This is a genomic window from Lacinutrix iliipiscaria, from assembly GCF_042686125.1.
GTDB lineage: Bacteria > Bacteroidota > Bacteroidia > Flavobacteriales > Flavobacteriaceae > Oceanihabitans > Oceanihabitans iliipiscarium.
In genome coordinates this window covers 173,015-230,685 of sequence record NZ_JBHUOV010000007.1, presented here as the reverse complement: position 1 = coordinate 230,685, position 57,671 = coordinate 173,015, and the positions used below count along the sequence as shown (strand labels likewise).

General features: G+C 32.2%; 54 protein-coding genes and 1 tRNA gene (2 of these 55 running past the window's edge). 31 read left to right on the top strand and 24 right to left on the bottom strand.

The features are described from left to right. From ACFS5M_RS11540 to ACFS5M_RS11490, 11 genes are all read right to left on the bottom strand, one after another. Positions 1–240, bottom strand: partial view of a hypothetical protein gene (locus ACFS5M_RS11540; protein ID WP_183488408.1) — the 5' portion only. It extends 162 nt beyond the left edge of the window; 240 of the gene's 402 nt are visible here — the first part of the coding sequence; it begins with the start codon at positions 238–240; its stop codon lies beyond the left edge, outside the window. A 7-nt stretch (positions 241–247) separates the two neighbouring features. Beyond that, on the bottom strand, positions 248–3,637 hold the full coding sequence (locus ACFS5M_RS11535; RefSeq protein WP_183488411.1) for a thiamine pyrophosphate-dependent enzyme: 3,390 nt from the start codon (positions 3,635–3,637) through the stop codon (positions 248–250). 82 nt (positions 3,638–3,719) lie between these two features. Further along, on the bottom strand, positions 3,720–4,274 hold the full coding sequence (locus ACFS5M_RS11530) for an OsmC family protein (RefSeq protein WP_183488413.1): 555 nt from the start codon (positions 4,272–4,274) through the stop codon (positions 3,720–3,722). A 172-nt stretch (positions 4,275–4,446) separates the two neighbouring features. Further along, on the bottom strand, positions 4,447–5,931 hold the full coding sequence (locus ACFS5M_RS11525; RefSeq protein WP_183488415.1) for a pyridoxal phosphate-dependent decarboxylase family protein: 1,485 nt from the start codon (positions 5,929–5,931) through the stop codon (positions 4,447–4,449). Between the two features lie 29 nt (positions 5,932–5,960). Next, positions 5,961–6,308: a hypothetical protein gene (locus ACFS5M_RS11520; RefSeq protein WP_183488417.1), complete on the bottom strand. Its 348-nt coding sequence runs from the start codon at positions 6,306–6,308 to the stop codon at positions 5,961–5,963. A 151-nt stretch (positions 6,309–6,459) separates the two neighbouring features. After that, on the bottom strand, positions 6,460–7,299 hold the full coding sequence (locus tag ACFS5M_RS11515) for a leucine-rich repeat domain-containing protein (protein ID WP_183488418.1): 840 nt from the start codon (positions 7,297–7,299) through the stop codon (positions 6,460–6,462). 88 nt (positions 7,300–7,387) lie between these two features. Then, positions 7,388–11,140 carry a T9SS type A sorting domain-containing protein gene (locus ACFS5M_RS11510; protein WP_183488420.1) on the bottom strand — a complete coding sequence of 1,251 codons (3,753 nt, stop codon included), beginning with the start codon at positions 11,138–11,140 and terminating at the stop codon, positions 7,388–7,390. 38 nt (positions 11,141–11,178) lie between these two features. Further along, positions 11,179–11,328, bottom strand: coding sequence for a hypothetical protein (locus ACFS5M_RS11505; protein ID WP_183488422.1), 150 nt, complete (start codon positions 11,326–11,328; stop codon positions 11,179–11,181). A 113-nt stretch (positions 11,329–11,441) separates the two neighbouring features. Next, complete coding sequence (locus tag ACFS5M_RS11500; protein ID WP_183488424.1) at positions 11,442–12,308, bottom strand: helix-turn-helix domain-containing protein; 867 nt, start codon at positions 12,306–12,308, stop codon at positions 11,442–11,444. Positions 12,309–12,336: 28 nt separating this feature from the next. Next, complete coding sequence (locus ACFS5M_RS11495; RefSeq protein WP_183488426.1) at positions 12,337–13,206, bottom strand: helix-turn-helix domain-containing protein; 870 nt, start codon at positions 13,204–13,206, stop codon at positions 12,337–12,339. Between the two features lie 215 nt (positions 13,207–13,421). Continuing rightward, positions 13,422–13,496 (bottom strand) — tRNA-Pro (locus tag ACFS5M_RS11490). 99 nt (positions 13,497–13,595) lie between these two features. Here ACFS5M_RS11490 and ACFS5M_RS11485 point away from each other — a divergent pair. The 14 genes from ACFS5M_RS11485 (at position 13,596) to ACFS5M_RS11420 (ending at position 26,183) form a co-directional block, all read left to right on the top strand. Then, positions 13,596–14,702: a PQQ-dependent sugar dehydrogenase gene (locus ACFS5M_RS11485; protein WP_183488428.1), complete on the top strand. Its 1,107-nt coding sequence runs from the start codon at positions 13,596–13,598 to the stop codon at positions 14,700–14,702. A 35-nt stretch (positions 14,703–14,737) separates the two neighbouring features. Beyond that, positions 14,738–15,346 (top strand): uridine kinase, encoded by a 609-nt coding sequence (gene udk, locus ACFS5M_RS11480; protein WP_183488430.1) that lies wholly within the window; start codon positions 14,738–14,740, stop codon positions 15,344–15,346. After that, on the top strand, positions 15,346–15,648 hold the full coding sequence (locus ACFS5M_RS11475) for an FtsB family cell division protein (protein ID WP_183488432.1): 303 nt from the start codon (positions 15,346–15,348) through the stop codon (positions 15,646–15,648). The genes udk and ACFS5M_RS11475 overlap by 1 nt, the downstream gene beginning before the upstream one ends. After that, the gene (locus ACFS5M_RS11470) at positions 15,641–17,041 is read left to right on the top strand and encodes a methylmalonyl-CoA mutase subunit beta (protein WP_183488434.1); all 1,401 of its coding nucleotides are present in this window, start codon (positions 15,641–15,643) and stop codon (positions 17,039–17,041) included. The genes ACFS5M_RS11475 and ACFS5M_RS11470 overlap by 8 nt, the downstream gene beginning before the upstream one ends. Before the next feature lie 12 nt (positions 17,042–17,053). Next, a complete protein-coding gene (locus tag ACFS5M_RS11465; protein WP_183488436.1) occupies positions 17,054–17,758 on the top strand; it encodes a hypothetical protein in 705 nt (234 codons plus the stop codon). A 9-nt stretch (positions 17,759–17,767) separates the two neighbouring features. Further along, positions 17,768–19,888: a methylmalonyl-CoA mutase gene (gene scpA / locus ACFS5M_RS11460; protein ID WP_183488438.1), complete on the top strand. Its 2,121-nt coding sequence runs from the start codon at positions 17,768–17,770 to the stop codon at positions 19,886–19,888. A gap of 9 nt (positions 19,889–19,897) precedes the next feature. Beyond that, positions 19,898–20,452 carry a hypothetical protein gene (locus ACFS5M_RS11455; protein ID WP_183488440.1) on the top strand — a complete coding sequence of 185 codons (555 nt, stop codon included), beginning with the start codon at positions 19,898–19,900 and terminating at the stop codon, positions 20,450–20,452. A 131-nt stretch (positions 20,453–20,583) separates the two neighbouring features. Further along, positions 20,584–21,348, top strand: a complete 765-nt coding sequence (locus ACFS5M_RS11450) for a ParA family protein (protein ID WP_183488442.1) — start codon at positions 20,584–20,586, stop codon at positions 21,346–21,348. 3 nt (positions 21,349–21,351) lie between these two features. Beyond that, positions 21,352–22,257 carry a ParB/RepB/Spo0J family partition protein gene (locus tag ACFS5M_RS11445; RefSeq protein ID WP_183488444.1) on the top strand — a complete coding sequence of 302 codons (906 nt, stop codon included), beginning with the start codon at positions 21,352–21,354 and terminating at the stop codon, positions 22,255–22,257. Next, positions 22,247–22,843 (top strand): DUF5683 domain-containing protein, encoded by a 597-nt coding sequence (locus ACFS5M_RS11440; protein ID WP_183488446.1) that lies wholly within the window; start codon positions 22,247–22,249, stop codon positions 22,841–22,843. Before ACFS5M_RS11445 ends, ACFS5M_RS11440 begins: the two co-directional genes overlap by 11 nt. Before the next feature lie 2 nt (positions 22,844–22,845). Continuing rightward, positions 22,846–23,547 (top strand): 4-hydroxy-tetrahydrodipicolinate reductase, encoded by a 702-nt coding sequence (gene dapB / locus ACFS5M_RS11435; protein ID WP_183488448.1) that lies wholly within the window; start codon positions 22,846–22,848, stop codon positions 23,545–23,547. An 88-nt stretch (positions 23,548–23,635) separates the two neighbouring features. Next, entirely contained in the window at positions 23,636–25,231 is a 1,596-nt protein-coding gene (gene lepB, locus ACFS5M_RS11430) for a signal peptidase I (protein WP_183488449.1), read from the top strand. 23 nt (positions 25,232–25,254) lie between these two features. Next, positions 25,255–25,875, top strand: a complete 621-nt coding sequence (locus tag ACFS5M_RS11425; protein WP_183488451.1) for a WbqC family protein — start codon at positions 25,255–25,257, stop codon at positions 25,873–25,875. Beyond that, a complete protein-coding gene (locus ACFS5M_RS11420) occupies positions 25,875–26,183 on the top strand; it encodes a DUF6122 family protein (protein WP_183488454.1) in 309 nt (102 codons plus the stop codon). The genes ACFS5M_RS11425 and ACFS5M_RS11420 overlap by 1 nt, the downstream gene beginning before the upstream one ends. Here the strand turns inward: ACFS5M_RS11420 and ACFS5M_RS11415 are convergent. From ACFS5M_RS11415 to ACFS5M_RS11385, 7 genes are all read right to left on the bottom strand, one after another. Continuing rightward, complete coding sequence (locus tag ACFS5M_RS11415; RefSeq protein WP_183488456.1) at positions 26,175–27,197, bottom strand: endonuclease/exonuclease/phosphatase family protein; 1,023 nt, start codon at positions 27,195–27,197, stop codon at positions 26,175–26,177. The genes ACFS5M_RS11420 and ACFS5M_RS11415 overlap by 9 nt on opposite strands. 15 nt (positions 27,198–27,212) lie before the next feature. Beyond that, positions 27,213–28,073 carry a rhomboid family intramembrane serine protease gene (locus ACFS5M_RS11410; protein ID WP_183488458.1) on the bottom strand — a complete coding sequence of 287 codons (861 nt, stop codon included), beginning with the start codon at positions 28,071–28,073 and terminating at the stop codon, positions 27,213–27,215. Continuing rightward, positions 28,070–28,822, bottom strand: a complete 753-nt coding sequence (locus ACFS5M_RS11405; protein WP_183488460.1) for a rhomboid family intramembrane serine protease — start codon at positions 28,820–28,822, stop codon at positions 28,070–28,072. The genes ACFS5M_RS11410 and ACFS5M_RS11405 overlap by 4 nt, the downstream gene beginning before the upstream one ends. Positions 28,823–28,835: 13 nt before the next feature. After that, complete coding sequence (gene mutL / locus ACFS5M_RS11400) at positions 28,836–30,689, bottom strand: DNA mismatch repair endonuclease MutL (protein ID WP_183488462.1); 1,854 nt, start codon at positions 30,687–30,689, stop codon at positions 28,836–28,838. A gap of 3 nt (positions 30,690–30,692) precedes the next feature. Further along, on the bottom strand, positions 30,693–30,995 hold the full coding sequence (locus ACFS5M_RS11395) for a hypothetical protein (protein ID WP_183488464.1): 303 nt from the start codon (positions 30,993–30,995) through the stop codon (positions 30,693–30,695). Positions 30,996–31,336: 341 nt separating this feature from the next. After that, positions 31,337–31,819, bottom strand: a complete 483-nt coding sequence (ribH, locus tag ACFS5M_RS11390; RefSeq protein WP_183488466.1) for a 6,7-dimethyl-8-ribityllumazine synthase — start codon at positions 31,817–31,819, stop codon at positions 31,337–31,339. A 1-nt stretch (position 31,820) separates the two neighbouring features. Next, positions 31,821–32,597, bottom strand: coding sequence for a tetratricopeptide repeat protein (locus ACFS5M_RS11385; protein ID WP_183488468.1), 777 nt, complete (start codon positions 32,595–32,597; stop codon positions 31,821–31,823). Positions 32,598–32,731: 134 nt separating this feature from the next. Between ACFS5M_RS11385 and recF the strand changes: the two genes are divergently transcribed. From recF to ACFS5M_RS11365, 4 genes are all read left to right on the top strand, one after another. Then, entirely contained in the window at positions 32,732–33,811 is a 1,080-nt protein-coding gene (gene recF, locus ACFS5M_RS11380; protein WP_183488470.1) for a DNA replication/repair protein RecF, read from the top strand. Beyond that, on the top strand, positions 33,808–34,224 hold the full coding sequence (locus ACFS5M_RS11375) for a hypothetical protein (protein ID WP_183488472.1): 417 nt from the start codon (positions 33,808–33,810) through the stop codon (positions 34,222–34,224). The genes recF and ACFS5M_RS11375 overlap by 4 nt, the downstream gene beginning before the upstream one ends. After that, complete coding sequence (locus ACFS5M_RS11370) at positions 34,224–34,520, top strand: DUF721 domain-containing protein (protein WP_183488474.1); 297 nt, start codon at positions 34,224–34,226, stop codon at positions 34,518–34,520. The genes ACFS5M_RS11375 and ACFS5M_RS11370 overlap by 1 nt, the downstream gene beginning before the upstream one ends. An 81-nt stretch (positions 34,521–34,601) precedes the next feature. Then, the gene (locus ACFS5M_RS11365; protein ID WP_183488476.1) at positions 34,602–34,793 is read left to right on the top strand and encodes a cold-shock protein; all 192 of its coding nucleotides are present in this window, start codon (positions 34,602–34,604) and stop codon (positions 34,791–34,793) included. A gap of 119 nt (positions 34,794–34,912) precedes the next feature. On the opposite strand, the gene ACFS5M_RS11360 is transcribed toward ACFS5M_RS11365, so the two are convergent. Beyond that, positions 34,913–37,468: a M4 family metallopeptidase gene (locus ACFS5M_RS11360; RefSeq protein ID WP_183488478.1), complete on the bottom strand. Its 2,556-nt coding sequence runs from the start codon at positions 37,466–37,468 to the stop codon at positions 34,913–34,915. A gap of 113 nt (positions 37,469–37,581) precedes the next feature. Further along, entirely contained in the window at positions 37,582–38,001 is a 420-nt protein-coding gene (locus ACFS5M_RS11355; protein ID WP_120201907.1) for a nucleoside-diphosphate kinase, read from the bottom strand. Between the two features lie 169 nt (positions 38,002–38,170). Here ACFS5M_RS11355 and ACFS5M_RS11350 point away from each other — a divergent pair, with 169 nt between their 5' ends. Genes ACFS5M_RS11350 through ACFS5M_RS11340 form a run of 3 tightly spaced genes read left to right on the top strand, consistent with a single transcriptional unit; the run spans position 38,171 to position 40,929 of the window. Beyond that, positions 38,171–39,190, top strand: a complete 1,020-nt coding sequence (locus ACFS5M_RS11350) for a DHH family phosphoesterase (protein ID WP_183488481.1) — start codon at positions 38,171–38,173, stop codon at positions 39,188–39,190. Next, a complete protein-coding gene (gene gldI / locus ACFS5M_RS11345) occupies positions 39,183–39,728 on the top strand; it encodes a gliding motility-associated peptidyl-prolyl isomerase GldI (protein WP_183488483.1) in 546 nt (181 codons plus the stop codon). Before ACFS5M_RS11350 ends, gldI begins: the two co-directional genes overlap by 8 nt. Position 39,729: 1 nt before the next feature. Further along, positions 39,730–40,929 carry a peptidylprolyl isomerase gene (locus ACFS5M_RS11340; protein WP_379898878.1) on the top strand — a complete coding sequence of 400 codons (1,200 nt, stop codon included), beginning with the start codon at positions 39,730–39,732 and terminating at the stop codon, positions 40,927–40,929. 54 nt (positions 40,930–40,983) lie between these two features. On the opposite strand, the gene ACFS5M_RS11335 is transcribed toward ACFS5M_RS11340, so the two are convergent. Both ACFS5M_RS11335 and ACFS5M_RS11330 read right to left on the bottom strand, forming a co-directional pair. Further along, a complete protein-coding gene (locus ACFS5M_RS11335) occupies positions 40,984–41,517 on the bottom strand; it encodes a hypothetical protein (protein ID WP_183488485.1) in 534 nt (177 codons plus the stop codon). 84 nt (positions 41,518–41,601) lie between these two features. Further along, positions 41,602–43,062, bottom strand: a complete 1,461-nt coding sequence (locus ACFS5M_RS11330) for an aminoacyl-histidine dipeptidase (RefSeq protein WP_183488487.1) — start codon at positions 43,060–43,062, stop codon at positions 41,602–41,604. A gap of 74 nt (positions 43,063–43,136) precedes the next feature. On the opposite strand from ACFS5M_RS11330, the gene ACFS5M_RS11325 reads away from it, so the two are divergent. From ACFS5M_RS11325 to ACFS5M_RS11310, 4 genes are all read left to right on the top strand, one after another. Then, positions 43,137–44,201: a DUF3810 domain-containing protein gene (locus ACFS5M_RS11325; RefSeq protein ID WP_183488489.1), complete on the top strand. Its 1,065-nt coding sequence runs from the start codon at positions 43,137–43,139 to the stop codon at positions 44,199–44,201. Positions 44,202–44,245: 44 nt separating this feature from the next. Beyond that, positions 44,246–44,587 (top strand): hypothetical protein, encoded by a 342-nt coding sequence (locus tag ACFS5M_RS11320; RefSeq protein ID WP_183488491.1) that lies wholly within the window; start codon positions 44,246–44,248, stop codon positions 44,585–44,587. 100 nt (positions 44,588–44,687) lie between these two features. Then, positions 44,688–47,663 carry an amidohydrolase family protein gene (locus tag ACFS5M_RS11315; RefSeq protein ID WP_183488493.1) on the top strand — a complete coding sequence of 992 codons (2,976 nt, stop codon included), beginning with the start codon at positions 44,688–44,690 and terminating at the stop codon, positions 47,661–47,663. Positions 47,664–47,675: 12 nt separating this feature from the next. Next, positions 47,676–48,989: an amidohydrolase family protein gene (locus ACFS5M_RS11310; protein ID WP_183488495.1), complete on the top strand. Its 1,314-nt coding sequence runs from the start codon at positions 47,676–47,678 to the stop codon at positions 48,987–48,989. Between the two features lie 44 nt (positions 48,990–49,033). Here the strand turns inward: ACFS5M_RS11310 and ACFS5M_RS11305 are convergent, their stop codons facing one another. Further along, positions 49,034–49,843, bottom strand: coding sequence for a DUF6503 family protein (locus ACFS5M_RS11305; protein ID WP_183488497.1), 810 nt, complete (start codon positions 49,841–49,843; stop codon positions 49,034–49,036). 109 nt (positions 49,844–49,952) lie between these two features. After that, positions 49,953–51,395 (bottom strand): T9SS type A sorting domain-containing protein, encoded by a 1,443-nt coding sequence (locus ACFS5M_RS11300; protein ID WP_183488499.1) that lies wholly within the window; start codon positions 51,393–51,395, stop codon positions 49,953–49,955. A gap of 38 nt (positions 51,396–51,433) precedes the next feature. Between ACFS5M_RS11300 and ACFS5M_RS11295 the strand changes: the two genes are divergently transcribed. The 6 genes from ACFS5M_RS11295 to ACFS5M_RS11270 all read left to right on the top strand — a co-directional run. After that, positions 51,434–52,234: a TrmH family RNA methyltransferase gene (locus tag ACFS5M_RS11295; RefSeq protein WP_183488501.1), complete on the top strand. Its 801-nt coding sequence runs from the start codon at positions 51,434–51,436 to the stop codon at positions 52,232–52,234. A 3-nt stretch (positions 52,235–52,237) separates the two neighbouring features. Continuing rightward, positions 52,238–53,470 carry a M48 family metallopeptidase gene (locus ACFS5M_RS11290; protein ID WP_183488503.1) on the top strand — a complete coding sequence of 411 codons (1,233 nt, stop codon included), beginning with the start codon at positions 52,238–52,240 and terminating at the stop codon, positions 53,468–53,470. Between the two features lie 79 nt (positions 53,471–53,549). Further along, positions 53,550–55,766 (top strand): RelA/SpoT family protein, encoded by a 2,217-nt coding sequence (locus ACFS5M_RS11285; RefSeq protein WP_183488505.1) that lies wholly within the window; start codon positions 53,550–53,552, stop codon positions 55,764–55,766. A gap of 24 nt (positions 55,767–55,790) precedes the next feature. Then, positions 55,791–56,243, top strand: a complete 453-nt coding sequence (locus tag ACFS5M_RS11280) for a Fur family transcriptional regulator (protein ID WP_183488507.1) — start codon at positions 55,791–55,793, stop codon at positions 56,241–56,243. A 10-nt stretch (positions 56,244–56,253) separates the two neighbouring features. Beyond that, positions 56,254–57,525, top strand: a complete 1,272-nt coding sequence (locus ACFS5M_RS11275) for an adenylosuccinate synthase (RefSeq protein ID WP_183488509.1) — start codon at positions 56,254–56,256, stop codon at positions 57,523–57,525. Between the two features lie 129 nt (positions 57,526–57,654). Further along, positions 57,655–57,671, top strand: partial view of an OstA-like protein gene (locus ACFS5M_RS11270; RefSeq protein WP_221267583.1) — the start only. It continues 1,759 nt past the right edge of the window; only the first 17 of its 1,776 coding nucleotides appear in the window; the start codon lies at positions 57,655–57,657; the stop codon falls past the right edge of the window.

Sequence of the window (57,671 nt, the reverse complement as noted above, 5' to 3'; positions counted from 1 at the left end):
TAAAACTAAAATTGTTTCACCTTTTGGAAAAATATTAACAAATTCTGTAATAAAACCTCTAATCTCTTGTAGTCCTCTATAAGTATTTTTTAATGTGATAATTATAGACTCATTCGTATAATCACTCATTACTGAATCTATATCGTGATTATAAAATGAGTCTAAATGATTTAAAACAATTTTTTTAGAAAGAAAATCAACATCATTATTCTTTTTAGATACTCTTTTTGCTTGCTCCATTCTTATTTTATGTATGCGTTAGCATTTTATGCTTTTTGAATCGCTTATCAATACTGTATTGTAATTGATTAATTATTTCCTGTTTATCTGTCTCTTGATTTTTTAAAAAATTTTCAAATCGTTTTTCTGACTTTAAATAATCTTTAATATTAATTGATGGGTTTTTAGAATCTAGTTGAAATGAGCTCGATTTTCTAGGGTCATTTCTATATAATAACCACTGACCAGAAGCAACAGCTTTTTTGTGAAACTGGCTCGGATTATTCATATCAATACCATGTGATTCACTATGACAGTATGCTATTATAATAGATGGTCCTTTAAAACTTTCTGCTTCATTAAAGGCTTTTAAAGCTTGTTCTTGATCAGCTCCAATCGCAACAGATGCCACATAAACATTGTCGTAATTCATTGCCATTAATCCTAAATCCTTCTTTTTCTTTTGTTTGCCACCAAATGAAAATTTTGCTTCGGCTCCAAATGGTGTCGATTTAGAAGTTTGTCCTCCTGTGTTATCATACACCTCATTATCTAAGACAAGAATATTTACATTCTCTCCAGAAGCTATCACGTGGTCTAATCCACCATAGCCTATATCATAAGCCCAACCATCTCCACCGACAATCCAAACACTTTTTTCAACTAAATTATCAGCAACTAGTAATAATTGTTTTGCTTCAAAAGTAGTCCTGTTTTTTAACTGTTCTTTTAATAGTTCTACTCGACCTCGCTGATCACTTATTTCAATCTCAGTTTGTTGAGACGCATTTAGAATATTAGTAACTAAATCTAAATCTAGTGTAGAACTCAGTCTTTTTAATAGATCCTTTGCTTGTTCTTCTTGTTGAGTAATTGATAAACGAAAACCTAGTCCGAACTCAGCATTATCTTCAAAAAGTGAATTTGACCATGCAGGACCTTGTCCTTTGTTGTTTTTTGACCATGGTGTTGTGGGCAATGCACCACCAAAAATAGAACTTGATCCCGTTGCATTTGCTACCAAAAGCCGATCCCCAAACAATTGCGACATCAATTTTAAATATGGCGCTTCACCACAACCCTCTACTCCATTTGAATACTTAAATAATGGTTCTTGAAGTTGTTGTTGACTTACTTTTGTGACGTCTATTTTTGTTCTATCAAACTCTGGAATCGTTTCAAAATAATTCCAGTTATCAATATCATGTGCTTGTTTTTCTTTAAAATCAAGAGCATTAACAAAACAAGCATCTATACAATTATTACAGCTATTACATTGTTCTGAATTGATCTGAATGGTGTAGTTTAATAAATCAAATTCATTAGAACTAGTGCACTTGAAATTACGAGGAACAGTTTCTAAAAAACCATCATCAAACACTTTAATTCGCAATGCTGCTTGCGGACAAGCCATACTGCATGCTCCACATTGCGTACATGCTTCAGCATCCCAAATTGGCATATGTTCTGATAATTGTATGGAATTAAATTTAGAGGTATCACTAGCAAAAGTACCATCACTAGGTAAACCACTTACAGGTATATCATTGCCTTTGTTCTCTAATAACTTTCCTAACATTGTGCTAGAAAAGCTATCATGTTTTTTAATAGCAATAGTACTAAAATTGGTTTGGTTTTCAGTATCAACTTTTATGATATTTTGAATAATTTCTTCTGGTAATTCTTCAGAAATAAATTCATTATTTAATGCCAAAAACGCGGCTTGTAATATAGAAATCGAGTACTCTTTAACGACATAACTAGACTTTAAATTACTTGAGTTAACAATATATAAAGAGATGTTTTTATCAATTATCCTTTCTTGTATTTCTGAGGTAAGGGCTTGCCAAAAGGCGTTAGACGCTAATGACGAATTAACCAAAAGTGTGCCATTTGACTGTATGTTATTTAGGATTGTGTCACTATTAATGAAATTGACATGTTGTAACGCTATAAAATTGGCATTATTAATTAAATATGGTGCTTTTATTGGTGATGAAGCGATTCGTAAATATGAACTGTGTATAGAATTTGATTTTTTATAATCGCATTCTGAATACGATTGTACAAAGTTATCATCTTGGCTACCTATAAGTTTAGCTAATTCTGAAATGTCTTGAGTAGATTCTTGTTGATGAAAAATGGCTTGATACATTGCTGTATCTAATTGAATATTACTCGAATAATCAAGACTTGTGTTTTTCACATCGTCATTTATACCAATGGTAAAATTGTTTTTTGGCTGCTCTTGTTTCAAATTATGAAAAATGGCTGCAACCATATTTGGTGTAAATTCTTTTGACGATAATCCATATCGTCCTCCAACTATTCTTGGAAAGGTTAGAATTTCTTTTGTTTGAAAAGCTTCAGACACAGACTGAAGCACATCTAAATACAAAGGCTCACCTGTTGAACCAGGTTCTTTGGTTCTATCTAGAACAGTAATTGATTGTACTGTTTTTGGTAATGCTTTGATTAAATGTTTTGTACTAAACGGTCTAAACAAGCGCACTTTTATGAGTCCGTATTTTGCTCCTTTAGAATTTAAAAAGGTGATGGTTTCTTCAATCGTTTCCGTCGAAGATGCCATAGAAATAATAATTTGTTGGGCTTCAGGATGACCAACATAATCGAAAAGTTTGTACTGTCTTCCTGTTAATTCCGCGAAAGCGTTCATTTTATCTTGTACGATATCTGGACAAACATCATAAAATGAGTTGATGGCTTCCCTAGTTTGAAAAAACACATCTGGTCCTTGTGAAGTTCCTCTAATTACAGGATTATTAGGATTAAGAGCACGTTCTCTGTGTGACATTATATCTTTATTATTCATCATAAATTGAATAATACCATCAGGAATGACTTCAATTTTAGAGATTTCATGGGACGTTCTAAAACCATCAAAAAAATGCACAAAAGGCACTTTAGATTGCAAAGTCGCTACTTGAGAAATTAAAGCAAAATCCTGAGCCTCTTGAACAGAACCACTGCCTAACATGGCATAACCAGATTGCCTAACTGCCATTATATCGCTATGGTCTCCAAATACAGAAAGTGCATGTGTAGCAATACTTCTTGTGGCTACATGGATGACATTTGGGGTTAATTCGCCTGCAATTTTATACATGTTTGGCAACATTAACAATAAGCCTTGTGATGCTGTAAACGTAGTTGATAATGAACCCGTTTGCAAAGCTCCATGCATGGTTCCTGCAACTCCTGCTTCACTTTGCATTTCGAAAGTTGTTGGTATACTACCAAAAATATTTCGTCGTTTTTCGGCACTCCATTGTTCCACCAACTCACTCATTTCAGATGCTGGCGTAATTGGATAAATAGGACAAACCTCATTGGTTTTATACGCTATTTTTGCAACCGCCTGATTTGCATTCACTATATGATAAATTGGTGTTTTCATTGTTAATTTTGACTTGTTTTTGATAGAATTAAAAAAGGCTGCTACAAAATGAGCAGCCTTTTTTAGAATAGGAATGCCTTAATTACTCTTTTACAATTTCAATAGAAACTGGTGTTGGGTTAGTAATCATATCGAATACTGGTGAGAATTTTGCTAATTGCTCTAATTGCTCTGCAGATGCATCCGATTTTACTTTTAATGTAAACTTGATACCATCAAATCCCATACGTACTTCAGGATCTAAACCTAAAAAGCCATGTAAATCTACTCCACCTTTAATGTTAGATTCAGCGCTTTCAATATCGATCCCATTAGCTGCAGCATGGTAAACCATCGCTCCAGTTAAACAAGAACTTAAAGCATGTAATACTACTTCTGGAGGTGTTGGTGCTTCATCTTGTCCTAATAATACTTGAGGATGGCTACATTCTAAAGAGAAAGTTTCTTGACGAGATTGGTCTTCGGCTCCTACGCCATAGAATCCTTTGATATTAGACACACAATGTCCACCATCTATCCAATTGTTTTTTGCTCTGAACTGGAATTTTGCCAATTCTGGATTGGTTTGTACTGCACCAATAGTTTCAACTAGTTGGTCTACGTTTACTCCGTTTTTAATGTTTGCTGTTGTAATCATTGTTTTAAAAATTAAAATTATTATTATTTGTTTGATACAAATGTATTGTGATTTCAAAGTGTAGAATTTACCCTAAAGTTCAAATTGTTTGGTAAAAAGTTCAAAGCAAAAAAAAGACCATCTTTTTTACAGATGATCTTGGATTTCAATTGGTTTAAGGTTATATAATAACTTATTTTGATAGTAATTCTTTATGTAATTTTCGTCCTTCAGCAACAACAATATCAATGATTTCCTCTATGTCTTTTTTAGAAGTTCTAAAGTTTACGATACAACTCCTTAAACAATAGGCATTACGAACAATAGCATTAGATACAAAAACTTTTCCGCCTTGTTGCAAATTATTTACTAAGGTTTCATTTAATTCGTTTAAGTATGTTTCTTTATCTATAACGTCCTTCGATAGTTCTTTAGGGATATATCTAAATGTTGTGATACTTAAATGTTGTGTTACTGCTTCTAATTCTGGATGCTTATTTGATAATTTGTATAGAAGTTTTGATAATTCAACATCTTCACTAATCATTTCTCTATAGCCTTTTCTTCCTACTTGCTGAAGCATTAACCATATTTTCAATGCTCTAAATCCACGAGAATTTTGAAGTCCGTATTCATAAAAATTCTGTTCCGCGTTTTCGGTCGCAAAATTATAATATTCAGGATGAGAACTATAGGCATCTACTAAATGTTTGGGATTTTTCACCAAGGTGCAACCTGCTTCTAACGGACTATATAACCATTTATGAGGATCGATAGCAATAGAATCTGCATCTTTAATCCCTTTAAATGTCATTTCTAATTCTGGAAGAATATTTGCTGGTGCTCCATACGCACCATCTATATGAAACCAAAGGTCATATAATTTACAAATCGATGCAATACCTTCTAAATCATCCACAGTTCCTGTACTTACATCTCCAGCTGTTCCTACTACAAAAAAGGGTTCATGACCATCTTTAATATCAGAAGTGATGGCTAATTCTAAAGCTTCCAAATTCATTTTATTGTCGGCATCTGTTTCAATCCACCTAATGGCTTTTGTTCCATGTCCGAACAGAATGGCTGCCTTATCTATCCATGTATGTGTAGATTTAGAACAATACATCATTAATTTTTTAGAATTAGAATTAATCCCATTTTCTTTAATATCAGATGGAGCTTTTGCTGCTCGTGCAGCAAGAAATGCGGTGAAATTTGCCATATTTCCACCACTGACTAACACACCTCCATAATCTGAAGAAACACCTATAAACTCAGCTAACCATTGAATGGTTTGTTTTTCAATTTCAGTAGCCATTGGACCTAAAGCAAATGCCCCAACATTTGGGTTTACGGTTGCTGCTAGCATATCACCTAAAGCACCAATTGGAGCAGCAGAACCTGTGATGTAACCCATAAATTTTGGGTGACCATTAAATAAGGAATGATTAAACAATAAATCGGTTGCTTGACCTAATAAAGTTTCATTAGACATGCCACTTTCAGGAAATGATTTATTACCTAACAGACCTTGTAATTGCTTTGGTTTTTCGCCTGTTGTTACAGGTTTATTCGCTATAGTTTCATTAAACTCAGAAATACTTTCGATTAATTTGTACCCTAAAGATTTAAAATCTTTTGATGATATTTCTAATGGTGATGTTCTATGCTTTTCCATAGTATTCGGATTATTTTTCAATGTAATAGTTATGCTGCACTATCTAAAATGCGTTCTAGGTTTGTGAAAACAGAATTAATAATCAAGTTATTCCTTTTTTTCGACAATGAGAACATTGTTTTAATTTCTAGAAATAAGGTATGTAATTCTTCTTTAGAATATGCTTTGTTTTCTAATGCGAAACGAATTTTTTGAATGCTTTGATAATCATTATCCTTATTAAACTCATTATAAATTTTATCAAATATAGGTTTCTTAATCTCAAATGTATTATAGTCTATATTTTGTATTGATTCTGTATAATCGGTATTTATAAAGAACAGTAATAAATATATTTTTATATCTGTTTTTGACCAATTTGAATTATTTTTTTCCATTGTGGATTATTTAATATTTATACTACAAAAATATTGTAGAAATGAAGGATAACGTTTTTTCTAAAGTCCAACTTATTTGGTAATTGGTTCAAAGTAAAAAGGTTACTTTTAAAAAAAGCAGTCTTTTCAGTTCCCAGAATTCTTGTTTTAATTAATTACAATCTTCACTAAAAACAGAAAATCCGTCTATACCACTTGACCAATTAGCATTACTGAAAGTAACATCATCGACTTCTATACAATAAAGACTAGTGTTTGATTTTGCATCAAAACTGAACATATTGATATTGTTTTCGTTTTTAATATTCAAGCTTGTTAATTCGTTATTTGAAACATTAAGATGCTCTAATAAACTATTTGCATTTAAATCTATACTTGTAAGTTGATTATAATCAGCATTAAGCAACCTTAATTCAGTATTATTAGAAACATTCAAATTTGTTAAAGTGTTATAAGAACATCTCAAATATTTTAAATTTTCATTGTTTTCAAGATTTATAGCAGTAAATTGATTGCCTCTTAAATCCAAAGAAACCAAGGCGATATTGCGGCTGACATCAATGTATGTTAAATTATTTTCATAAACCGACAGTGATGTTAATGCTTGGTTATAGGTTACATCTAAACTTATAAGTTGGTTCTCCTCACAATACAAGCCTATTAATTTTGTGTTTTTACTTAAATCCATATGCGTTAAGTTATTGCCATAGCATTCTAAATATTCAAGGTTTGTAAATGCTTCTATACCTTCTAAACTAGAGATGTCTTTCTCTTCAATATGTAATGTAATTATTGCTTCTGCATCTGTTTTTAGAATGTTTCCATTTAATCCATTCGTGTCTATCTCTAAATCAATTAAAGCTTGTTCAAAATTTGTGTCTGGAATAGCAACTGTGTTATTTTCTGGACTGCTGTCATCATCTTTACTACAGGATGAGAATAAAGCTAAAATTATGATTAGACTTAAAGCGATTAGGTTTGTTGTTTTCATTGTTTTTAATTTTGTTTTTATTTGATTTTTAAGTAATAGAAGCCACCAAACCTATGATGGCTTCTGTAATTTTTATATGTAATTTGAATTAGTTGACGATCAGTTTTTTCACGGTTTCGCCTGTATTATTTTTAATATTTACCAGATATAGTCCTGAAGGAATTTGGCTTACATTAACAGGTTGATTGTTATTGATATTTGTTGATAGAATGTTTCTACCATTTATATCGTAGATGGTCACTTGTGTGTCTTCTTGAAGTCCTTTTATATAAAAGGTGTCTGATGCTGGGTTTGGGTATAGATTCAAAGTATCTGTTAACGACACCTCATCAACACCTAATGTTGAACAATCTTCATTAAAGCTTGTTTGAGCATCTATATAACTACTCCAAAGTGCTGTACTGTATGGCGCATTATCTACTTGAATACAAGTTAAGTTTGGATTGCCATCTGCTTCAAAATCTGTAATAATTGTATTAATCCCATTTTTAACATTAAAACTTGTTAGTTGGTTATTGGCTGCGTAAATTTCAATTAACGCTGTATGATTACTTAAATTCATACTTGTTATTTGATTACTTGCAAAATTTAATTCCTCTAAATCAAGATTGTTACTAATATCTAATATTGTTAGTTGATTTTCATACAATTCCAGATACGTTAAATCTGGATTGTTACTTACATTTATATTTGTAAGTTGACATGTAGAACTAGTCAATGATTCTAATAACACATTGTTTGATACATCAATACTTCCTAGAGGATTACTTCCTGTATGTAATTCCTTTAAGTTTGTAAGATTACTTATATCTAAACTTGTTAAATTATTACCATTACATTTTAAAGTCTCTAGGTTTGTTAGATTTTCTAAACCTTGCAGCGAGTTAAGATCATTGTGTGCAATGTTTAAGACGATTAAATTTGAAAAACCTTCAATTCCCGAAAGGCTAGAAATATTTTTATTGCTAACATTAAGACTTGTTATTACTTCGGCATCGCTTATAAAAATATTTCCTGTAAACCCATTAGTGTCGTAACCTAAATCTATAAGGGCTTGTTCAAAATTAGCATCTGGAATAGCAATGGTTGGAAAAGCAATACTGCAATCTTCACTAAAATTGGTTTGTGCATCAACTTGGTTCCAGTTTGCATTACTATAAATTGCATCATCTACTTCAATACAATATAGATTCGGATTATCTAGTGCGCTAAAAAAAGAGAAGTTAGCATTGTTTGTGTTTTTTACATTTAGTGTTTGCAAGTTGTTTTCATTAGCTTCAAAAGACACTAAATCTGTATTTACACTTATATCTAATGCTGTTATGTGGTTTGAACTCACATTTAGGTTTTGTAATTCAAGATTTGAACTCACATCAATTTCTGCCAAATTGTTTTGGTCTGTATATAGAATCTTTAAAAGAGGTAAATTGCTTACGTCCAGAAATGTTAATACATTATTGTCACACCTTAAGTCTATTAGATTTATAAATCCAGATATACCTTCTAAACTCGAAATATTAGCATTACTCACACTTAATATTTCTATTGCTTCGGCTTCACTTTGTAGAATATTTCCGTTTAAACCATTAGAGTCGTAACCTTGATTTATGAGCACTTGCTCAAAGTTGGCATCTGGAATAGCAATGGTAGGAAATACAGCCACACTACAATCTTCACTAAAATTGGTTTGCGCATCAATATATGTCCAATTTGCTGTACTGTAGACTGCATCATCTACTTCAATACAGAATAAATCTGAATTATTTTCTGTGAAAACATCAGAAATATTTGTATTGTTCCCGTTTTTAAGATTTAGACTTGTAAGTTGATTATCGTTTATAAATAATTCAATTAATAGAGAATTATTACTAACATCAAAATCAGTAAGTAAATTATTTGAAAGGAATACTGAAGTTAGTGCACTATTATAACCTACATCTAAAGCTGTTAATTGATTATTAGTAGCAAACAATTCATAGATAACTGTATTATTTCCAAGTGTTAAAGCTGCTAATTGGTTGTATTGGCAATCTAATTGCCTTAAATTTACATTATTACTAACATCTAAAGCTGTTAAAAGATTATTACTACAAGTAAGGTCTGTTAGGTTAACAAACCCTTCAATACCTACTAGACTTGAAATATTTTTATTACTTAGGTTTAAACTTGTTAGAGCTTCAGCTTCACTTTGCCAGATATTTCCGTTTAAACCATTGGTATCATAGCCTAGATCTATTAGTGCGATTTCAAAATTTTCGTCTAAAATGGCTATAGTTGGTTCTCCAAGATGACAGTCATCGCTAAAAAAAGATTGCGAATTAATATCAGGCCAGTTTGCAGCACTATAAGCCGCATCATCTACTTCGATACAGTGTAAATTATAATTTCCTAAAGAACTAAAGAATGTGACGTTTGTGTTGTTTCCATTCTTAACACTTAATTCTGTTAAATCATTGCCATCGCAGAGTAAAGACCTTAACCGTAGGTTCGTTCTTAAATCTAAAGAAGTTATTTGATTGTTGTAACAGTTTAAAACTTCTAAAGCTACATTAGCACTAACATCTAAACTGGTTAACTGATTTGTACGACAGTTTAATTGCACTAATGCCGTATTATTACTTACATCTAAACTTGTAAGGTTATTTGTATGGCATTTTAAAACGGTTAGGTTTATAAAACCTTCAATGCCTTGTAAGCTTGCAATGTTTTTTGAATTGATATCTAAACTGGTTACCGCTTCTGCTTCGATTTGCATAATGTTTCCATTTAAACCATTGGTGTCGTAACCTAGATCTATAAGTGCTTGTTCGAAATTATTATCTGGAATTGAAATTGTTGGTGCTGATGCAATACAGTCTTCGCTAAAACTAGTTTGAGGACTAATAGTCGTCCAATTAGCCGTACTATAAGCTGCGTCATCGACATCTATACACAAAAGATTTGGATTATTTGATGTGCTAAAATATGTAATAGCCGTATTGTTTCCGTTTTTGATATTAAAACTAGATAGGTTATTATCTCCAAAAGACACAACTTCAAGTGTTGGAATATTGCTTATGTCTACACTGGTTAATTGATTTCCCCAAGCTCTAAAATCGATTAACTCCATATTATTACTTACATCAAGGCTTGTTATATTATTATCTGAAACACGAAGTTCTTCTAAATTAATGTTTGTACTAACATTTAAACTTGATAATTGATTTCCGTAGCATTGAAGTTCTTTTAAAGCCTGTGCATTTGTAAGATTAATGCTTGTTAACTCATTATTAAAACAATGCAACGTTTCCAAATTAGTAAGATTGCTTACATCTAAACTTGTTATTGCATTGCCTATGCAAAACAGTGAAACTAATGCTGAATTGTTACTAACATTTAAACTCGTTAATTGATTAAATGGTACACTTAAATAGGTTAAAGCTACATTAGCGCTAACATCTAAACTTGTAAATTGATTTGAACTAGCGGTTAATGTTGTTAAGACCGTATTATATGATAAGTCTAAATCTAAAAGATTGTTACCATGACACTGTAAAGTCAATAATGCTGTATTGTTACTAACATTTAAACTTGTTAAATTATTATTACTACAAACAAGAGATGTTACATTTATAAAGCCTTCAATACCTTGTAAAGAGTTTATACCTTTATTATTAAGGGATAAATTAATAATAGATTCGGCATCAGATTGTAAAATAAGTCCATTAATTATTCCATCTGAATCTTGACCAGCATCTATAAGTGCTTGTTCGAAGTTTGGGTCTGGAATTGCGATGGTTTGTGCGATTGTTGTTTTGATTGAAAGAATCAATACAAAACAGAAACATAATTTTGTTTTCATTGTTATTGGTTTTAAATTATTTTTTAATAATGACGTACTTAACGCATGTTTTGTAAATACTTTATTAAAGCTTTCATGAAGAAGTATTGAATAAATATATAGCCAAAAAATGCTATACAAGAAATAGCAAATACTACTTTTAGAATGCTTAAATAATGGGTTTGAATTAAAGTAAATACGCTGTCCATAACTTTAAGTTTTAATTACAGGACAAATGTATCTTGACTTTAAAGTGTTGGATTTTCTTTAAAGTTCAATTAATTTGGTAAAAAGTTCAATTGTAAAAAATCTATAGAATTTACTATTGTAGATACAATTTTCTATACTGGTTTGGTGGATAATTGTATTTTTCTTTAAAACTATTATTGAAGTGTGATGTGTTTTTAAAACCACTTTCCCAACAGATGTCATTAATGTTTAGCGCTTTATTTTGAAGAAGCATTTTAGCATACTCAAGGCGCTTATTATTTAACCATTTCCTTGGTGTTTCTTTAAAATGATTTTGAAAATCTCTTTTAAAAGTTGAGAGACTTCTTCCTGTTAAGCGTGCAAATTCTTTAAGTTGTAAATCGCAATGAAAATTTTTCTTCATAATATTTTCAAGGTTAGATTTTTCGACTTGCTTAAGTGAACAAAAATAATTAACAAGATCTTGGTTTTGTGGATTTAAAGCAATGTTATAAAAGAGTTCATGGAATTTCATTTCTACTAAACCCGTTGGGATTTTATCTCCTTGATTCATGTAATTGAATACCGAAATAAATAAAGCATTTAACGAATCACCTACCTCAATTGGGTAAATTTGATTGTTCAATACTTCCGATTTATTAGGTCTTACTACCTGTTCATTGTTCTTAACAAATCGCCGAATAAAATCTTCTGTAATAAAAAACAGCATCACACAATAGTCATTATCAAAATACTGTTTGGTATTGTAAACACCTTGTTTTATAAATACTGCTTCACCTTGGGTTATTTGATAAGTTTTTTCTAATGCTGTCCAATCTTTTTTACCTTTTATTACATAATTAAGTATAGGCACATCTGTCCACAACTTAAAGTTTTCAACATCAAGTGGACACTTATATTCAACAAACATATAGTCTTCTCCTATAAGTTTGTTGTATTTTGGATGTTTACTAAAGTATTTAAACACATCTACTGCCATCACTCTAAATTAATAAAAATTATGTGATCTATTTTTTAAAATACTGCTTTCTATACTGATTTGGTGGAAGTTGGTACTTTTCTTTAAAACTACTATTGAAGTGTGAGGTGTTTTTAAAACCACTCTCCCAGCATATATCGTTAATATTTAGCTCTTCGTTTTGAAGTAGTAATTTAGCATATTCAAGACGTTTGTTATTTAGCCATTTGCCTGGTGTTTCTTTAAAGTGATTCTGAAAATCTCTTTTAAAGGTTGAGAGGCTTCTACCTGATAATCGTGCGTAGTCTTCCAAATTTAAATCACTTTGAAAGTTTTTCATCATAACGTCGATTAGATTTGTTTTCTCAACCTGTTGAATAGAATTAAAAAGCCCTATTAACTCTTTATTTGAAGGGTTTAATGAAATATTGAAAAGAAGTTCTTTAAATTTCATTTCTACTAAACCTCTAGGTATATCCTTCCCAACTTTCAAATAATTAAAAACCGTTAAGAAAAGAGAACGTAATGGGTCGTTAACATCAATCTCATAAATTTGATTTTTAAGATAATCCACAGAGACTTTAGGAATTGATTCTTTATTTTCTTTACAAAAACGCCTAACAAAATCATCTGTTATAAAAAACAATAAACTGCAATAGTCTTCTTCAAAGTATTGTTTGGTATTATAAACACCCTTTCTAATAAAAAGAGCATCACCTTCTTTTGCATTATAGGTTTTGTCTAAAGCCTTATAATCCTTTTTACCACTTACAACATAGGTAAGGAATGGGATTTCCGTCCATAACTTAAAATTTTCCATTTCAATTGGGCAATTAAACTCCACAAACATATAGTCGTCACTAACAAGTTTATTAAAATGAGGTTTAGAAAGGAAAAATTCTTTTAAATTAAGTGCCATAATTCCAAATTTAGTGAAAAAATTAAATCATTCTTATAAACACTAATTTTTATTGTTTAGTTTCTCTTTAAGTATATTGAAATCCACACTAACTTTTCGTTCAATTACTATAGCATAAATTGGAGTTGTAGTAATTTTAGAATAACCCAAAAACCATAAAACCTTGTAAATCATACAATTTACAAGGTTTTAGTTTCTATTGGTATTCATTTTAGTCGGGGTGGCAGGATTCGAACCTGCGACCTCCGCGTCCCAAACGCGGCGCGATAACCGGGCTACGCTACACCCCGAAAAATTGGTCATCATTTAAGGTCTGCAAATATATAGCTTTTCTTTAAAAACAAACAATAAATATTAGTAAATTGTAGCTACAATTAATTTTATTTAAAATGACTTTAAAACCCTTTTTTTTAACACTACTAATTTTATTTAATTTTTGCTCTTGCGCACAAGACAAAAACCCTACAAACACGAAACATTCCTATGAAATTATTGTTTCTGAACTCAGAAATCCATGGGGTTTTACTTTCCTTCCTGATGGTTCAATATTAATAAATGAAAAATCAGGAGAGATGATTCATTATAAAAATGAAAAGAAAATAAAAATTAGTGGCCTACCAGAAATAAAAGTATTAGGACAAGGTGGTTTAATGGATATTGAATTACACCCAGATTTTAAAAATAATGGCTGGTTATACATTTCTTACGCGTCTTCAAATGATGAAAACAGCGGTGCACATACATCAATTTTAAGAGCTCAACTTGAAGACAACAAACTTATAAATCAAAAAATAATATACAAAGCTTTACCTAACACCAATGCTGGGCAACACTTTGGATCTCGTATAGAATTTGACAATGAAGGCTATTTATACTTTACCATTGGAGAACGTGGAGAACGAGATATTAATCCTCAAGACATTACTAGAGATGGTGGTAAAGTGTACAGATTACATGATGATGGCTCTATTCCTAATGACAACCCTTTCGTCAATCAAACAAATGCTAAAAAAGCAATTTACTCCTTCGGTCATCGTAATCCTCAAGGTATGGTTAAACATCCAACAACTGGAGAAATATGGACTCATGAGCACGGACCACGTGGAGGCGATGAAATAAATATTATTAAAGCTGGAAAAAACTATGGTTGGCCAAAAGTGACTTATGGTATTAACTACCATGGAACAAAAATAACAAACAACACTAGTTTACCAGGAATGGAACAACCTATACATTATTGGGATCCTTCCATTGCTCCTAGTGGCATGACTTTTATTACAAGTAATGTATATCCTAATTGGAAAAACAACCTTTTAGTAGGTTCTTTAAAATTTCAATATTTAGATAGATGTGTTATCGAAAATAATAAAGTCGTAAAAGAAGAACGGTTACTAGATGGTATTGGTCGTGTGCGTAGTGTTCGTCAAGGTCCAGATGGATATATTTATGTTGGTGTAGAAAATGTTGGCATTGTTAAAATTATTCCGAAGAAATAATCTTAAATTTGTGACTTAAATCAAAATAATTTTTCATGCTCATAATTGGAATAGCTGGTGGAACTGGTTGTGGAAAAACTACTGTAGTAGATCAGATTTTAAACGAATTACCTGAAGGTGAAGTTGGCGTAATCTCTCAAGATTCTTACTATAAAGATACCTCTCACTTGTCGTTTGACGAACGTATCAAAATTAATTTTGACCATCCAAGAAGTATCGACTTCGATCTTTTAACTAATCATTTAGAAGAATTAAAAAGAGGAAACCCTATAGATCAACCTGTATATTCTTTTGTAAAACACAATAGAACTGGCGACACAATTCATACGCAACCACGTAAAGTCATGATTGTAGAAGGCATCTTAATTCTTACTAATCCTGAATTACGCGAAAAATTTGATATTAAAATATTTGTCCACGCTGATAGTGATGAACGATTAATTAGGAGGTTAAAACGTGATATTGCTGAACGCGGTAGAGATATAGATGAAGTACTAACACGCTATCAAACCACTCTGAAACCAATGCATCAGCAATTTATCGAGCCTATGAAAGAGTATGCAGATATTATTATTCCTAACAATAAATACAATACAGTTGCTGTTGATATTGTTCGTACTATTATTAATGAAAGAATTAGCTAATGCTTAAATACTTCAAAAACATATTCATTATTATATTTACAATCTACGCTATATGGATGCTGTTTTTTGATGCAAATTCTTTAATTATTCACAATGAATTAAATAATGATATCAGCGATCTTGAAGATGAAAAAGAATTCTATATAAAAGAAATTGAGAAAGACAACAAAGAATTAGAAAAACTAAGTAATGACGAAGGCTTAGAAAAATTTGCTCGTGAAGAATATTATATGAAAAGAGATAATGAAGACATCTATATCATCGAATATGAAGATAGCTTAAAAACAAAGAAAAATGAGTAAAAAGCTGTTCACAGATTTCAATAAGGTTTCTTCTAAAGAATGGAAACAAAAAATACAGGTCGACCTAAAAGGTGCCGATTATAACGATACTCTGATTTGGAAAACCAACGAAGGTATTGATGTGAAACCATTTTATCACGCTGATGAATTTAGTCATCCTTTGAATAATATTTCAAACCCGAAAATATGGTCCATCTGCCAATCTATTTTTGTTCATGACGTAGAACTAAGCAATAAAAAAGCGGTTAATGTTATTGAGCGAGGTGCAGATAGCATCAAATTTATTTTACCTAGTAAAGACATTTCAATTGATGATTTACTTCAAAATATCAATCTTGATGTGGTCGTATTATATTTTGAATTGCACTTTTTAGATTCTGAATTTGTTAAAAAATTAAATCTTAATCTGCTAGAACGCAGTCAAAAGGACACGAACAAAAAAAGCTTTTACATTAACACAGATATTATTGGCCATCTTGCTGAAACAGGCAATTGGTATACTCATTTAAAAGCAGATCACGATCAATTCAATCTAATATTAAAAGAGACGCATTCGCTTTCTGTTAATGCTTCGTTATTTCAAAATGCTGGAGCTACAATGGTACAGCAATTGGCTTATGCCTTAGCGCAAACCAACGAATATTTAAATCATATCAATGCTGTATCTCTAATTAAAGATGAAGCCACTCCAGTCTTAAACATTAACTTTAATGTTTCTATTGGCACAAACTACTTCTTCGAGATTGCTAAACTTCGAGCCTTGCGATTGTTGTTTAACACCTTAATTTCTGAATACAGCTTTAAAGCAAACTGTCATATTTTTGCAACACCTACAAAACGAAACAAAACCATTTACGATTATAACACAAATTTGTTACGCACCACAACCGAATGCATGAGTGCAATTCTTGGAGGCGCAAATACGATTTGTAATTTAGCTTATGATGGTATTTATCATAAAGACAATGAATTTGGTGAACGCATTGCTCGAAATCAATTGTTAATATTAAAACACGAAAGTTATTTTAACCTCGTTAGCAATGCTTCAGAAGGCACTTATTATATTGAAAGTCTTACGAATCAACTTGCAGAAAAAGCACTAGATGTTTTCAAAATTATTGAAAAACAAGGCGGTTTTTTAAGTCAGTTAAAAGAGGGCACTATTCAACGTAAAATTAAAGATAGCGCACTTAAAGAACAGGCTTTATTTGATGCTGGTGAAACTGTTTTATTAGGCACAAATAAACATCCTAATAAAAACGATAAAATGAAACAGGAATTAGAATTATTCCCTTTTGTCAAAACGAATATTCGTAAAACTTTAATACGGCCTATTATTGAAAAACGTTTAGCAGAAAATATAGAACAAGAACGATTAAAAACTGAAAATTAAATTTATTAAAAAATGAAAACAATTAGTATCAAACTTTTATTAGTACTCTTAATTTTTAACTTAACAAGTTGTAAAAACGAAAACTCGTCTTCTTCTCTATCAGAGTACAAGTATTCAGACCAACCTCAAACAATTAATTGCCCAGATGCCGACAATAAATTGTTAAACGAAGCGCTTTATGCTTTTGAGGATGATATCATTAATTTTTATGATGTTCAGCAAAAAAATGCAATTCGTGCTTATAGTAGTTTTTTAAGAGATGTTGGAACAAACCGAATGTCGTACGATAAATTTGTTTCTGAGCATTCTGTAAATCTGGCAACTATTTTAAAGCAAACCAATGTGTTTAATAATGATGGATTAAACTATAATCATGACATCATAAAATGCATTGCAAAGAACATGAATGAAGATGATTTAAAAATTACTTTTAATGCTTTACTCTCCACAAATAGCATGAGTAAATCTCTTTACAAACCTGCACTAAATGGTGGTGCTTCTAAAATAGCAAAAGATAAACATTTAAGCCTTTACATTGCGCTGGAGTACTTTTATGCTGAATTGATTAAGAGTGATTTTTCTAAAATTGATTTTAAAAAGAGAGATGAAGAAAAAGCAAAACAGGCTAAAGAAATAGAAGCAAAAAAAGCAAATCAAGTAAGACCGCTTCAACCTAAGAACACTAAAGTAGATTTCAACAAAAGACCTGCTAAGTAATAAGAATTAATGCGAAAAAACCTCCAACATATAGCTATAAAATCTGAAGCTAAAACTCAAAAAGCAGAAGCTAATAAGCACTTCCAAACGGCTGAAGATATTCCTGTACAATCTATTTATACCAAAGAAGATTTACATGATGTCGAACATATTAATTTTGTAGCTGGAATAGCACCAAACCTTCGCGGACCATACAGTACAATGTATGTGAGAAGACCATGGACCATTCGTCAATATGCTGGATTTTCAACTGCTGAAGAAAGTAATGCTTTTTACAGACGGAATCTAGCTGCTGGTCAAAAAGGATTATCAGTTGCATTTGATTTAGCGACACATCGAGGCTATGATTCTGACCATAAACGTGTAGTTGGCGACGTAGGGAAAGCAGGAGTTGCTATTGATAGTGTTGAAGATATGAAAATTCTCTTCGACAAAATTCCATTAGATAAAATGTCTGTTTCAATGACAATGAATGGTGCTGTTTTACCTATCATGGCATTTTATATTGTTGCTGCTGAAGAACAAGGCGTTACACCAGAACAATTATCTGGAACCATTCAAAATGATATTTTAAAGGAGTTTATGGTGCGTAACACCTACATCTATCCTCCTACACCATCTATGAAAATTATTTCTGATATTTTTGAATACAGCAGTAAAAACATGCCAAAATTCAATAGCATTAGTATTTCAGGGTACCACATGCAAGAAGCTGGAGCAACTTGCGATATCGAATTGGCTTACACTCTAGCTGATGGTTTAGAATATATTAGAAAAGGCTTAGCTGCTGGAATGGATATCGACACCTTTGCACCTCGCTTATCATTCTTTTGGGCTATTGGTATGAATCATTTTATGGAAATTGCTAAAATGCGCGCAGCTCGAATGCTTTGGGCAAAGTTGGTAAAACAGTTCCATCCTAAAAATCAAAAATCATTAGCTTTACGTACGCATTGTCAGACTTCTGGTTGGAGCTTAACTGAACAAGACCCTTTTAATAATGTCGCCAGAACTACGATAGAAGCAGCAGCTGCTGCCTTTGGTGGCACACAATCTTTACATACAAATGCTTTAGACGAAGCCATTGCTTTGCCTACTGATTTCTCGGCTAGAATAGCGAGAAACACACAGATTTATTTACAAGAAGAAACTGATATTACTAAAACGGTTGATCCTTGGGCTGGAAGTTATTATGTTGAAAAACTCACACATGATATTGCTCAGAAAGCGTGGACTTTAATCGAAGAGGTTGAAGCATTGGGAGGCATGACTAAAGCCATTGAAGCTGGAATTCCAAAAATTAGAATCGAAGAAGCTGCAGCTCGTAAACAAGCGCGAATAGATTCTGGTCAGGATATTATTGTTGGTGTTAATAAGTATAGATTAGAAGAAGAAGACCCAATTCAAACATTAGAAGTCGATAACCAAACGGTTCGCAATCAACAAATAGCAAGTTTAAATAAAATAAAAGCCGAAAGAAATTCTAATAAAGTACAAACTGCTTTATCAAAATTAACTGAAGCGGCTAAGACAGGAAAAGAAAACTTACTATCTTTAGCTGTAGAAGCAGCTCGTGAACGAGCTACTTTAGGAGAAATTAGCGACGCGTTAGAAGTTGAATTCGGACGCTATAAAGCACAAATAAAATCATTTTCTGGTGTGTATAGTAAAGAAATAAAAGACGACAAGAGCTTTCAAAAAGCAAAAGCATTAGCCGATAAATTTGCCGAACAAGATGGGAGACGTCCAAGAATTATGATTGCAAAAATGGGGCAAGACGGACATGATCGTGGTGCAAAAGTAGTCGCTACAGGTTATGCTGATGTAGGCTTTGATGTAGACATTGGTCCACTGTTTCAAACACCAGAAGAAGCAGCAAAACAAGCTGTAGAAAATGACGTTCACATTTTGGGGGTTTCTTCATTAGCTGCAGGACACAAAACCTTAGTTCCACAAGTTATTGACGCTTTAAAAGCCTATGGTCGGGATGATATTATGGTGATTGTTGGAGGTGTTATTCCTAAGCAAGACTATCAATATTTATTTGATGCAGGTGCAGTTGCAGTCTTTGGTCCAGGCACTAAAATCAGTGAAGCTGCTATTCAAATTTTAGAGATTTTAATTGATTAAAACGACATCATGAAATACTTCTGCCTATTAACACTGTTTCTTGTAAGCATCAATTCATTTAGCCAAAAAGAAGGTCAGTTATTTTGTGATGGAGATCCTAATTCTGACTATTTTACCCTTCTTGACTCTAACAAATATATCATTTGGCGGAATACTTATTATGTAGAAAAAATGGAACGCCAGAAGCAATTAAATGGTAAAACTTATGTTGAATATTCTCAGTCTTGGGAAAGTGGTGATGTTGTGAAGTTATACCTAAAAAAAGAAAAAGGAGTCGTTTACCAATTTGAAGATTGTTGTGATGATGACACTGTTAGAATGCCAAACCATCCTCAAAAAGGAGACACTTGGAAAACTGCTGATGGCCTAGTAACTTATGAAGTAATCAGCATAGAAAGTGAATTAAAAACACCTGTTTGCTCTTATAAAAACTTATTGGAACTAAAATCAATTTTTTCAAATGGTGAGTTTACCTTTTTCTATCAAAAAGGTTATGGCTATGTTGGCGCTAAAGAAAAAGATATTTTAATTTCTTTTGTTGTACCTCGCTCTCCTAAGGAGTAATGAGAAAAGGAGTTAATTATTGAGAAATATTCGCTTAATGTTAACAACTTCCGTTTTAATTACTCGTAAATAATCGTATTTTTGGTGTGAAGTAATTTTGATTATTTCGCAAATAAAACCAAATCAAATTAATGGGTAAAATAATAGCAATTGCTAATCAAAAAGGTGGTGTTGGAAAAACGACAACTTCAGTAAACTTAGCAGCTTCTCTTGGTGTTCTTGAAAAAAAAGTACTTCTTATAGATGCTGATCCTCAAGCCAACGCAACATCAGGTTTAGGTATAGACGTTGAAACTGTAGAGATTGGTACTTACCAACTTTTAGAGCATACCAATTCTGCTAAACAAGCCATTGTTAAAACAGACACTCCTAACCTAGACATCATTCCTGCACATATAGATTTAGTGGCGATTGAAATTGAATTAGTAGATAAAGAGGAACGTGAATACATGCTAAAAAAAGCCATACAGGAAGTTAAGGACGATTACGATTTCATTCTTATCGATTGTGCGCCTTCTTTAGGCTTATTAACTTTAAATGCATTAACGGCTTCAGACGCTGTTATCATTCCTATTCAATGTGAATATTTTGCTTTAGAAGGTTTAGGAAAACTACTAAATACAATTAAAAGTGTTCAGAAAATTCACAATCCTGAATTAGATATTGAAGGTTTATTACTAACCATGTACGACTCACGTTTACGCTTATCTAATCAAGTGGTTGAAGAGGTTCAGAAGCATTTTAATGATATGGTTTTTCAAACCATTATTCAACGTAATGTACGCTTAGGTGAAGCGCCTAGTTATGGAGAAAGTATAATTAATTATGATGCTTCTAGTAAAGGTGCAACGAATTATTTAAGTTTGGCAGAAGAAGTTATTACAAAAAACTCCTAGATTATGGCGAAGGCAACCAAGAAACAAGCGTTAGGCAGAGGACTTTCAGCACTTTTAAAAGATCCAAGTAACGATATTCAATCTGCAAAAGATAAAAATGCAGATAAAGTTATTGGTAATATTGTAGAGTTAGAATTATCGCTCATTGAAATGAATCCATTTCAACCTCGAACAAATTTTAATGAAGAATCCCTTCGTGAATTAGCATCATCTATAAGTGAACTTGGCGTTATTCAACCTATAACTGTTAGAAAATTACAGTTTAACAAATACCAATTAGTTTCTGGAGAACGCCGATTTAGAGCTTCAAAACTTATTGGCTTAGAAACTATTCCAGCATATATTCGTATTGCTAATGATCAAGAAAGCCTTGAAATGGCTTTAGTTGAAAACATTCAACGTCAGGATTTAGATCCAATTGAAATTGCATTATCATACCAACGCCTCATTGATGAAATAAACCTTACGCAAGAACAAATGAGTGAGCGTGTTGGAAAAAAACGTTCAACCATCGCGAACTATTTAAGGCTATTAAAACTTGATCCAATCATACAAACTGGTATGCGAGATGGTTTCATTTCAATGGGTCATGGTCGTGCTATTATTAATATTGAAGATCAAACCATTCAACTTGATATTTACGAAAAAATATTAGAAAATAAACTTTCGGTAAGAGACACCGAACATTTAGTTAGGCAATATAATACGACTCAAAAGGTAAGTGTGCCAACAAAATTTAAAGAAGAATTGCCAAAGTTTGTTAAAAAAGGTATTAAAGATTTTTCAGAATACTTTGGTCATAAAATAGACGTTAAAGTATCTAGCAATGGCAAAGGAAAAATCACAATTCCTTTCCATTCTGAAGAAGACTTTAATCGAATTAAAAAGTTAGTACAACGTGCCAAATAAGTGTTTCATATTCATATTATGCCTTTGTTTTAGTTTTTCCGCCTTAGCGCAAGAAGATGAAACTAAAGATCAAAAAGAAGCCACTCCTAAAGTACAGGAAGGCATTCTTATTGAAGGTGAATTAAACACAAGGGAACCTATAAATCCTCTAACGCCTGCACGTGCAGCCTTCTACTCTGCTGTGCTTCCTGGTTTGGGACAAGCGTATAATAAAAAGTATTGGAAAATTCCGATTATATATGTTGCTCTTGGTGCTGGAACGTATTTTTATTTAGATAACGATAAAGAATATAAGCGCTATCGCAATGCGTACAAGCGTCGATTAGCAGGTTATGAGGATGATGAATTTTTTGGATCTGTCACAGATGATGGCTTACGAGAAGCCCAAAAAACCTTAAGAAGAAATAAAGAACTATCGCTTTTAGTGACCATTGGATTTTATGCCTTAAATATTATTGATGCCAATGTTGATGCGCATTTATTACAATACAATGTTGATGACAACCTTTCTCTTAAACCTCATTATAAACTCAATGAGTTTGACAATACTGGAGATTTAGGTCTCACTCTAAATTTTAAATTTTAAGTATGCGAATCGCTTTACTTGGTTATGGCAAAATGGGAAAAACTATTGAGCAAATTGCTCTACAGCGTGGTCATACCATAGTTATTAAAGCAAATCACAACGACAATTACGATATTACTCAAGCCGACATAGCTATCGATTTTAGTATTCCTAGTGCTGCTTTTAAAAACATATCTCATAGCTTAACACACAATATTCCTGTCATTTCTGGAACCACAGGTTGGTTAAAAGATTATGACAAAGCAGTGGCTTTATGTGAAGCTAAAAATGGAGCTTTTATTTATGCTTCCAATTTCAGCTTAGGCGTTAATATTTTTTTTGAATTGAATACTAACTTGGCCAAAATGATGAATACTTTAAAACAGTATAAAGTATCTATTGAAGAAATTCATCACACACAAAAGTTAGACGCTCCTAGTGGAACCGCAATTACACTTGCCAATGATATTATTTCTGTACATTCAAATTATAATTCTTGGCAATTAAATAAAGAAACTGATAATGCTATACAAATTTTAGCCAAGCGTGAAGAGGATGTTCCCGGAACTCACACAATAAATTATAATAGCGACATAGATACCATTAATATTAAACATGTAGCACATAACAGACAAGGCTTTGCTCTTGGAGCTGTGGTTGCTGCGGAATGGCTTTTAGGTAAAACAGGCATTTTTACTATGAAAGATGTGTTAAATATTGGTTAAGGTATAATATATTTGTAACGTTCAAAACATTATCAACAACTAACAACAATTAATTAATTGTCTTTTAGGCGATTCTCATTTTTCAATTATGACATTGACTCAATTATTTATTTTTTTCTTGGTAATTCAAGTAGTACATGGATTAGGAACTTGGAAGCTTTATATAAAAGCTGGAAGACAAGCTTGGGAAGCCTTTGTTCCTGTTTATAACGCTGTAGTTTTAATGAAAATTATAAACAGGCCTTGGTATTATACCATTTTACTTTTCCTTCCAATTGTTAACCTTATTATGTTTCCAGTGATTTGGGTAGAAACCGCTAGAAGCTTTGGTAAAAACGAAACTATAGACACCATTTTAGCTGTAGTTTCCTTAGGTTTTTACAACTATTATTTGAATTATTTTGTAGATGTTGAACATATTAAAGACCGAAGCTTACAACCTAAAACAGCAGCAGGAGATTGGGTGAGCTCTATTTTATTCGCTATTGTTGCAGCAACTATAGTACACACCTATTTTATTCAACCTTATACAATTCCTACCTCATCTCTTGAAAAATCACTTTTAGTCGGTGACTTCTTATTTGTGAGTAAGTTTCATTATGGCGCACGTGTACCAATGACTACCATTTCTGCACCAATGGTACATGACACCATCCCTTTTATAAAGAAAAAGTCATATTTATTTGATGACAGAAAAGAAAACAAAAACACCTCATTTATTAATAAACTCTCATTGCCCTATATACGAATCCCTGGATTTCAAAAAATAAAACACAATGATATTGTTGTATTTAGTTGGCCTGTTGACACGCTTTACAACATGTATAAACCTGCGGATAGAAATTACTATAAACCTATTGACAAAAAGACTAATTATGTAAAGCGTTGTGTGGGCTTGCCAGGCGATTCATTAGAAGTACGTGATGGCTATGTTTATATTAATGGAAAACAAAATGTTTTACCAGATAGAGCTAAGCTTCAGTTTTCATATCAAATTGAAACTAAAAATGGCCCTTTTAATAATTATCAGCTTGCTGACAGATACGATATCACTGATTTCCCTAGATACAACCAAGATGCTTCTGTAAGTTATTTTCCTGGTATTTCTGATGAAAACTTAGCTAAGTTTAGAAATCATCCAAATGTAAAAAATGTGATTCCATTTAAACGTGTTAAAGGCGAAAGAGAAGCTAGTGTTTTTCCTCATGATCCTAACTACAGTTGGAATAACGACTTCTTTGGTCCATTATACATTCCTAAAGCTGGAGCGACCATAGACTTAAATCTAGATGTTTTACCCCTTTATAAACGTGTGATTACAGATTATGAAAATAATACCTTGCAAATAAAAGGCAATCAAATATTTATTAATGGGGAGTTAGCGACTAACTATACGTTTAAAAAGGATTACTATTGGCTCATGGGAGACAACAGACACAACTCTCAAGATGCGCGTTCTTGGGGATTTGTTCCTTTTGATCACGTGGTTGGTAAGCCTGTATTTATTTGGATGAGTTGGGATAGTAATGCTGTTGGTATTAAAAACAAAATTCGTTGGGAACGTTTATTTACGACTGTTGGTGGAAGCGGAAAAGCAACGTCATATTTCATTCCTTTTTTAATCTTGCTAGCTGGTTGGTTTGGATTCAATAAATGGAGAAAAAGAAAACAAGCGAATAGTTAATTTGTTTATTATCATTCCTGTCAATGAACATCATTATCCATCCTACTTATTTTCCAAATATAGCGAACTTTACTGCTATGCTTAAAGCTAGTAAAGTGACCCTAGAGATGCATGATAATTACCAAAAGCAAACCTATAGAAATAGGACACATATCTATGGTGCTAATGGAAAGTTACAGCTAAGTATCCCAATTATACATTCACAAAAAGAACGCCAAAAGTATAGTGACATCAAAATATACAATGCTGAGAAATGGCAACTTGTACACTGGAAATCTTTAGAGTCTGCTTATAGAACTTCACCATTTTTTGAGTTTTTTGAAGATGACTTTCATCCTTTATTTACAAAAGAATTTAAATTTTTACTCGACTTTAACTTAAAGTGTTTAGAGCTTGTGTGTGATAGCTTACAAATCGATTTAAAATTTTCTAAAACGGAAATCTATGAGAAAACGATTTCAGAAAAAACAGATTATAGACCTTTAGCTAATGCAAGAAAAGAAACACCATTTTCATTTGATGCTTACACTCAAGTGTTTGGAGATAAACATGGATTTATTTCTAATGTAAGCATTCTTGATTTACTTTTTAATGAAGGAACTAATGCTGTAAACTATTTAGAAAATCAATCTAAATATTTATAATGTTACAATCGCTTTTGCATTATGGCATTCACTTTGGGTTGCCTCTATTCGTCGCACTACTCTTCTTTAGAGATCAATGGAAAACAGCCTATTTAATTATGTTGGCTGGAATGCTTATTGATATAGATCATCTTTTAGCAAATCCCATTTTTGATGCCAACAGATGCAGTATTAACTTTCACCCTTTACATACGTATTACGCAATGATAATCTATGTTTTATTGTTATTTCCGAAGCGTACAAGACTTATTGGACTTGGGTTAAGTATTCATATACTTGCTGATTATGTAGATTGTGCTTTAATGTAAGGATATACTAGTCATAACTGGATAATGATCTGAATAATGATCGCCATACGTCTTAAAAGCATCTACAGTAAAAGCATTATCAACAAGAATAAAATCGATACGAGTTGGAAAAAATTTAAAGTCGTGAGTAATTCCAAAGCCATTACCTGCAACTTTAAAGGCATCTTGTAAATCGCCTTTAATTTCTTTGTACACATAAGAAAAAGCTGTATTATTTAAATCGCTACAAATAATCATTTTGTACTTGCATTGCTTTTTATGTTTTAAAAACAATTCGGTTTGAGATTGTTGCATCTCAAAGGTTTGACCTACACGTTTAAATAAACGTTCAGAATCTTCTTCTGCCAACTTGTCTACATTTGCATCAATATGTAACGATTGCAGATGTACATTATAAATTCTAATCGTATCGCTTTGCTTGACAATATCAACAAAAATGGCATTATTAGAGGTGTTAGGAAACGCCACAGAACCAGAGTTAACTATTGGGTACTGTGAAAAAATAGCTTGACCATATCTGGTTTTAGTTCCTGAGAGCTTTTCAAATTTATATTTAAAGAAAGATAAATCTATGTTTTTATGTGGATGATATTCTTGAAAGCTAACGACATCTGGTGCTTTTTCTTTAATAAAATCTACCATTTTGGTTTCAATATTTTCTCCAGAAATCCAATCGTAAAGATTGAAAAGCCTCACGTTATAATTCATAATTGTTAGGCTGTTATCACTTTTATTGTTTGTAGAAGAAGAAAACTTATACAAAGATCCAAAAGAAAAATAACCAATTGCCAAAACAAAAAGGGATAAGAAAAATTGTTTTTTAAGCTTGAATAACCAATATAAAAAGAACAGCACATTAAGCAGAATTAAAACTGGAACACCTAAGCTTAACACCGACAATACTGAAAATGATTTTGGCGGAATAAAGGGTAAGACAAAAGACATCAATAGAGCAATAGCTGCAACCATATTGAAGAAGAAAACAACTTTATCAAGAAAATTTAATTTTTTCATTAGCCAATAAGTCTCTTATTTTCCTGCTCTAAACAAAAGTTCTTTTTCTGCTTTTGTCAAACTATCATAACCACTCTTACTAATTTTATCTAGAATGATATCTATTTGCTTTTGATTATTAAACTCTTTAAACTCTTCTTTAGTATAACCAGCGACTTTCCCACTCTTCTTATGAACGGTTTTTAAGTTTGATTTATTAGATTTAAAAAAGTTAACAATCGCATCCATAAAACGTTCAAACCCTTTTCCTATATCGTTTCCTTTATGTAATTGTGTTCCATAAAAATAACCCAAAATAGTTCCTCCAAAATGTGCTAAGTTTCCGCCAGCGTTTCCACCAAACAAACCCATAAAATCTAATACTACAATTGCTATTCCTACATGTTTAAGCTTAATATTGAAGGTGAAAAAGCGCAAATCCATATTTGGCATATACGCACACATAAAAATTAGCAGTGCTCTCACAGCAGCTGAAGCACCAACTAAACGATGTCCAGAATCAAACACATTTGGTAAAAGTAAATAGCCTAATAAAAAAACAATGGCACCAGAAATTGCGCCAAGAAAATAAACATTTAGGCCTAGTTTTGTATTAAATAAATTGATGAACATTTTCCCAATGATGTACAACCAAAGCATATTAAATAGAATATGAAAAAAGTCGTAATGTAAGAAGGCATAAGAAACAATAGCCCAAGGTTGTGTCATAAAATCTGATAAATTACTAGGTAATTCAAACCAGCTTAAACTTGATTCAGTATGTAGAACAAGCTTTAAAATATGAGCGATAAAAAACACAAAAACATTTGCAACTATCAGTTTTTCAAAAACATTTAGTTGTGTTAATTTTTGTTTGATATCTTGTGTTAGACTCATAAATCCCAACGGTTTTTATTAAACTGATTTTTCTTCCAATACCACATGATAATAAATCCAGTAATTGCGCCTCCAACATGAGCCATATAGGCTGTATTACTTGGACTAAAGAACGATTGTCCTGAAATTGCAGAAATAACATCTAATAATATAATTCCTGGAATAAAATACTTCGCCTTAATAGGAATTGGTAAGAAAATCATCATGAGTTTTGCTTCAGGATTCATCATACCAAAAGCGGCAAGAACCCCCATAATACAACCAGATGCACCAACCATAGATGCATTATATATAGGAAAAGCATCTTTCAGATTTAGTAATTGACTATCCGTTATTCCTACGAGAGCTTCATTTGAAGTCAGCATTTGAATAATTTGATCATTGGTAAGTCCAGAACTTATTAATTCAGAATACAAAGGCACATAATTAAAATAGTAATACCCTAATTGAAATAAAACCGCACCAAGTCCAGCCGAAATATAAATAAACAAAAACTTTTTACTTCCTAAAACCTGCTCTACTGGTGAACCAAACATCCAAAGGGCAAACATATTAAACAACAAGTGCGTGAAGCCTCCATGCATAAACATATGCGTAATAATCTGCCAAGGCTGAAAAGCGTCGTTTTTAGGAAAATATAACGCAAACCACTCGTAGAATAATTGTCCGCCACCAATAGTTAAAGTACCTATAAACATGAGGACGTTAATAATTAATAAGTGCTTTACGGTATCTGTGATTCTATTCATTTATTCAGTAATATTATAAAAATTTTCTGTCTAACTCATCTAAAGTCATGGTTACAAAAGTTGGCCGATGATTAGGCGACACATTAGGTTCTTTACAAGCAAATAACTTGTTAACCATATACTCTTGTTCCTGTATGGTTAAACTTTGTCCTGTTTTAATCGCTAGGCTTTTTGACATTGATTTGGTCAACAAATCGGTTGCGCTAAAATTACTATCAGGCACTTCATTTTCAATATCGTTAATAAGTTGTTCTAAAATTATTGAGACTTCACTTTCTGGAACACTAACAGGAACGCCTGTAATTTCTAAACTTTCATTGGTAAGATTTGCAAACACGAATCCTGTATGCTCTAAATCTTCCTTAATTTGATTAATAATGGTCATGTGTTGTGGCGAAAAATGTAAAGCCAGAGGAAACAGTAACTGCTGACTCATCGCTTCTTTAACCGTTATATTCTTAAGGAAATCTTCATACAAAATACGCTGATGTGCTCTATGCTGATCAATGACTAACATCCCAGATTTTATTTTACTTATAATGTATTTATTATGAAGTTGAAACGTAGATTGTTGTTGACCTATTGCATGTTCATTTTGAAACATTGAAACCGTTTGCTCATCACTTTCAAATTGTATTTCACTAAAGTCTTGCTGTGACTTCGTTCCTTTTGATTCTAATCCAACATACAAGCCTTCCCAATTACCAGCGACTTCCTTTTTGTAAGACATTTGTGTTCTAGAAGCAGTTGCTTTTTCCTCTTGAAAAGGGTTAAAGTTTCTATTAACTTCTATACTTGGGCTATTGGCATTTTTATCTTTAAAACCATAAGGAGTATCTAAATTCGAATCGCGCTCGAAATCTAATACTGGCGCAATATTGAATTGCCCTAAACTATGTTTTACTGAAGCACGTAAAATAGCATACAAAGTCTGCTCATCATCAAATTTTATTTCTGTTTTTGTAGGATGAATATTAATATCTATGGTTTTAGGATTGACCTTTAGATTTAAAAAATAACTTGCATGTGCACCATCTTTTAATAAACCTTCAAAAGCAGAAGTTATCGCATGATTTAAATAAGCACTCTTTATAAATCGATTGTTGACAAAAAAGAATTGTTCACCACGAGATTTCTTTGCAAATTGAGGCTTACCCACAAATCCAGAAATTTTAAGCACTTCCGTATCTTCTTCAACAGGCACTAATTTCTCGTTGGTTTTGCTTCCAAAAATATTTACAATTCGTTGTCTATAATTACTTTCAGGAAGCTGAAACATTTCACTTCCATTATGGTACATTTCAAAAGTAATATTTGGATGTGCTAATGCCACACGATGAAACTCATCAATAATATGGCGAAGTTCAACCTGATTAGACTTTAAAAAATTACGTCGTGCAGGAATGTTAAAAAATAAATTTTTAACAGAAATCGACGTGCCAACAGGAGTCACAACAACCTCTTGCTCTACAACTTCACTACCTTCAATAATAATACTAGAACCCACTTCATCTTGCTCTTGCTTTGTTTTTAGTTCAACATGAGCAATAGCAGCAATACTCGCTAAGGCTTCGCCACGAAAGCCTTTAGTGTTTAGTTGGAATAAATCTTCTGCAGTACGGATTTTAGAAGTTGCATGACGTTCAAAGCTCAAACGCGCATCAGTTGTACTCATCCCTTTACCATCGTCAATAACTTGAATTAGGGTTTTTCCAGCATCTTTGACAATTAATTTTATGGAAGTGGACTGCGCATCAATGGCATTTTCAAGTAATTCTTTAACAACAGAAGAAGGTCGTTGAACGACTTCTCCAGCCGCAATTTGATTCGCAACATGATCAGGTAAAAGTTGAATAATGTCTGCCATGAATTATTTTGAAAAGAAAATGGATAAGTCAAAATCTATAATAAATAAGAAAATTAAAACAAATACAGCAATCAGTATGTAAATGGTTTTATTAAAACCAACATTACTTCTATTTCTATAACTTATTCTATTTTCATGCCATTGCCCTGAGAAATCATTTTTATTATAGCTATCTGAGTAAGCATCAAACTTAGTAGGATATTTGGATGTATCTACTTCTTCTTTGCCTTTATAAAACCTAGGTGTATAATTAAATCTTTTATTTCTTGATAATCCTTTTATTATTGTAAACTTGATTGGTCCCATAATCTCTTGATTTTAATAACGTCCTAAAATATATAACAGTATTAATACAGCTATCAAAAATAACACCATAATTGGTAATCTAGAAAAAGAACTTCCTTTTTGGTTAGAGCTACGTTTCATTTCTTTCCATTTAGAAGTTATATCTTCTTCTTGGTTTTGCTCAAACGCTCTTTGGTGCCTAGGTGTGTAGCTAAACTTTTTATTTTTGCGTTGTTTAAATAAATTCACCTGAAATTTAGTGTATTCGTTACATCCAAATTTACTTAATTTACTAAGAAATAACGGTTTTTAAGTGCTAAAAATTGTTAACATTTTAGGCTATAAAGCTAAAGAGAGGGTTTTTACTTTTTATTTAAAAAAGCCATTTTAATGGCAGCAACTGCAGCCTCTGTGCCTTTATTGCCATGTTTACCTCCAGAACGATCTAAGCCTTGTTGCATGGTGTTATCTGTAAGCACGCAGAAAATTACAGGAACATCATGTAAGACATTTAAATCTTTAATTCCTTGAGAGACACCTTCACAAACAAAATCAAAATGTTTGGTTTCACCTTGAATAACACTACCAATAGCTATAACTGCATCAACGTTTTGTTGTTGCATTTTTTTACAACCAAAAATAAGTTCGTAGCTTCCTGGAACATTCCAACGTAGTATTTGATCTTCTGCTACACCATTTTCAATAAGTGCATTAAAAGCACCTTCAAAGAGTCCTTCAGTAATCTTATCGTTCCATTCAGAAACAACAATCCCAAATCGAAGGTCTTTCGCATTTGGGATTGTAGCTTTATCGTAATCTGATAAATTTTTATTTACTGTTGCCATGTTATTTATTTGCCAACACTTCTGCTTTTCCTATAAACAAATCAATATCTATAGCTTCTGTAGCTGAAGAAAAATCTTCTTTAATTCTTTTAAAATACTTTAAAGCATCTGCCGCTTTCCCTAAATCTAGAGCAGTAATACCAGCTTTGTATAAGTACATAGGTGTAGTTAAATCATTTTTTCGCATTTCAGCAGCTTCAATATAATAGCCTAATGCATCTTCTTTTTGATTTAACTGCACAAAGGCATCACCTATGGCGCCTTTTGCTATTGGTCCAAAAACTTCATCTTCATCATTACTAGAAAAATTACTTAAATAAGTGACTGCATTTTTGTAATCTTTCATATTTAAGTAAGCCATTCCAGCGTAGTAATTAGCAAGATTTGCTGCAGGTGTTCCGCTATGTTCAGAAACAATATCTAACATCCCATACTTGCCTTCTCCTCCATTTAATGCTAAATTAAATAATGAATCTTTATCTGTAGCCACTATAGCTTCATTATAATATTTTTGAGCTTGAAACATGTCATTCATAGCTTCAGTTTGTGCAGGCTTAGCTATAAATTCTTTATAACCTAAATAACCTAACACTACTGCTGCAACAATAGCAATAAGAACAAAAATATACTTCTGATTTTTGATAACCCAATCTTCTGTTTTAGAAGCGGTTTCATCTAATGTATTAAAGACTTCAGCTGTTGTTGAATTTTCTTCTGCAACATGTTCTATTTCTTCTTTCGTCTTCGGTTTATACCCTCTTTTCTTGTAAGTTGCCATATATTCTTAATTTATGCGTGGCAAAAATAAAATTTTTCTTCAGAAATAAGGTTTATTTATTTGTTATTTTTCAATATTTTGCAAGACCTATTTAAAGAAAACAACTTCTTAAATAGGCTTTACCCAACTTTTTTATGTTTTTAAAATCACTTTCTTTACTGAATTACAAAAATTTCGAGAGTATTTCTTTTAATTTTAATGAAAAAATAAACTGCATTGTTGGCAATAATGGCATAGGAAAAACCAATATCTTAGATGCAATTTATCACCTCTCTTTTGGCAAAAGTTATTTTAATCCAGTAGCCTCACAAAACATTAAACACAATGAGGAATTCTTTGTTATTAATGGTGATTATGAAAAAGAAAAAACTACTGAAAAAATCGTCGTTAGCTTAAAACGTGGACAAAAAAAGATAATTAAACGTAATAATAAAGCTTACGAAAAATTTAGTGAACATATTGGTTTTTTACCCTTAGTTATTATTTCTCCTGCAGATCGTGATTTAATTACTGAAGGTAGTGACACAAGACGCAAATTTATAGATAGTGTAATTTCTCAAAGTGATAAGACCTATTTAAATGATTTAATAAAATACAATAAGGTTTTGTCGCAACGCAATTCTTTATTAAAGTATTTCGCACTTAACAATACTTACAATGCTGACACCATTGAAATATATAATAATCAACTTACTGAATTTGGTACAGACATATTTAAAAAGCGTGATGCCTTTTTACAGGAATTTATACCCATTTTTAAATTAAGATATGAGGCAATTAGCAATAAAAATGAAGCTGTAGATTTACTTTATAAAAGTGATTTATTTGAAAACAATCTACTTACGCTTTTAAATCAAAATATCAATAAAGATAAAGCTTTACAATACACAAGTGTGGGCATACATAAAGACGATTTAAACTTTACTATTGAATCACATCCTATTAAAAAATTTGGAAGCCAAGGTCAGCAAAAATCTTTTTTAATTGCTTTAAAATTGGCTCAGTTTGATTTTATAAAAAAGCAAAGTGGTGTTAATCCTATTCTGCTTTTAGATGATATTTTTGATAAATTAGATGAACAACGTGTAGCGCAAATAATTAAATTAGTAGATGATGAAAACTTCGGACAGTTATTTATTAGTGACACACATGCAGAACGCACTGAAAACGCAGTAAAACAAGTACATCAATCTTTTGAGATATTTAAATTATGAAGCATTCCTACTTATTATTTTTTGTGTTATTGATTTTTAACTGTTCTCCAGATCCTAAAACTTTTATAGAATACATTGATGGATATTGGGAAATTGACCAAGTAATTCTTCATAATGGAATCAAAAAAGATTACAACTATAACGATACAATTGATTATTTTGAAATCAGCGATAGCCTAATCGGTTTTAGAAAAAAATTAAAACCCAATTTTGTGGGCACCTTTGAAACCTCAAAAGATGTCGAAAACATAAAAGTTATTTTTGAAAACGACAGTTTAAACCTATACTACTCAACGCCTTTCTCCCAATGGAAAGAAACTATTTTATTCGTAACAAATGAACAGCTCAAAATAATAAATCAAAATAAGGATGTATATTTATACAAACGCTATCAACCTTTAAACTTAGAATAATGGCCAAGCGCAATAATGAAAATTTAAGCATCTCAGAAGCATTAAAAGAATTTGTGGAAACCAATAAACTAGAGCGAGGTTTAGATAAAATAAACGTTGCTGATGCTTGGGCTAATTTAATGGGAAATGGTGTCAACAATTACACAACAGCCATACAATTAGAACGTGACACCTTATACATTCAATTAAGTTCTAGTGTGTTACGAGAAGAATTAAGCTATGGTAAAGAAAAAATCATTAACATGCTTAATGAAAACTTAGGAAAAGACCTCATTAAAAAATTAGTTTTGAGATAAAACATGAATAATTATGTTTTATTAAAATTATTGGCACTATATTTGCCTTAACATAAATAATTAATATTTAATATTTTAACAATGAGTAAAGGAACAGTAAAGTTCTTCAATGACACTAAAGGTTTTGGTTTCATTACAGAAGAAGGTTCAAACAAAGAACATTTTGTACACATTTCGGGATTAATTGACGAGATTCGTGAAGGCGATGAAGTTGAATTCGAATTAACAGAAGGAAAAAAAGGATTAAACGCAATAAACGTAAAAGTTATCTAATATATACGCTTATCTTTTTAGAACAAAAAACGCAACCAATGGTTGCGTTTTTTTTATGATAAATTTTCAAAAAAAAGCGTCACCTGAAAAGTGACGCTTGTAAATAATTTACTTAAATATTATTTTTTAACCAGTTTAATAACAGTTTTAGCATGGATAGAATTTACAGTCATAAAATAAATACCTGATGACAAATTAGTCATGTCTATATTTTGCTCTAAACTCATGGTTGATAAATCGATATGCTTGATAAATCGACCATTAATATCGTGTATTTCTGCAGTTTTCAAATCTATTTGTTGAGTCTTACTTAAAGTAAACACGCCATTTGACGGATTAGGAAAAACAATTATACTACGATTTAAAGTTTCAAATTCTTCAACAGATAATGGTCTTGCACAATTATAAATTACAATATTATCTAAGTACCATCCTATTCTTCCGTTACAACCATCACTTCCCAATTCCCATCTAAACCAAGCAGAATCATTTGCTCCTAGTCCGATAGCAGATAAATCGATTACACTTTTTCCCCAGCTTCCAGAAGACGAACCTCCATCTACACCAGTAAAGGCTGGTTCTCCAGGCATTGGGTTATCATTTTCACCTCCATTTATTGCTCCGTTATACGCATTAAAAAGAAAAGCATCACTTGGTAAAACAAACCAATCTAAACCATTTATACTATACTTCATATTTCCACCATCCCAATCTGGTTCGGTAGCAACATAATGATCAAAAGCCATTTCAAATGTACCCTCATCATAATCCGGTAAAATTATTTCCGGACTTTGTAATCTAATAATTCCATTTTCTAAATCACTACGACAATCCCCATTTACTGGATTAGCAGCAAATATTGATTGACTTGGCCAACTATCTGGACTGTTGGTTTCAATAACCCAAGGTCTTGAATCCCAAGTAGATGGATTAGTAGGAATTTCTGTTATGGTCCAGCTTCCAGTACCTGATTCCCAATCTTCCATAAAAACAGCGTTAGTTGTTGCTGCTCCACATAAATCTGGAGTGGCATCAAGAATTGGTTCAAAACCACAAGCATCAGGGTTTATTCTTAATTCAACTGCTAGAAGCGTGTTAACAAGTTGGTTATAATCTGCAATAGTAATTATTTCACCTGAAGGACCTGCAGGAGTACTAGTTGTTGACAAACCTTGTAAATTAATTCCTATTAAGTCAGTACATGATGATTCTAAGGCATCTGCTAAAACAGCAAAATCACTAGTTGCAGTTAAATACGTTTCTTGTGCACGCCAAAAAATATGTGCAGCTTTGGTAAATCCTAAACCAGTTATTGTTTGTCCGTTATAAGTTCCTCCATCGACTAATAAAGCATAAGCATGATTAGGTATTCCTGAATTTATATGAACACCACCTGAATCTCCTGTACTACACCAATAGTTTCCATCTGTAACTTTACCAGGATCACCTTTACAAGGTGGATTCCACATATCGCGGATTGCACTTCCAAATGCTGTTGCATCTTCACCAATCATCCAACGGTCAGAGCTATTACAACCAGTTCTCAAGGATACATCATCATCTGCATCTTCATAATTATTTAAAATGTCTATCGTTTCTCCCCAAATGTCAGAATAAGACTCATTCATGGCACCAGATTGGTAAGAATAAATTAAACCACTTGTATATTCTGTATAAGCATGTCCCCATTCATGAGCAATAACATCATCAGATGCAGTCCCATCACAATAATTAGCTGTAGAACCATTCCAATTAGCATTAGGGCATGAGATACCAGGATTATTATTTATTGTTCGCATCGTAATATCAGCTCCGTCGTAAGATTGATATCCAAAAGCATTATTAAAAAAGTTATACATATGCGCTGAAGCTTCAACTTCATTTCTTTGCCATATGGTTAACGATCCTGGAAAAGCATCACCTTCTTGCCAGACAATATTGCCTTCATTGTTTTCATAAACTATACGATCTAAAGCATGAGCCATTCCAGTAAATTGTTCAACAACAATACCAGAATGTGCATCAACAAAAACAAATTCTCTAACATCTAAGTTATTACGAACTTCAACTTCATATACCAAATGACGCGTTGTATAATGCCCTTGAGCTAATCCTTTTTGAAAAACATACAAAGTATTTTTATTGATATATAAAGGCGCTCCAGATTTATTTATATCCTGCCCTTCAATAGTCTGAGTTGCCACAGAATTAGCAATAGCTTCACTTATATTTGGAATGGCATTTAATTTAATATTTGGAATAAAATTACCATTTACTGAAGTTAATTTGCTTTCGTTGTTAAAATGAAATCTTAACGTTCCATCATAAATTGGAATACCATTATGAATTTGTTGAAGCGATACATGTTGAAATCCGAAATTATCAGTCTTCACACTTTTAACAGTAAAAGATTCATTTGCAGGTGAATTTAATGCAAAAATACGCTTATAAGTTTCTAAAAAAGAAAACGTTTTTTCTTGAATTGTGGAGCCACTAACCTCTAACGGGTTATGACTTGGAAACCTTATAAACTCAGCAATATTTAAGCTTTCATTTATAGTAATTTTAGCATTTGCAGTCCTCTCTAACTCTTTAATGGCATCTTGAGGATTTTGAGCATACATAGTCATTGTAAGAAATGAAAATGCAGTAAAAAGTTGAATTAAATTCTTCATCAATTTGATTTTTTTGCTAAAGATAATATTCTATATTTAATATAAGTGTAATAGGACTAACAAAAAAAACCTGCAATTAAATTGCAGGTTTTTTTTTATGCTCGGATTTTAAACTAAAACATTTCTCTTCCTGAAAAATGAAAAGCACCTTCAATCGCTGCATTTTCATCACTATCACTTCCGTGTACAGCATTTTCTCCGATAGAGGCTGCATACAATTTACGAATCGTTCCTTCGGCTGCTTCAGCAGGATTAGTCGCACCTATTAACGTTCTAAAATCCTCAACAGCATTGTCTTTCTCAAGTATAGCTGCTACAATTGGCCCACGAGTCATATATTCAACCAACTCTCCAAAGAATGGTCGCTCATTATGTACAGCATAAAATGCTTGAGCATCAGCTGTAGTCATTTGTGTTAATTTCATCGCTACTATTCTAAACCCAGAAGCTGTTATTTTTTCAAGTATTGCACCAATATTCCCTTTTTCAACAGAATCTGGCTTAAGCATTGTAAATGTTCTATTTGTTGCCATTTTTTTAAAAATTTATTTTTTTCAGTTTTATATAATTTGATGAAATTTTGTATCTAAATATTCTTAAAGGAAATTTTCATTAAATCACGTATAATTCGGGTGCAAAAGTAAGGTATTTCTTTAGAAAAACAATACAAACCATTATTAAAAAATTGTATATTCGTTGTCTATGAAAAAACAAGAAATTTCAAGTCTTAAAACACTACTTAATTCGCCAAAAAAAATAGTAATTGTACCTCACAAAAACCCTGATGGTGATGCCATAGGCTCTACTTTGGGGCTTTTGCATTATTTATTAAAATACAATCATGACGCCTGTATTATTGCCCCGAATGATTATCCTGAATTTTTAAAATGGCTGCCAAATGAACACGCTATTTTAAAGTATGATACTCAAACTGAAGCTAGTAATTCTATCATTAATCAAGCCGAAATAATTTTCACATTAGATTTTAATGCTTTAAATAGAACTGGTGAAATGGAAGCCATTCTAAAACAAAGTAAAGCCCTTAAAATAATGATTGATCACCATCAACAACCTGATGATTATGCATTATACACCTATAGTGATGTAAACATGAGTTCTACCTGTGAAATGGTTTACAATTTTATTGATTTTTTAGATGATGTCGCAAAAATTGATGCTAATATTGCGACATGCTTGTATACTGGTATTATGACAGATACAGGATCTTTTCGATTTAAATCGACAACCAGTACTACACATCTAATTATAGCCGATTTAATTACTAAAGGTGCACAAAACGCACAGATACATAACGCTATTTATGATACTAATAGTTTTAATAGATTGCAATTATTAGGCTGTGCCTTAAGTAACTTAAAGATGTTGCCAGAATACAATACAGCTTATATTACGTTGTCGCAAAACGAATTAAACTCATTTGATTATAAAAAAGGAGATACCGAAGGCTTTGTTAATTATGCTTTATCTCTAAAGCATATTATTTTTGCTGCAATTTTTATTGAAGATCAGCAACAAAATATAATTAAAATTTCATTGCGATCTAAAGGAGAATTTTCTGTAAATGAATTTTCAAGATTACATTTTAGCGGAGGAGGTCATACAAATGCTGCAGGAGGTAAAAGTGATTTAAATCTTAGTGAAACCATTGAAAAATTTATTAGTATATTACCTAGCTATAAAACTGCCTTAAATAATGAATAAATTTTTAATTATAGCGTGTGTATTTTTATTCTGTTTTTCTTGCAAATCACCAGAAGCTAGAAAACCCGAATCAGTTACATCTGGGTCTTTTATAAAAGAATCCGTAGAACGTAATAAAAAATTATACGCCAAGGAACAGTCTAGTATTGAAGCCATAATGAAAGAAAATCCTGAAGAAAATTATATTGCTTCAGAAAGTGGGTTTTGGTATTTTTACAATACAAAACAAGAGGACTCTTTAGCAACCCCAGATTTTGGTGATGTTGTGAATTTCAATTACAATATAAAGGATTTAAATGGAACTCTCATATATTCTAAAACAGAATTAAAAACTCAAAACTACGCTATGGATAAGCAAGAAATGTTTACTGGTTTACGTGAAGGTTTAAAACTAATGAAAACTGGAGAAACGGTAACTTTTCTATTTCCTTCGCAAAAAGCGTATGGCTATTATGGAGACAACAAAAGAATTGGCACAAGTGTGCCACTAATATGTGAAGTCACAGTAAACTCAATTACTCAAAATCAATCTAATTAATATGAATTTATTAAAAACAACTATGAAAATTTTTATTCTTGCGCTTTTATTAAGCACAACATCATGCCAAGATAAATACCCAGATTTAGAAGATGGCCTGTACGCAGAATTTGTAACCAGTAAAGGAACAATGGTTGCTAAATTATTCTACGAAAAAGCTCCAGTTACTGTGGCTAACTTTGTAGCTTTAGCAGAAGGCACTCACCCTAAAGTAGTAGATTCTCTAAAAGGAAAACCATTTTATAACGGTCTTATTTTTCATCGCGTAATGGATAAATTTATGATTCAAAGTGGAGATCATACAGCTACTGGAGCAGGAAATCCTGGATATCGTTTTTTTAGTGAATTTGATGAAACACTCAAACACGATAAACCTGGTATTTTATCCATGGCAAATTCTGGTGGATTAGACACAAATGGCACTCAATTTTTTATCACTGAAGTTGTCTCTCAGTCAACCATAAACTTAAATGCTTACTTACCAGATGGCTCATTAAAAAATTGCGAGCAAAGAGGTGTAAGTTGTCATGCTGTATTTGGCGAGTTAGTTATAGGATTAGACGTTCAAGATTCTATCTCTAATGTTAAGGTTGCTGCTCGAAACAGACCTGTTGAAGATGTTACTATTCAAGAGCTAAACATTATAAGAAAAGGAAGCTCTGCAATAGCGTTTGATGCTGCTAAAGTGTTTACCGAAAATGAACCTAAGCTTGCTGAAAGACATGAAGGTCTAAAAGAAAAACAATTAGAAGCTTTAAAGGAAAAGTCGAAAATAGCAGCAGAAAATTTTAAAGAAGCAAATAAAGATTTACAAGGTGAAGTTTTTGAATCACCAACAGGTATTATAATGATAAAAACTAAAGTAGGAAATGGCGAAACACCAAAGCCTACAGATAAAGTAAATATTGATTGTGCAGGTTACTTTGAAGATGGAAGATTATTCTATACCACTTGGGAAGATGTCGCTAAAGAAAATGGCATGTACAATGAAAATGGTACATACGCACCTTTTGATCGTGTTTACAATCCGAATGCTGGATTAATCCCTGGTTTTAGAGAAGCCTTTTTAAAAATGAATATTGGCGACAAAGCCAAAGTGTTTATTCCTTCATATTTAGGCTATGGAGCAATTCCTAACGGACCAATTCCTGCGAATTCAAACTTAATTTTTGATATAGAACTTGTAAGCATTAAGAAATAACATTTTGCATCCATAAATCAAAAAGCCTTTAAATACTATTTAAAGGCTTTTTGATTATGTTCTAATTAATTCGGTAGGAAAATCACCTATACTTAATTGTATTTCGTATGATACTAGATTTTCTGTTCCAGAAGCTCCTCCATAGTCTCTAACACGAATTCTAAAAACGCCTGATCCAAAGTAATCTTCATTAATTCCAAACCTTTGATTTAGAACAAACGCATTTACAGGTGTTGAAGATTGCCCTAAAAATTCAATTGCATTATTAAAAGTTGAAATGGGTCTCAAAATCCATCCCTCTTGGACATTCCCAAATAATTCTATTTCTCTATGCGAAAACTCCCAAGTAGCTCTAGAAATACCTCCATTATCCAATCCAGAAAAAACGATGCTAAAAGTAGCATTCTCGTTCATATTTAATTGATAAGTAGTACTTAAATCTTCTTGAGTAAAAGTTTTCTGGAATCCATCTCCTGTTATTTGAAAGGAGAATGTAGGTGGTGTATTATCTGTTTCTGGAATTCTAGTTCCACAACTAAACAATAAAAAGCAAATAAATAATGACCAAAAAATATTAAATATTTTCATAAACTGATTTTTTAAGTTTTTTATAATCAATGTGTTATAAGATAAACATCATCTTATAAAAAAACAACAAAATCGAATTATATTTTATTTCTTTGGAATATGCTTCAATATCTCTAAAACAAACTTCCAGTATTTTTGAGCAGAAGAAATACTTGCTCTTTCATCTGGAGAATGTGCACCTTTTATTGTTGGTCCAAAACTAATCATTTCCATATCTGGATAGTTCGTCCCAAGAATCCCACATTCTAAACCTGCGTGACATGCAGCAACATGTGCTTTCTCTCCATTCATTTTTTCATATAAACCATCAAGGACTTTTAATATCGACGACTCCATATTTGGAGCCCAACCTGGATAATCGCCAGAAAATTCTACCTCACAACCTGTTAATTCAAAAGTTGCTCGAAGTGTATTGGCTAGATCCATTTTAGAACTCTCTACAGAACTACGCGTTAAACATCCTATTTTAATTGCACCATCTTTAACTATAACTCTCGCAATATTATTTGATGTTTCTACTAAATCAGGAATATCTGCACTCATTCTATACACGCCATTACACGCTGCATAAATAGCACGTGTCAAACCTTCTTGCACACCAAGATCCATTATAGTTTCTGGAGTTTCTGTTTTAGAAACCGTAATTTCTAAATCTGGCTCCATGGTTTTTAATTCGGCTTTAATGGTTTTTGCCATGTCTTCCATTTCAGCAATAAAAGCAGCTTCATGCACAGCATCTATAGCAACTATTGCATTACTTTCTCTTGGGATTGCATTACGTAAACTTCCTCCATCAATTTCTGAAATACGCAAGCCAAAGTTTTCAAAGCCATCAAATAAAATACGATTCATAATTTTGTTAGCATTACCTAATCCCTCATGAATTTGCATTCCTGAATGGCCTCCTTGCAAACCATTAACTGAAATAGTAAAACCTATTTTAAACTCTGGTGTGTCTTCAACTTTATATGTTCGTGTTGCTGTAACGTCAATTCCACCAGCACAACCCACGCCTATTTCATCATCTTCTTCTGTATCTAGATTTAATAAAATTCCGCCTTTTAACAAGCCTCCTTTTAAACCCATTGCTCCTGTCATTCCTGTTTCTTCATCAATAGTAAACAAAGCTTCAATTGCTGGGTGGGCAATCTCTGAACTCTCTAAAATAGCCATAATTGTTGCAACACCTAAACCATTGTCTGCGCCTAATGTTGTGCCTTTGGCACGAACCCAATCTCCATCAACATACATCTCAATGCCTTGTGTATCAAAATCAAATTGAGTCTCATTATTTTTTTGGTGAACCATATCTAAATGTGATTGCATTACAATAGTCACTCGGTCTTCCATACCAGATGTTGCTGGTTTTTTTATAATGACATTACCCACTTCATCTTCAATCGTTTCTAAACCTAATTTGTTTCCAAAATCTTTCATAAACGCAATCACGCGTTCTTCTTTTTTTGATGCTCTTGGTACTGCATTAAGGTCTGCAAATTTATTCCAAAGTTGTTCTGGCTGTAATTGTCTTATTTCTGAATTCATCTGTAAGTTTTAAAAGTTTCACAAAGGTAATTATTACTAACATAGTATTACAAACATTTGCTTATTTTTGAAAGATGTTGAAAAACCCAAAACCTTATATTGCGTTCTCTATTATACCACTTTACTGTATCGTTAAGTTGCTTTCTAACTATCCTGAATTTATAGAAAACTACTACAGCAATGGTTTATATCCAGTAATTTCAAATCTTTTTAGGTTTACATTAGGATGGATTCCTTTTTCTTTTGGTGATTTATTTTATGCTTTTTCAATTATTTACATTTTTAGATGGCTCCTAAAAAATAGAAGACGAATTATTAAAGACACAAAGAAGTGGTTAATTGATGTTTTTGCAGCTGTATCTATAATTTATTTTGCTTTTCACCTTTTTTGGGCATTGAATTATTACCGAATGCCTTTACATAAAAACTTAAACCTTAAAGCAGACTATACTACAAATCAATTAATAAATGTGACTAAGCAGTTAATTGAAAAATCGAATACATTGCACCTTCAACTTTCCAAGAGCGATACTTTGAAAGTAGATTTTCCGTACACCAAAACCGAAATATTAAAACAAGTACCACTTGGCTATTCAAGTTTAGAGAAAGATTTTCCACATCTAAGTTATAACTTTAAGAGCATTAAACAATCACTCTTTAGTTTGCCTTTGACTTATATGGGATTTTCAGGTTACCTAAATCCTTTAACCAATGAAGCACATGTTGATGCTTTAATTCCTAGTTATAAGTTCCCAACGACAGCATCTCATGAAGTAGCTCATCAACTTGGATATGCTGCAGAAAACGAAGCTAATTTTATTGGGTTTCTAGCATCCACTCATCATAATGATTTATTCTTTAAATACTCAGGTTATACCTTTGGACTGAGACATTGTTTAATAGAAATTTATAGAAGAGATGCTGTAATTTATAATGAATTAATACAAAGTATCAATCCAGGAATTTTGAAAAATTACCAAGAAGTCCAAGAGTTTTGGGATAGCTATCAAAATCCAAGCGAACTTTTTTTTAAAATAGGTTACAGTACTTTTTTAAAAGCTAACAATCAAAAAGATGGCATGAAAAGTTACAGTTATGTCGTTGCTTTAATTGTAAATTATTACGATAGTAAGCTATAATTATTTGCAGTTTATTCCTTATATTAGTTATAATATTTCATTTTATGAAAACTTCTATTACTTTACTTGCGCTTTTTATAAGTACCTTATCTTTTGCTCAAACTTTGGAGCAACAAAACCTACTTAAAAAAAATTATTACCTATTTGACAGTTATACGTTTGAAAATATTCATGCCTTAAAGGAGAATTTAAAAAAAACGTCATTCCCTATTAAGAATCTGAATGAAATGAGTAATGGCTCTTTAGTATTCACTCCTCAAAATTTTAACAAGAACATATCTTCTTACGAATTCCCTAAATATAGACTACAGAAAGAATTGCAAAAAGTAATGCTAGAGATTCCTGGCTTAACCATACCTATTGACTACGAATCATTCAAAAAATAATTAAATAAGAGCAATATTATAAACGTTAATTCTTCAATAAATTAAAAATTTATTAATCCTTTTAATTATATTTAAAGCTTTACAATTTTAACCAGCCAATATGATTAAAAAACTCCTTTTACTATCACTGTTCTTGTATAGTTTTACAACAACAGCACAAGAATATTTTCCGAAAAACGATGGTGTAAAAACTACAAATTCAAACTATACTGCTTTTACAAATGCAAAAATATTTATCACACCAACTCAAATTATCGATAAAGGCACCTTACTTATTAAAGAGGGAAAAGTAGTTGCTGCTGGCGCTTCAGTTTCAATTCCTAAAAATGCGGTTCTTATTGACCTTTCTGGAAAAAGTATTTATCCTTCTTTTATAGATATATTCTCTGATTTTGGAATATCAAAACCTGAGGCCCTACCGCGTTCAAATCAGCCACAATATGATTCTAATAGACAAGGGTTTTATTGGAATGATCATATTAGACCTGAACAGAATGCCATTGATTTTTTCAAATATGATGATAAAACAGCACATTCTTTACGTAAAGCTGGTTTTGGAGTTGTAAATACCCATTTACAAGATGGTATTATTAGAGGGACTGGTGCTTTAATTGGCTTAACAGCTAATACCTCTCAGGCATCACAAATCATTGATAATAGATCTGCTCAATATTTTTCGACAAAAAAAAGTGTGCAATCTAGACAATCTTACCCTGGTTCTTTAATGGGAACCATGGCCTTATTACGCCAAGTGTATTATGATGCAAAATGGTATGCAAGTGGCCATTCAAAAGTAAAAGACAGAACGCTTGACGCCTATAATAACAACACCTCTTTAGTTCAAATAATGGATGCTGGAAGCAAGATGAATGTACTTCGTTTTAATCACATTGGAAATGAAACTCACATGAACTTTGTATTTGTCGGTGGTGGTGATGAATATGAACGTATCAATGACATAAAAGCAACAAATGCACCCCTTATCATTCCGTTAAATTTTCCTGATGCTTTTGATGTTGAAGACCCTTTTTTATCTCATGCTGCTGATATTTCCGATTTAAGAGCATGGAATCAAAAGCCTTCCAATCCAAAAGTTTTAGCAGATAACAATATCACATTTGCTTTTACACTTAAAGGAATTAATGCTCCTAAAGATATGATGCCACAGCTTTTAAAGGCTATTGAATATGGTTTAGATAAAACCAAAGCCCTAGAAGCACTCACAACTCATCCAGCGCAAATTTTAGGTAAATCAAACCTTATTGGTGCTTTAAAAAATGGTGCTTATGCTAACTTTCTGATTACCTCTGGAGATATATTTGACAAAGAAACTATTCTGTATCAAAACTGGGTTCAAGGCGAAAAATATGAGATAACTTCAATGAGTACTAAAGATATTCGAGGCAACTATAAGTTTAAACTTAATGGAAACTCTTACGACTTAACTATAACTGGAAAAGTTGATCAATTAAAATCAAAAGTAAAAAGCAATAATACTGACTTAGGTTCTAAAATAACATTTAAAGACGATTGGCTTAATCTTACATTTTCGAGCTTAGATTCTACAAATCAAAATTATGTGAGATTAGTTTCTAAAGTTTTAAATACGAATACTTTAAACGGTAAAGCAATTTTACCTAATGGAAGTGAGACCACATTCTCAGCTAAAAAAGAACCCAAAGAAGAACCAACTACAGCATCAAAAAAGAACGCTAAAGAAAAGGATGCTGTAAAAGTATTTCCTATTACTTTCCCTAATGAAGCTTACGGTTTTAAAAAATTACCTCAACAAGAAACGATATTATTTAAAAACGCAACTGTTTGGACTAATGAATCTGAAGGTGTTTTACAGCAAACAGATGTTTTAATTAAAGACGGTAAAATCGCTAAAATCGGAAATAACTTAAGTGCTAATAATGCAAAAATTATTGATGCAACTGGAAAATATATTACCTCTGGAATTATAGATGAACACTCACATATTGCAACCTCTTCAGTTAATGAAGGTGGTCAGAATTCCTCAGCAGAAGTCACTATTGAAGATGTCATAGATGCTGAAGATGTTGATATTTATAGAAACCTTGCTGGCGGTGTAACTTCTATCCAAGTTTTACATGGCTCAGCTAACCCAATTGGAGGACGTTCAGCCATCATAAAATTAAAATGGGGAGAGACTGCAGACCAATTAATTTATAATGACTCGCCTAAATTCATCAAATTTGCTTTAGGTGAAAATGTTAAACAAAGTAATTGGCAAAGCTTTAACCGTTTCCCACAAACAAGAATGGGTGTAGAACAACTCTATATCGATTATTTTACTAGAGCTCAAGAATACGAGACGTTAAAAAAGAGTGGAAAACCTTATAGAAAAGACACAGAAATGGAAGTTTTAGTTGAGATTTTAAACAAAGAATGCTTTATCACTTGCCACTCCTATGTGCAAAGTGAAATTAATATGCTAATGAAGGTTGCCGAAAAATTTAATTTTAATATCAATACGTTTACGCACATTCTTGAAGGTTATAAAGTTGCCGATAAAATGAAAGCTCATGGTGTTGGTGGCTCAACCTTTAGCGATTGGTGGGCTTACAAATATGAAGTCAATGACGCTATTCCTTATAACGCAGCAATTATGCATAATGCTGGTGTTACTGTTGCAATTAATAGTGATGATGCCGAAATGTCTAGACGTTTAAACCAAGAGGCTGCGAAATCTGTTAAATATGGAAACATTAGCGAAGAAGAGGCATGGAAATTTGTGACTTTAAATCCAGCAAAATTACTTCATATAGACCATCGTGTTGGCAGTATTAAAGTTGGAAAAGATGCAGACATTGTACTATGGAGTGATCATCCTCTATCTATTTATGCTAAAGCTGAAAAGACAATCATTGAAGGTGTCACTTATTTTGATATTGAACGTGATGTGCAGTTAAGAAAAGAAATGAAAAAAGAAAAAAACGAACTCATTAATATGATGCTTCAAGCAAAAAACAAGGGACTAAAAACAGTTCCTATTAAGAAAAAAGATAACGAAACATTTCATTGCGACTCAGTAGAAGAGCATACACACTAAAAAACAAAAAAGATGAAAAAATTAAATCATTACATTTTAGCAGCTTTTTTATTGTGTTCTTCAATAAGTATAGCGCAACAAACTCCAGCTTCTAAACAAACCAAAGAAAAAGCAATTGCAATTATTGGAGCAACAGCACATATTGGAAATGGCGAAGTCATCACTCATAGCATTATCGTTTTTAAAAACGGAAAAATTGAAACCGTTGGAGATTCCAGAGTGATTAAAATGGATTTTTCAAACATGGATATCATTAAAGCTGAAGGCAAACATGTATATCCAGGTTTTATTGTTCCAAACTCAACTTTGGGTTTAGGAGAAATTGATGCTGTAAGAGCGACTCAAGACAATGATGAGATTGGGAGCATGAATCCTCATATACGTAGTTTAATCGCCTATAATGCTGAATCTAAAGTAGTTGAATCTATGCGACCTAATGGAGTTCTTATAGGTCAAATAACGCCACAAGGCGGACGCATTTCTGGAACCTCTTCTATTGTACAATTTGACGCTTGGAATTGGGAAGATGCGGCTTTAAAGGTAGATGATGGTTTGCATTTAAACTGGCCAAGTCCATATTCAAGAGGACGTTGGTGGCTAGGCGAACCTTCACATTTAAAGCCTAATAAAGATTACACAAAACAAGTTGAAGAACTTAACGATTATTTTCTTCAAAATAAAGCCTATCAAAATGGAGAAAAGCCATCTAAACATCTACCTTTTGAAGCAATGCAGAATATAATAAGTGGCTCTCAAAAACTTTACATTCATGTTAATGACGCTAAAGGCATTACTGATGCTATTGAATTTTCTAAAGCCAATAATATAAAGAATATGGTGATTGTTGGCGGTTATCAAGCACATCAAGTCGTAAATCTGTTGAAACAAAATAATATTCCAATACTACTTAAACGTGTGCACTCTAGACCAACTAGTGATGATGAAGATTATGATCTTCCTTTTAAAATGGCAAAAATTTTAGTGGATAATGATATACTTGTTGGATTAGAAGCTAATGGTGGACGTATGGAACGTATGAACTCTAGAAACTTACCATTTTATGCTGGAACATGTGTGGCTTATGGTTTAGATAAAGAAGAAGCTTTAAAACTCATTACAAGTAACACAGCACAAATTTTAGGTATAGATGATTTTTGCGGAACATTAGAAACGGGGAAAGACGCCACTCTTTTTATTAGTGAAGGTGATGCTTTAGATATGCGAACCAACAAACTCACTCGTGCTTTTATTCAAGGGCGTGATATTAGTTTAGAAACGCACCAAACAGAATTAAATGAAAGATATTCTAAAAAATATAAAGAGTAAGTAAAAAGAGAGCCAATTGGCTCTCTTTTTATGTGGTATTAATACTACTCTACAAATTCACCTTCCTCTGGTTTAGCAAATTTGCTAGATGCTATAGTCTCATCGGAAACTTGAATATCAATAAAATCTGTACTTTTCTTAGCTTCAGTTGGTTTATCATCTTTAAACCCATAACTTACTATTGTCTTAGGTAAGAGTAAACCATTAACTTTTTGCCATTCGCTATACTTTCTAAAATGCAATTCTTTTTTATCAATTCCAGGAACAAAAGAAACCGTATAACCCAACCACTCCATTTGGTAGGTTGTAGGATTGTAATATAATACATAACGATCTTCTGGTGTTTCACCAACTCCTGCATCATAGGTAACCTGTATTCCAGGATAAGTAACGCCTTCAAAGACTAAAGGCTCTGCATCTGCATAATTAATACCATCATCAGATAAAATAAAAGGCATTGCATAAAAATAAAACATAAGATTATAATAGTATTTAGGTTCATAACCTTTATACTCGTCTTCTGTTTTATTTACAAACCAGGCTTGCTTACCATCATAGCCTATGATTGATGCTGAGCTTTCAATTAAAGCTTCTCTAGAATTTAGGTTTGTTGTCGTCACTTCTTTTCCGTCTGGTTTCTCCATGGTAAAAGCTAAAGATTTCATAGATTTCCAGGCGTCAATTCCACCATGTGCACTAAAAACTTTAACGAGGTTTTCTGGATAATTAATAGCTTCTTCTTTAACAATCTCTTTAGTAGACTCTTTAGAATCTAAAGCTTTAGACGTTGTGTTGTTATCTTTACATGCTGAAAAAGCAAATAAAAGGGTAATCGCAAAAATGTAATTTTTCATTAATTGATTTGTTTATTGGTTTGAAACTTTGTCGAAAGGCGAAAATAAACATTACAAAAAAAGCTTCCGAATTACGAAAGCTTTTATAACTTAAGTTTAACGTATGGCGCTATTCAACAATAAGTTTTTCAACCGTTTTAAAATGGTTGTTTTTTAATTCTACAAAGTACATGCCTTTAGACAAATAAGACACATCCAATTGAACTTTATGGCCATCTATTTTACTGTTTACATTCAATACTAATTTGCCTTGAACATCATAAATATTAACGTTAATCTTTTCACTAACATTAGTATTAAACTCAATATTTACAAATGTTTTAGTTGGATTAGGATACAGCAAATAGCTATTAAAATTAAAGGTATTTATACTTAAAGCTACTGTGCTGTCTAAATAATCTGGAATACTATTTGAATTGGTATCATCGTCAGTAGGGTTGCCATTATTATTATAATCTTCATCTACAGTTAAAACGCCATCTCCATCATCATCATCGTCTAAATAATTCTCAATTAAATCACCATCAGTATCTATAAAATCATGCATAGTTCTTCCATCAACAATACTTATTTCATCAATCGTGTCTACAAGGTCGCCATCATCATCATTATCTAAATAATTAGGAATAGAATCCATATCAGTATCATCATCATCTAAATTGCCATTACGATTAATGTCTTCATCAGCATCTATGACACCATCTGTGTCTGTATCTAAACAATCCACAGCAATTAGTTCTAATTCTACAATTGAATAACATCCGGAGACTAAATCCTCTCCTCTAACAAAAAGGATTTGATTACTAACAGTATTGATATAAGGCGAAGTCAATGCGTTAATTCCATTTGCAGCATCGCTAAAAGATTCATGAAAAGTTAGAGAAACATCAACGCTCCCATTTAATATTTCATCTGTTCTAGAATCTAAATTATATTCCGTAATACCTCCAACAGTACATGCTTGTATTGCTGTAGGTGTTACAATTTCTGGTGATGTAAATACTGTAACGTTTTCTAATGATGAGTCTGGGCAATCTCCCCAAGTAGTATACATTACTGTATAGGTAGTCCCGTGAGAGCCTTCAGAAATTACGCCAGTTATTGGGTCTATTACTGCACCATCTCCTACTATAGGATTAAAAGCAAAGACGCCACCTAGATCACCAGTAATAGTTGCTGTTGCACCACCACAGTTTGGGGTCATAAAAAAGCTAGCATCATCATTAATTAACACAGTAAAAATTTGGATAGACGTTTCTGGTGATGGTCCAGCTGTAGTATATTCCACAGAATAAGTAGCCCCAGATACACCAAAAACCACTTCTCCTGTAATTGGAGAAATCGCAGCACCATCCGAAGGAATTGGATTAAAAGCAAAACTACCTCCTAAATCACCAGTTATAGTCGCTGTTCCACCTCCACAATTTGGTGTCATAAAAAACGAAGCGTCGTCATAGCACTCATCTGTATAAGTTTCAAAAGAAAAACCTTCTACAGCATACATCATAAAACTCATTGGTATAATTAATAAAAAAAGTACTTTTTGTTTCATAATAGTATAACTTTGTGCCATTAAAGATACGTGAATTAATGGCTTTCAAACAAATAACAAGTGCTAAAAACCCTTATATTAAGGAACTTGTCCTTTTAAAAGAAAAATCTAAAGTTAGAAAACAGTCACAATTGTTTTTAATCGAAGGGCTTCGTGAAATATCTTTGGCTATTAAAGGCGATTATGAAATAGACACTATTTTATTTTATCCAGAACTATTTTCAGAAAACCAGCTCAACAACTTAACAACCCCTCAGCTAAACGTTGTAGAAGTTTCTAAAGACGTGTATCAAAAATTAGCACACAGAGATACCACAGAAGGTATAATTGCTATAGCAAAAACAAAAGCGAATTCCATAGAAAACATAAAATTCAACACCCCAAACCCTCTTATTTTAATTGCTGAAGCACCTGAAAAACCTGGAAATATAGGTGCATTACTTCGTACATCAGATGCGGCCAATGTAGATGCAGTTATTATAGCCAATCCAAAAACCGATTTATATAATCCAAACATTATTCGATCTAGTGTAGGTTGTGTGTTTACCAATCAGGTTGCCACTGGAAGCACCTCAGAAATCATTCAGTTTTTAAAAGACAAGAACATTAATATTTATTGCGCAGCTTTACAAGCAAGTGCAGACTATCATACGCAAGATTTTACCAAAGCAACAGCTTTTGTAGTTGGTACCGAAGCAACTGGCTTAAGTGAGGAGTGGTTAAAATATGCGACTCAAAATATAATTATCCCTATGCAAGGAGAAATAGATTCTATGAATGTTTCTGTTGCTGCAGGAATTCTTATTTTTGAAGCGAAAAGACAACGCCATTTTAAATAGCACATGACAGCCACAACTCTATTTTATATTATCATCGCCATTTTAATTATTGACTTTATAGTTGATAAAATTCTAGACGCCTTAAATGCAAAGCATTTTAAAGATGTTGTGCCTCAAGAATTACGAGATGTTTATGATGAAGCTGAATATGAAAAATCTCAAGATTACAAACAGATTAATTATAAATTCGGAATTTTAACCTCTACTTTTTCAATTTTATTAACACTAGGTTTTTTAGTTTTTGATGGTTTTGAAGCCATTGATAATATTGCTAGAAGCTATAGTGAACATCCTACAATCATTGCACTAATTTTTTTTGGTATTATAATGATTGGAAGCGATATCATTACAACACCTTTTAGTTATTATAAGACGTTTGTTATTGAAGAACAATTCGGATTTAATAAAACCACTAAAAAAACATTTTGGTTAGACAAGATTAAGAGTTGGTTTATGATGGCCATTCTTGGCGGAATTATCCTTACAGCAATACTTTGGTTTTATCAGACCACAGGCAATGACTTTTGGCTCTATGCTTGGGCTTTAATGACGTTTTTTACGGTCTTTATGAATATGTTTTATTCACGACTAATCGTCCCTTTATTCAATAAACAAACACCATTAGAATCAGGGAGTTTAAGAGATCAAATTTCTGCTTATGCGCAAACTGTCGGATTTAAACTCGATAAAATTTTTGTCATTGATGGCTCAAAACGAAGTACCAAAGCCAATGCCTATTTTTCTGGTTTTGGTAGCGAAAAAAGAGTGACACTTTACGACACTTTGATAAATGATTTAGATGAAGATGAAATTGTTGCAGTGCTTGCACATGAAGTTGGCCACTATAAAAAAAGACATATTATTTTTAATTTAATCGCTTCAGTTCTACTTACTGGTTTCACACTTTATATTCTTTCTTTATTTATTAAAGAACCTATTTTATCTCAAGCCTTGGGTGTCGAAACTCCAAGCTTTCATATTGGATTAATTGCCTTCGGAATTTTGTATAGTCCACTTTCAGAAATCACTGGACTTCTCATGAATTGGTTTTCAAGAACATTCGAATATCAAGCCGATAATTATGCCAAAACAACATATAAAGCCGAACCCTTAATTTCATCACTAAAAAAGCTATCCAAAAACAGCTTAAGCAATTTAACACCACACAAAGCATATGTGTTTATGCATTACTCACATCCCACTTTACTGGAACGAATACAAAATTTAAGACGATAATATTTTAGACGATATATTCCTTCAATTTTAAACCCAAAAGGGTTGTCCATTAATTTTCTTTATACTATTTTTAATACTTATGACGACAGTAGAATTAGAAAAAGAAAATTTAGCCATTACCAAAGCATACAAAGAATTGCTTAAGGTCAGCTATAGAACGCTTTCAGCTGAAGATAAAAAGTTAATCAGAAAAGCTTTTGACGTTGCACTTGACGCACATAAAGATCAACGGAGAAAATCTGGTGAAGCTTATATTTTTCATCCTATTGCTGTTGCTAAAATTGTCGCTCAAGAAATTGGTTTAGATGCGACGTCTATTGCTGCTGCTTTACTTCATGATGTTGTTGAGGACAATGAAGAATATTCCATTCAAGATATTGAACGATTATTTGGAGAAACTGTTGCTAGAATAGTTGATGGTTTGACGAAAATTTCTTCGCTTAAAAAAGACATGGATGTGTCTATGCAAGCTGAAAACTTCAGAAAAATGCTACTCACTCTTAATGATGATGTTCGCGTCATCATTATTAAAATAGCAGATCGTTTGCATAATATGCAGACTATGGAGTCTATGCGCTCAGACAAACAAGTCAAAATTGCAAGTGAAACCCTATACATTTACGCACCTTTAGCACACAGAATTGGTCTTTATAACATTAAAACAGAATTAGAAGACTTAGGTTTAAAATACACCGAACCTGAAGTCTATAATGATATTTTGTTTAAAATGAAGGAAAGCAAAGAGGAACAAGATGCTTATATAAATGAATTTAATAAGGTTATTCAAAGTTCTCTAGATAAAGAAAACCTAAATTATGATATAAAAGGAAGGCCAAAATCTATTTTTTCTATCCGAAAAAAAATGGTCGCTCAAGGTGTAACTTTTGATGAAGTTTATGACAAGTTTGCTGTACGAATTATTTACAAAAGCGATCAAGAAAACGAAAAGTTTCTCGCTTGGAAAATTTATTCCATAGTAACAGATCATTTTAGACCCAACCCAACAAGGCTTCGCGATTGGATTTCCTCTCCTAAATCTACGGGTTATGAAGCATTACATATTACAGTAATGGGGCCAAAAGGAAGATGGGTTGAAGTACAAATCCGTAGCGAACGTATGAACGAGATTGCTGAAAAAGGTTATGCTGCACATTATAAATACAAAAACAAAGAGAAAAAAGAAGAAGACAGTTTAGAAACTTGGATTAATCGATTACAAGAAGCTCTTGAAAATCACGAGTCTAATGCAGTAGATTTTGTTGAACAATTTAAACTTAATCTCTATTCTAAAGAAATTTTCGTTTTCACCCCAAAAGGCGATTTAAAGTCATTACCTAAAGGTGCTACACCTTTAGACTTTGCTTTTAGTATTCATACCGAAGTCGGCATGAAGACTAGAGGTGCAAAAGTAAATGGTAAATTAGTGCCTTTAAGCCATGAACTTAAAAATGGTGATCAGGTTGATATATTAACTTCAGAAAGTGCAAAACCGAATTCTAACTGGCTTGATTATGCAACAACTGCCAGAGCAAGAGGAAAAATAAAATCTGCTTTAAAAGAAGATACTAAACGAATTGCAGAAGATGGTAAAGAAATATTGAGACGTAAACTAAAACAACTCAAGATTACTTTAAATGAGAATTCTGTGAACGAGATGGTTAATCATTTTAAACTTAAAACAAGTTTAGATTTATTTTATCGTGTAGGTTCTGGATCTATAGACAATATGATGCTTAAAGACTATGCTTCGTCTAGAAGCAATGCCTTAATGAGCTATATTAAAAATAAAATTTCCAGAAAACAAAACATCCCTAAAGAAGAGCTTGACAAAGATGAAATAACAACTAAATACGACCAATTAGTTTTTGGTAAAGAAGAAGAAAAATTAGACTATAAATTAGCCAATTGTTGTAACCCTATTCCAGGAGATCGTGTGTTTGGGTTTTTAACGGTTAATGAAGGAATTAAAGTACACAAAAAAAACTGCCCGAATGCTGTTTCCTTACAATCTAATTATGCTTACAGAATCATGTCCGCGAAATGGATCGACTCCTCTCAACAAGAGTTTGCTGCACAAATAATACTATCTGGAATTGATAATCTTGGCTTAGTCAATAATATCACAAAAGTAATTTCCTCAAACATGCATGTGAATATGAAAAGTATAAGCTTTCAAAGCGATGACGGCGTCTTTTCAGGAAAAATTAATGTCGTTGTTGCAAACAAAAACTTATTAACAAAACTCATGGATAACCTTAAAAAAATTAATGGAATTGATAAGGTTAAAAGAGTATAAATAATGTAAATTTACGCCGAAATTATGAGTGTAAAAACTGACACAAAAAACCAAGAAATAGTTAAGAATGTCTTCACTAAATTTTTAGAAGATAATGGTCATCGTAAAACACCAGAACGTTATGCCATTCTTCAAGAAATTTATAATAGCGAAGAACATTTCGATATAGAGTCACTTTACCTAAGCATGAAAAATAAGAAATATCGTGTGAGTAGAGCGACCCTTTACAATACTATTGAATTACTTCTAGATTGTGCTCTAGTAAGAAAACACCAATTTGGTCAAAATCAAGCGCACTATGAAAAATCTTATTTTGACAAGCAGCATGATCATGTTATTCTTACAGATACTGGAGAAGTTATTGAGTTTTGTGACCCAAGAATTCAATCCATCAAAAAAACCATTGAAGAGGTTTTTGAAATTGAAATCACAAACCATTCACTCTACTTTTATGGTCATAAAAAATCAACTAAATAATTAAATTACAATGGCAGTAGATTTACTACTAGGATTACAATGGGGAGACGAAGGCAAAGGAAAAATTGTTGATGTGTTAACCTCAAACTATAATATTATTGCTCGTTTTCAAGGTGGCCCAAATGCTGGACACACCTTAGAGTTTGATGGCATCAAGCATGTTTTAAGAACGATTCCTTCTGGAATTTTTCACGAAAATTCTACTAATATTATTGGAAATGGTGTCGTTATAGATCCTGTCGTTTTTGTACAAGAACTTGAAGGTTTAGATCAATTTAATTTAGATTATAAATCAAAACTTATCATTTCCAGAAAAGCTCACATCATTTTACCCACTCACCGATTGCTAGACGCTGCTTCAGAGGCTTCAAAAGGTAAAGCTAAAATTGGTTCTACTCTTAAAGGTATTGGACCAACATATATGGATAAAACTGGTAGAAATGGTATTCGTATAGGCGATTTAGAATTGCCAAATTGGAAAGAGAAATATCGTGCTTTGGCAAATAAACATGAAGCCATGATTAATTTTTATAATGTTGATGTACAATATGATTTACAAGAAATGGAAACTGAATTTTTTAAATCGGTTGAAATTTTAAAAGAATTACAATTTATTGATAGCGAAGAATACCTACATCAAGCTCAAAAATCTGGAAAAACAATTCTAGCTGAAGGTGCTCAAGGCTCTTTACTAGATATCGATTTTGGAACTTATCCATTTGTAACTTCAAGCAACACTACTGCCGCAGGAGCTTGTACTGGCTTAGGTGTCCCACCAAACAAAATCGGTGAAGTATACGGCATTTTTAAAGCCTATACAACACGTGTTGGCTCTGGTCCTTTCCCTACAGAATTGTTTGATAAAGTTGGAGAAGACATGGCGCGAATAGGTCATGAATTTGGAGCTGTTACAGGTCGAGCAAGGCGTTGTGGTTGGTTGGATTTAGTGGCTTTAAAATATGCTTGTCAAGTAAATGGTGTAACAAAGTTAATGATGATGAAAGGCGATGTGCTTTCTGGTTTTAAAACATTGAAAATCTGTACAGCATATCAATATAAAGGTGAAACGATTTCGCATTTACCGTATAACATTGAACCTGAAAATATTCAGCCCATTTATTCAGATTTTAAAGGCTGGAGTGATGATTTAACTAAAATGACAGATAAATCACAATTTCCAAAAGAGCTTAATGATTACATAGCCTTCTTAGAAAAAGAATTAGAAATTCCAATTCATGTGGTTTCTGTTGGTCCAGATAGAAAGCAGACTATTTTTATGTAAATCAAAAAAAATGATCGTTAGGACCTGCCTTGTTATAAACTTGGCAGGTCTTTTGTATTAAAAAAACCTTAATGCGTAATGATACATTATAATAATCGTTATTTTTACCACAATTAATTTATTTTGAAGTTGAAAAACGCACATAT

Excerpts from the sequence above, each read along its gene's own strand:
- ACFS5M_RS11280 (WP_183488507.1), top strand. The coding sequence starts at position 55,791 with ATGAGTGTAAAAACTGACACAAAAAACCAAGAAATAGTTAAGAATGTC.
- scpA (WP_183488438.1), top strand. The coding sequence starts at position 17,768 with ATGCGAAAAAACCTCCAACATATAGCTATAAAATCTGAAGCTAAAACT.
- gldI (WP_183488483.1), top strand. The coding sequence starts at position 39,183 with ATGAATAAATTTTTAATTATAGCGTGTGTATTTTTATTCTGTTTTTCT.
- ACFS5M_RS11370 (WP_183488474.1), top strand. The coding sequence starts at position 34,224 with ATGGCCAAGCGCAATAATGAAAATTTAAGCATCTCAGAAGCATTAAAA.
- ACFS5M_RS11485 (WP_183488428.1), top strand. The coding sequence starts at position 13,596 with ATGACTTTAAAACCCTTTTTTTTAACACTACTAATTTTATTTAATTTT.
- ACFS5M_RS11355 (WP_120201907.1), bottom strand. The coding sequence starts at position 38,001 with ATGGCAACAAATAGAACATTTACAATGCTTAAGCCAGATTCTGTTGAA.
- recF (WP_183488470.1), top strand. The coding sequence starts at position 32,732 with ATGTTTTTAAAATCACTTTCTTTACTGAATTACAAAAATTTCGAGAGT.
- ACFS5M_RS11495 (WP_183488426.1), bottom strand. The coding sequence starts at position 13,206 with ATGGCACTTAATTTAAAAGAATTTTTCCTTTCTAAACCTCATTTTAAT.
- ACFS5M_RS11315 (WP_183488493.1), top strand. The coding sequence starts at position 44,688 with ATGATTAAAAAACTCCTTTTACTATCACTGTTCTTGTATAGTTTTACA.
- ribH (WP_183488466.1), bottom strand. The coding sequence starts at position 31,819 with ATGGCAACAGTAAATAAAAATTTATCAGATTACGATAAAGCTACAATC.
- ACFS5M_RS11520 (WP_183488417.1), bottom strand. The coding sequence starts at position 6,308 with ATGGAAAAAAATAATTCAAATTGGTCAAAAACAGATATAAAAATATAT.
- ACFS5M_RS11395 (WP_183488464.1), bottom strand. The coding sequence starts at position 30,995 with ATGGGACCAATCAAGTTTACAATAATAAAAGGATTATCAAGAAATAAA.
- ACFS5M_RS11285 (WP_183488505.1), top strand. The coding sequence starts at position 53,550 with ATGACGACAGTAGAATTAGAAAAAGAAAATTTAGCCATTACCAAAGCA.
- ACFS5M_RS11320 (WP_183488491.1), top strand. The coding sequence starts at position 44,246 with ATGAAAACTTCTATTACTTTACTTGCGCTTTTTATAAGTACCTTATCT.
- ACFS5M_RS11535 (WP_183488411.1), bottom strand. The coding sequence starts at position 3,637 with ATGAAAACACCAATTTATCATATAGTGAATGCAAATCAGGCGGTTGCA.
- ACFS5M_RS11295 (WP_183488501.1), top strand. The coding sequence starts at position 51,434 with ATGGCTTTCAAACAAATAACAAGTGCTAAAAACCCTTATATTAAGGAA.
- udk (WP_183488430.1), top strand. The coding sequence starts at position 14,738 with ATGCTCATAATTGGAATAGCTGGTGGAACTGGTTGTGGAAAAACTACT.
- ACFS5M_RS11360 (WP_183488478.1), bottom strand. The coding sequence starts at position 37,468 with ATGAAGAATTTAATTCAACTTTTTACTGCATTTTCATTTCTTACAATG.
- ACFS5M_RS11465 (WP_183488436.1), top strand. The coding sequence starts at position 17,054 with ATGAAAACAATTAGTATCAAACTTTTATTAGTACTCTTAATTTTTAAC.
- dapB (WP_183488448.1), top strand. The coding sequence starts at position 22,846 with ATGCGAATCGCTTTACTTGGTTATGGCAAAATGGGAAAAACTATTGAG.
- ACFS5M_RS11410 (WP_183488458.1), bottom strand. The coding sequence starts at position 28,073 with ATGAGTCTAACACAAGATATCAAACAAAAATTAACACAACTAAATGTT.
- ACFS5M_RS11310 (WP_183488495.1), top strand. The coding sequence starts at position 47,676 with ATGAAAAAATTAAATCATTACATTTTAGCAGCTTTTTTATTGTGTTCT.
- ACFS5M_RS11305 (WP_183488497.1), bottom strand. The coding sequence starts at position 49,843 with ATGAAAAATTACATTTTTGCGATTACCCTTTTATTTGCTTTTTCAGCA.
- ACFS5M_RS11375 (WP_183488472.1), top strand. The coding sequence starts at position 33,808 with ATGAAGCATTCCTACTTATTATTTTTTGTGTTATTGATTTTTAACTGT.
- ACFS5M_RS11505 (WP_183488422.1), bottom strand. The coding sequence starts at position 11,328 with ATGGACAGCGTATTTACTTTAATTCAAACCCATTATTTAAGCATTCTA.
- ACFS5M_RS11385 (WP_183488468.1), bottom strand. The coding sequence starts at position 32,597 with ATGGCAACTTACAAGAAAAGAGGGTATAAACCGAAGACGAAAGAAGAA.
- ACFS5M_RS11340 (WP_379898878.1), top strand. The coding sequence starts at position 39,730 with ATGAATTTATTAAAAACAACTATGAAAATTTTTATTCTTGCGCTTTTA.
- ACFS5M_RS11455 (WP_183488440.1), top strand. The coding sequence starts at position 19,898 with ATGAAATACTTCTGCCTATTAACACTGTTTCTTGTAAGCATCAATTCA.
- ACFS5M_RS11415 (WP_183488456.1), bottom strand. The coding sequence starts at position 27,197 with ATGAAAAAATTAAATTTTCTTGATAAAGTTGTTTTCTTCTTCAATATG.
- ACFS5M_RS11335 (WP_183488485.1), bottom strand. The coding sequence starts at position 41,517 with ATGAAAATATTTAATATTTTTTGGTCATTATTTATTTGCTTTTTATTG.
- lepB (WP_183488449.1), top strand. The coding sequence starts at position 23,636 with ATGACATTGACTCAATTATTTATTTTTTTCTTGGTAATTCAAGTAGTA.
- ACFS5M_RS11530 (WP_183488413.1), bottom strand. The coding sequence starts at position 4,274 with ATGATTACAACAGCAAACATTAAAAACGGAGTAAACGTAGACCAACTA.
- ACFS5M_RS11475 (WP_183488432.1), top strand. The coding sequence starts at position 15,346 with ATGCTTAAATACTTCAAAAACATATTCATTATTATATTTACAATCTAC.
- ACFS5M_RS11510 (WP_183488420.1), bottom strand. The coding sequence starts at position 11,140 with ATGAAAACAAAATTATGTTTCTGTTTTGTATTGATTCTTTCAATCAAA.
- ACFS5M_RS11525 (WP_183488415.1), bottom strand. The coding sequence starts at position 5,931 with ATGGAAAAGCATAGAACATCACCATTAGAAATATCATCAAAAGATTTT.
- ACFS5M_RS11330 (WP_183488487.1), bottom strand. The coding sequence starts at position 43,062 with ATGAATTCAGAAATAAGACAATTACAGCCAGAACAACTTTGGAATAAA.
- ACFS5M_RS11325 (WP_183488489.1), top strand. The coding sequence starts at position 43,137 with ATGTTGAAAAACCCAAAACCTTATATTGCGTTCTCTATTATACCACTT.
- ACFS5M_RS11425 (WP_183488451.1), top strand. The coding sequence starts at position 25,255 with ATGAACATCATTATCCATCCTACTTATTTTCCAAATATAGCGAACTTT.
- ACFS5M_RS11420 (WP_183488454.1), top strand. The coding sequence starts at position 25,875 with ATGTTACAATCGCTTTTGCATTATGGCATTCACTTTGGGTTGCCTCTA.
- ACFS5M_RS11445 (WP_183488444.1), top strand. The coding sequence starts at position 21,352 with ATGGCGAAGGCAACCAAGAAACAAGCGTTAGGCAGAGGACTTTCAGCA.
- ACFS5M_RS11515 (WP_183488418.1), bottom strand. The coding sequence starts at position 7,299 with ATGAAAACAACAAACCTAATCGCTTTAAGTCTAATCATAATTTTAGCT.
- ACFS5M_RS11470 (WP_183488434.1), top strand. The coding sequence starts at position 15,641 with ATGAGTAAAAAGCTGTTCACAGATTTCAATAAGGTTTCTTCTAAAGAA.
- ACFS5M_RS11405 (WP_183488460.1), bottom strand. The coding sequence starts at position 28,822 with ATGAATAGAATCACAGATACCGTAAAGCACTTATTAATTATTAACGTC.
- ACFS5M_RS11365 (WP_183488476.1), top strand. The coding sequence starts at position 34,602 with ATGAGTAAAGGAACAGTAAAGTTCTTCAATGACACTAAAGGTTTTGGT.
- ACFS5M_RS11300 (WP_183488499.1), bottom strand. The coding sequence starts at position 51,395 with ATGAAACAAAAAGTACTTTTTTTATTAATTATACCAATGAGTTTTATG.
- ACFS5M_RS11450 (WP_183488442.1), top strand. The coding sequence starts at position 20,584 with ATGGGTAAAATAATAGCAATTGCTAATCAAAAAGGTGGTGTTGGAAAA.
- ACFS5M_RS11275 (WP_183488509.1), top strand. The coding sequence starts at position 56,254 with ATGGCAGTAGATTTACTACTAGGATTACAATGGGGAGACGAAGGCAAA.
- mutL (WP_183488462.1), bottom strand. The coding sequence starts at position 30,689 with ATGGCAGACATTATTCAACTTTTACCTGATCATGTTGCGAATCAAATT.
- ACFS5M_RS11500 (WP_183488424.1), bottom strand. The coding sequence starts at position 12,308 with ATGGCAGTAGATGTGTTTAAATACTTTAGTAAACATCCAAAATACAAC.
- ACFS5M_RS11290 (WP_183488503.1), top strand. The coding sequence starts at position 52,238 with ATGACAGCCACAACTCTATTTTATATTATCATCGCCATTTTAATTATT.
- ACFS5M_RS11350 (WP_183488481.1), top strand. The coding sequence starts at position 38,171 with ATGAAAAAACAAGAAATTTCAAGTCTTAAAACACTACTTAATTCGCCA.